The following is a 57,671-nucleotide window of genomic DNA, read 5'->3' as shown; positions in this document are numbered from 1 at the left end:
CGAAATACGCCAGGATCGCCAGGAACACCACCAGCAGCGCGCCGAGAATACTGACCGTCAGCCCCAGCCGCATTGACAGGCTGGCCGGCTTCATTCCCGCGACTCCAGCACGTAGCCGACACCGCGCAGGGTGTGGATCAACTTGTTGTCGAACGGGTCATCGATCTTCGCCCGCAAACGCCTGATCGACACTTCGACCACGTTGGTGTCGCAGTCGAAGTTCATGTCCCACACCAGCGAAATGATCTGGGTACGGGTCAACACTTCGCCGGACTGGCGCATCAACAGATGCAGCAGGGCGAACTCCTTGGTGGTCAGGTCGATGCGATGTTCGCCACGAAACGCACGATGACGGCCAGGGTCGAGTTCCAGGTCGGCGACTTTCAGTACCTGCGGCACCGGGATGTTCTCGCTGCGGCGCATCAAAGTGCGCACCCGTGCCAGCAATTCCGGAAACTCGAACGGCTTGAGCAGATAATCGTCGGCGCCCAGATCGAGGCCACGAATCTTGTCAGCCAGGCGACCGCGCGCGGTGACCATCATCACCCGTGTGGAGTGAGTGCGCCGCAGTTGTTCCAGCACGCCCCAGCCGTCCAGTTCCGGCAGATTCACATCCAGAATGATCAGGTCATAAACCTGTTGTTGCGCCAGATGCAATCCATCGGCGCCATTGGCAGCGTGGTCAACGATATAACCACTTTCCGTCAGTCCCTGATGTAAGTATTCGGCAGCTTTAAGCTCGTCCTCGACGACAAGGATTCGCATGATCAATCACCACTTTCATTGAATGGATATTTAATTAAGGTGGCCGGGAAAGTTGTTGTTTTTGTAAGGGCTTCCGGACGGGTTTGAATAACGACTCACTATTTTCCTACAGCATTTTCTCCGTTTGCAGGCGTGCAAGGTAAAGGCTGTAGTGACTACAGAGTCAACCGAGAACTGGGTGTTGAGGCTTTAAAACCGCAGTCTGCGACAGCCTGTCGCAGCAGGCAGGAACAAAAGTCCATCTGCCTCATGAGAGTTGAATTGAGGCAAGTACTGTTCGGCGGATGACGGCACATCATTTGTTTCTATGTATTGCTAGTTAGGTGTTTGCACTTTGCATGCTAGAGCAAAACAACTTGGCGCAACCGTGGATAACGGATTTGTAATGTTTCAGTCACCTTGTCGATAAGTTCAAAACCCTACCGTGGCGGCATCGAAGATTCTTGATTAAAGGAAGTACTCCATTGCCCGGTTTAAGAGAACTGACGGCGCGGTCACGCCTGAAAAAAACTGCGTGGGTGGTCATGGTCAGCGGCGGTTTGTTGCTGGCCGGCGTGCCTCTTGCGAATGCATCGACCCTGACCCTCGATCAGGCCCTGCAAACCGCATTCGCCGGCAACCCGGATCTGGCAGCGGCGCAATGGGAAGTCGGCATCGCCGAAGGTGACCGCCAGCAGGCGGGTCTGATCCCCAACCCCGAAGTGTCTTGGGAAGCCGAGGACACCCGCCGCGATTCGCGCACCACCACAGTGATGCTCAGCCAGCCGATTGAACTGGGCGGCAAGCGCGGCGCGCGGATCGATGTCGCCAGCCGCGCCCAGGACGCCGCCGGGATCGAACTGGAGCGCAAGCGCAATGCCTTGCGCGCCGATGTGATTCAGGCGTTCACCAGCGCCCAGACTGCGCAGCAACGCTTGCAGTTGTCTCGCCAGTCGCTGCAACTGGCCGAGCACGGTTTGCGCGTGGCGCTGGGGCGGATTGAGGCGGGCAAGTCGTCGCCGGTCGAAGGCACACGGGCGCAAGTGCAACGCTCCGAAGTGCGACTGGAACTGAGCCGCGCCGAACGCGATCAGGCCAACGCCTATCAGCAACTGGCGCAGGTCATGGGCGCACCGTTACCGACTTCGACCACCGTGCAGACGGCCACGCAAAGCATGCCCGCCGTGCCGCCGCCGACCCGCTTGTTGGAGCGCCTGAACGAGACCGCCGAGCTGCGGCTGGCCAAGTTGCAGATCGATCAGCGCGAGGCGTCGTTGGGGCTGGAGAAGGCGCAACGGATTCCCGACCTGACCGTAAGCATCGGCAGTCAGTACAGCGAACTGGAGCGTGAGCGGGTCAACGTGGTCGGGCTGTCGATACCGATTCCGCTGTTCAACCGCAATCAGGGCAACGTGCTGGCAGCAGCGCGCCGTACCGATCAGGCGCGGGATCTGCGCAACGCCACCGAGCTGCGCTTGCGCACCGAAGTCCAGACCACCCTTGAGCAATGGCAGACCGCCAACGGCGAAGTCCAGGCGTTCAACCAGACCATCCTGCCCGCCGCACAAAGTGCAGTGGACAGCGCCATGCGCGGCTTCGAAATGGGCAAGTTCGGTTTCCTCGACGTGCTCGACGCCCAGCGCACCCTGATCAGCGCCCGCACCCAATACATCCAGGCTGTTGCCGAGGCGACGGACGCGCGGGTGCGCATCGAACGCATTTTCGGCGACCTCGGCGCACTCACCGTCAGCCCTTGAATTTCACCTTTCAGATCACTGCGCGATGACATGGCGCAGAGGAGTTTCCATGGATAAAAAACTGATCGTTGTCGCGGTGGCGACGTTGGCGCTGGGCATTGGTATGGGCTCGATGTGGGCGGGGAACGGGTCCATCGATGCCCACGCCGATGAAGCGGCGGAGCATGCGGACCACGCCGAAGAAGGCGCTGCAGCCGACGGCGAACATGCCGAAGGCGAAGAGGGGCATCTGACGTTGAGTGTCGAGCAGATCGCGGCGGCGGGCATTCAACTGGCCGAAGCGCGGGCGCAAAGCATCAGCCTCGGTTTGTCGTTCCCGGGCGAAGTGCGCTTCGACGAAGACCGCACTGCCCACGTCGTACCGCGGGTGCCAGGGGTGGTCGAGTCGGTGTCGGTCAATCTCGGGCAGTGGGTGAAGAAGGGCCAGCTGCTGGCGGTGATCGCCAGTCAGCAGATCTCCGATCAGCGCAGCGAACAGGCTGCGGCGCAACGGCGCTTGGCCTTGGCGCGCACCACCTATGAGCGCGAGAAGCAGTTGTGGCAGGACAAGATTTCCGCCGAGCAGGATGTGTTGCAGGCGCGCCAGGCGCTGGAAGAAGCTGAAATCGCTGTGAACAACGCCCGGCAAAAGATCAGCGTGCTCAGTGGCAGCGTGGTTGCCACCGGCGGCAATCGCTATGAACTGCGCGCGCCGTTCGACGGCATGGTGGTGGAAAAGCACCTGACGCCAGGGGAGGTGGTCGACGAAACCACGGCGGCGTTCACGCTCTCGGACTTGTCGCGAGTGTGGGTGACCTTCGGCGTTTCGCCCAAGGATCTGAACAAGGTGCAAGTGGGCAAAGCAGTCACCGTCAGCGCCCCGGAACTCAATGCGCAAGTCGCCGGCACGGTGGCTTACGTCGGCAGTTTGCTCGGCGAACAGACCCGCACCGCCACCGTTCGCGTCACCTTGGAAAACCCTCAAGGTTCGTGGCGTCCCGGGTTGTTCGTCACCGCACTGGTCGCCACCGACAGCCGTCAGGTCAAAGTGGCGGTGCCGGAAGCTGCGATCCAGACCGTCGAGGACAAACCCACGGTGTTCGTGCGCACCGACGACGGCTTCGAGGCGCGGGCCGTGGAGCTGGGCAGTCGTGCAGCGGGGCAGGTGGAAGTCACGCAGGGGCTGGAGGCCGGTGCGCAAGTCGCTGCGGCCGGCAGCTTCGTTCTCAAATCGGAACTGGGCAAGGCCTCGGCCGAGCACTCTCATTGAAGAAGTCGTTGAAGACTCCCACTAAAGACGCCCATCGATTCGCCCCCTCGACGAGAAGGTTCCCATGTTCGAACGCCTGATCCAGTTTGCCATCGAGCAGCGCATCATCGTGCTGCTCGCCGTTCTGCTCATGGCCGGCCTCGGGATCGCCAGTTATCAAAAACTGCCGATCGACGCCGTGCCCGACATCACCAACGTCCAGGTGCAAATCAACACCGGCGCCGCCGGGTTCTCGCCGCTGGAAACCGAACAGCGCATCACCTTCCCGATTGAAACCGCCATGGCCGGTCTGCCGGCGCTGGAGCAGACCCGTTCGCTGTCGCGTTCGGGGTTGTCGCAGGTCACGGTGATTTTCAAGGACGGCACCGACTTGTTCTTCGCCCGGCAATTGGTCAACGAGCGGTTACAGATCGCCAAGGAGCAATTGCCCGAGGGCACCGAAGCGGTGATGGGGCCGATTTCCACCGGCCTCGGCGAGATCTTCCTTTGGACCGTGGAAGCCAGGGACGGCGCGCTCAAGGACGACGGTAGCGCCTACACGCCGACGGATTTGCGGGTGATTCAGGACTGGATCATCAAGCCGCAACTGCGCAACGTCCCTGGTGTGGCCGAGATCAACACCATCGGCGGCTTTGCCAAGGAATACCAGATCGCCCCCGATCCGAAACGGCTAGCAGCCTACAAGTTGACTCTCACTGACCTGATCACAGCGCTGGAGCGCAACAACGCCAACGTCGGCGCCGGGTACATCGAGCGCAGCGGCGAGCAGTTGCTGATTCGTGCACCGGGGCAAGTGGCGAGCACCGAGGACATCGCCAACATCGTCATGGCCAACGTCGATGGCACGCCGATCCGGGTGAAGAACGTCGCCACCGTGGACATTGGCCGCGAACTGCGCAGCGGCGCGGCCACGGAAAGCGGCCGTGAAGTGGTGCTCGGCACCGTGTTCATGCTGATCGGCGAAAACAGCCGTACCGTGTCCCAGGCCGTCGCCAGCAAACTGGAACAGATCAACCGTTCGCTGCCCAAAGGCGTGATCGCGGTGCCGGTGTACGACCGCACGCACCTGGTGGACAAAGCCATTGCCACGGTGAAAAAGAACCTGATCGAAGGCGCGATTCTGGTGATCGCGATTCTGTTCCTGTTCCTCGGCAACATCCGCGCGGCATTGATTACCGCGATGGTGATTCCGCTGTCGATGCTGTTCACCTTCACCGGCATGTACAGCAACAAGGTCAGCGCCAACCTGATGAGCCTGGGCGCACTCGACTTCGGCATCATCGTCGACGGCGCGGTGGTGATCGTCGAAAACACCCTGCGACGGCTGGCCCATGCGCAGCAGCATCACGGGCGTTTGCTGACCCGCTCCGAGCGTTTCCATGAAGTGTTTGCGGCGGCCAAAGAGGCTCGGCGACCGCTTATTTTCGGCCAGTTGATCATCATGGTCGTGTACCTGCCGATCTTCGCCCTGAGCGGCGTCGAAGGGAAAATGTTCCACCCGATGGCGTTCACCGTGGTCATCGCCTTGATCGGCGCCATGCTGCTGTCGGTGACCTTTGTGCCGGCCGCGATTGCGCTGTTCGTCACTGGCAAGGTCAAGGAAGAAGAGGGCATGGTGATGCGCGGTGCGCGCCGGGTGTATGCGCCGGCGCTGGCGTGGGTGATGAGTCATCGGGCAGTGGCGGTGGGCGGGGCGTTGGGCGTGATTGTGCTCAGCGGCGTGCTGACCAGCCGCATGGGCAGCGAGTTCGTGCCGAGCCTCAGCGAGGGCGATTTTGCCCTGCAAGCCTTGCGCGTGCCGGGCACCAGCCTCACGCAATCGGTGGACATGCAGCAGCGTCTGGAAACCCTGATCCTCGGCAAAGTGCCGGAAGTCGAGCGCGTGTTCGCCCGCACCGGCACCGCAGAAATCGCCTCCGACCCGATGCCGCCGAACATCTCCGACAGCTACGTGATGCTCAAGCCAAAAGAGCAATGGCCGGACCCGGGCAAGTCCCGCGAAACCCTGATGGCGGAACTGCAACAGGCCGCCGCGATGTTGCCGGGCAGCAACTATGAACTGTCGCAGCCGATTCAGTTGCGCTTCAACGAACTGATCTCCGGCGTGCGCAGTGACGTCGCGGTCAAGGTGTTCGGTGATGACATGGACGTGCTCAACGCCACCGCGGCGAAGATTGCCGCCGCCATGCAGAAGGTCAATGGCGCCTCTGAGGTCAAAGTCGAACAAACCACCGGCCTGCCGGTGCTGACCATCAACATCGACCGCGACAAGGCGGCGCGTTACGGGCTCAACGTCGGCGATGTGCAGGACACCATTGCCGTCGCGGTGGGTGGGCGTAAGGCCGGCACATTGTATGAAGGCGACCGGCGTTTCGACATGGTGGTGCGGTTGTCCGATGCCATGCGCAAGGACATCGAAGGTCTGTCGGCGCTGTTGATCCCGGTGCCGGCACCGCTCAATGGCGCGGCTGATCAGATTGGTTTTATTGCCTTGAAGGAAGTCGCCAGCCTTGATCTGGTGCTGGGGCCGAATCAAGTCAGCCGCGAAAACGGCAAGCGCCTGGTGATCGTCAGCGCCAACGTGCGCGGGCGCGATATCGGTTCGTTCGTCGAAGAGGCGGGCGAGGTGATCGAGCGAGATGTGCAGGTGCCTGCGGGTTACTGGACAAGTTGGGGCGGGCAGTTCGAGCAACTGCAATCGGCGGCCAAGCGCCTGCAGATCGTGGTGCCGGTGGCGTTGCTCCTGGTGTTCGGGTTGCTGTTCATGATGTTCAACAACCTCAAGGACGGCTTGCTGGTGTTCACCGGGATTCCGTTTGCGTTGACCGGCGGCGTCATGGCGTTGTGGCTGCGGGACATTCCGCTGTCGATCTCGGCAGGCGTGGGCTTCATCGCGCTGTCGGGGGTAGCGGTGCTCAACGGGCTGGTGATGATCGCGTTCATCCGCAACCTGCGGGAGGAGGGGCATTCGCTGTCTGATGCGATCAACGTTGGCGCGCTGACACGTCTGCGCCCGGTGTTGATGACGGCGCTGGTGGCGTCCCTGGGCTTTATTCCGATGGCGCTGGCGACCGGTACTGGCGCGGAAGTGCAGCGACCGTTGGCGACGGTGGTGATTGGCGGGATCCTGTCCTCGACCATCCTGACGCTGCTGATACTGCCTGCGTTGTATCAAATCGCCCATCGCCGGGACGAAGACCAAATCCCGACCAAATAGGTAATCCCCCTGTGGGAGCTAGCCTGCTAGCGATAGCAATCTGTTCGCCAACATCGATGTTGACTGACCCTCCGCCATCGCTAGCAGGCTAGCTCCCACAGTTGGTTATATGCCTGGCTTCGAAAGAGTGCCAGGCACATAACGGATATGTAATTCCCCCGCCACCGTTACGAAAGGTTCGGATTGTTACCTTGATCCCGTCAGCTACTAAACGAGGAATCAAACATGAAATTCGCACAAATCAGTGCCTTTACAGCAGCGTTGGCGATGTCTTCTCTGGCCTTGGCCGAAGGCGGCGGCGATCGGACCTTCGAAAAAATGATGACCGCCAATGACCGCTCCGTAGAGCTGTTCGTCGCCAAGGAACAAGCTCGCGACCCAGTCGTCGTCAATGAAAAGAAAGACGGCAACACCAAAGACTTGTAAGCGCATCGCACTTGAACAAGCCCGTCATCGAGTCCCGATGCCGGGCTTTTTTATGAGCCAGGATTGGAAGGAAATGGATATGAAAGTGCTTAAGTTAATGACGTTCGCCGGCGTGCTGGCGATGTCCCTGAATGTGTTTGCCGAGGGGGGTGGTGACCGGACGTTCGAGCGGGCGCTGAGTGCCAATACCAAAGCCATGGAGCAGTACGCGGCCAGCCAGGGCAAACCGGCGCCGTTGGTCCAGGACTACGAATACGGAATGAAGCTGGACGTGGTGAAAGTGGTGAGCGTTGTGCGCCCGCCAGTTGCCTGTGCCGTAGTCCCCACCGCCATGACCTACGAAGACTCCAAGGGCCAACTTAACACCATCAAATACACCGTGGCGGGGGATTGCCGCAATCGCGGCGGCTGACACCGCCCTGATGGCCAGGACCGGATTCCCCGTAGGTGCTGCCGAACCTTCGGCAGCACCTACGGGTTTTATTCAGGCGCACATAAAAAAGGCGCCCCGAAGGACGCCAAAGATTCACCTCTTACCAAAGGAGCAAGGAGCTTCTAAAGGTGAATTGGTATCAACCGCTCGATCAGAGAATCGCCAACGGGTACTCGACAATCACCCGCACTTCATCCAGATCCGATTCAAACGCCGTGGCGCGAGTCGTGGCCTGGCGCAAACGCAGCGACAGGTCTTTCATCGAACCACTCTGCACCACGTATTTGACTTCGACATCACGCTCCCAGCGCTTCTGGTCGGTCAGTGGATTGCCGTCAGCATCGCGGCGCATGTACACGGCGTTGGCGTTGGAGTAATCGGCGTCGGTGCCTCGGGCGTAACGAGTCATGAACGATAGCCCCGGCACACCGTAAGTGGTCATGTCGAGGTCGTAGCGCACCATCCACGAACGTTCCTTGGGCGAGTTGAAGTCGCTGTACTGGATGGAGTTGTCGAGGAAGATCGAGTCGGATTGACGCAGGTAATCGAAGTCGTCATTGCCGTTGTTGCGCTGGTGCGAAAGAGCAACGGAGTGCGCGCCGAGTTTCACCCCGACCCGGCCGCTCCAGATGTTGTTGTCGAACTTGCCGAGCAGTTGTTTGCCTTCGTCGACAGCCTTGTAGTAGTTCAGGCCGCCAAACAGCGACAGGTCATCCGATAGCGGATAGGTCCAGGCAGTGCCGGCGTAGTACTGATTCCAGGCATCCTTGAGACGGCTGGAGTACAGGCTGAAACTGAGGTTCTTGTTCAGTACATAGTCGCCGCCGCCATAAGCGATCCACGGCGAATTGACCGGGCCGGCATAAAACGTGGCGAAGTTCTCGCGCATGTCGCTGGACACTGGTTGGCTCATCGCATGCAACCGACCGCCCTGAACCGACAGACCCTCGATGCTGGTGTTGACCGCCGTCACACCGCGAAAGCTCTCCGGCAGCAATCGCGAGTCACCTGCCGCCACCACCGGGTTGGCCGGGAACACGTCACCGACCTTGACCACCGTATCGAAGGCTCGCACTTTGGCGGCACCACCAATCTTGGTGTACTCATTCTGCGCCTCGCCATCACTGTTGACTGGCAGCACATCAAACGAACTACGGCCACCGTTGCGCCCGTCACCGGTGTCGAGCTTCAAGCCGATCATCGCAAACGCATCGACACCGACGCCGACGGTGCCTTGGGTAAACCCGGATTCGAACTTGCTGATCACCGCATGGGCCCAGGCTTCGGAATAACCATTGCCGGTGGGGCTGGACTGGCCGTTGCGGTGATCACGGTTGAAGTAGAAGTTACGGTTGAGCACCGTCAGGCTGCTGCCCTCGATAAACCCTTCGGCTTTATCATCTGCCATCACCATGGACGGCCCGGAGCCGACCACCACCGCTAAAGCGGCCATCGACATTTTTGTATTGTTAACCATCAATCACTCCTTGGGTTCGGCAGAACGGGAACGTGCTTCGGCGTGGGTTTTATTGTTCGGCGGAGAAGGCCCGCCGGCATGGTCGCCGGGTGACATCGTTGCAAGCTGCGGATAACGCCAAGGTGATGCGGGAATTACAATTTCGTTATGTGGGGCGAGCCCCAAGTACAGCGAATCCTTGTAGGAGTGAGCCTGCTCGCGATGGCGGAGTGCCAGGCAATGAAGATGTTGATTGTGCCGACGCCATCGCGAGCAGGCTCGCTCCCACATTGGTTTGGGTGAGTCTGATGAATCACATGTGCGCAGATGTGGCTTCTACTTTTCAAAGGTATCTAGCAGACCGTCTGACAGAGGGGCATCGAGGTCATCAAGGTCATCGGGAAGTGTGAGTTTGCCCTTCATGGCGCCGATCCGTTGTACGCGCGTTTTTTTCAAAGTGACTCTGCTTTGGCGTTCTTCGGCTAACGCCTCGAGGCCGTCCATCAACTCTGAAAAAACATCTCGCTTCATGATTCGCGATCTCCACTTGATAGTTGAGCTTCGAATTTAACGACAAATGGCTCCTGTCGAATGTCAGCCATTGCTCACCGCTTTGCAGGCAAACTCCGAAAAAGGGGGAGGGCGTTGAAGATCAAAAGATCGCAGCCTTCGGCAGTTCCTACAGGGCGCACGCCATCCCAATGTAGGAGCTGCCGAAGGCTACGATCTTTTGATCTTGAAATCCCAGATGCAAAAACGGCACCCGAAGGTGCCGTTTCTGTTTTCTACCGAGTGTCGCTTAAGCGATCAACCCGCCAACCCTGCCTGCTGAACCAGGATCAGCAACGGCTGCGGATACAGCCCGAGGAAGAAGGCCAGTGCAGCGATGGCCAGCAGCATCACGCCGCCTGCACGTTGTTCCCAGTGCAGTTGCGCATCGTGGCGACGCAGGTTCGGTTCGATCAGGTACAGGGTGACCATGACGCGCAGGTAGTAGAAGACGCCGATGGCGCTGCCCAGTACCAGGGAACCGACCAGCCACCATTGGTGCGATTCGACACCGGTGGCGATGATGTAGAACTTGCCGATAAAGCCCGCGGTCAGCGGGATGCCGGCCAGGGACAGCATCATCACGGTCAGTACGGCGGTCAGGTACGGACGGCGCCAGAACAGGCCGCGGTATTCGTACAGGGCATCGGCGTCACGGCCGTTGTACGGCGAGGACATCAGGGTGATTACGCCGAACGCGCCGAGGCTGGTGATCACGTAGGTGACCAGGTACACGCCGATGGCTTCCACGGCCAGGCCTTTGCTCGCCACCAGGGCGATCAGCAGGTAGCCGAAGTGAGCGATGGACGAGTAACCCAGCAGACGCTTGAGGTTGCTTTGGGTCAGTGCCAGCAGGTTACCGAACAGGATCGACGCGATGGCGATGATGGTCAGTACGTTGCTCAGGACACCGCTGCTTGCCGCTGGCGAGATCTGGAACAGACGCACCATCACCGCAAATACCGCGACTTTCGAGGCGGTGGCCAGGAACGCCGCCACCGGTGCCGGAGCCCCTTCGTAAACGTCCGGGGTCCAGAGGTGGAACGGTACCAGCGACAGTTTGAACGCCAGGCCGATCATCATCATGCCCAGGCCCAGTTGGGCCAGCGAGCTCGGCAGGCCGGTGGCCGCCAGCGCCTGGCCGATACCGACGAAGCTCAGGCTGCCGGAGTCGGCGTAGAGCAGGGCCATGCCGAACAACAGGAACGCGGAACCGGCGGCCGACAGCACCATGTACTTGATACCGGCTTCCAGCGAACGTTTGTTGAAGAAGGCGTAAGCCACCAGACCGTAGACCGGCACCGACAGCAGTTCCAGACCGACGAACAAGCCGGCCAGGTGCTGCGCGCTGACCAGAACCAGGCCACCGGCGGCGGCCATCAGGATCAGCAGGTACAGTTCTTCACGGTTGCCCGGGTAACCCGAACCGCCATCGCCGAGGTAGGCGTGGGCGAGGGTCACACAAGCGAGGGTGGCGACCAGGATCAGCGCCATGTACAGACACGCGAAGCTATCGATCTGCAGCAGCGGGGTCACGGCCAGAGGCGCGACCTTCAAGGCTGGCAGGATCGACAGCAACGCCAGGTTCAGGCCCGCCACGGAAATCAGGAAGGTCTGCGAGTGGTTGCGGCGCCAGGCGATCGCCAGCATCACCACGATGATCGTGGCGCTGGTGATCAACAACGGCGCAAGCGCGATAAAGTGTTGAGTCGTGAATTCCATAGCGCTCTTACCGGGCCGAAGCGAGTTGAGTGAAGGCGGTGCCGAGCCACTGCTGCACGCCATGCATCGTCGCGGCAGAGGTGTCGAGGAACGGCTGCGGGTAGACGCCGATGTAAATCAGCAGCGCCGCCAGACCGACCACCATGATCAGTTCGCGACCGTCCATGCCATGCATCACCGCGTCCGATTTCGACGGGCCGAAGTAGGCACGGTGGATCATGATCAGCGAGTAGACCGAACCGAACACCAGGCCCGACGTGGCGATCACGGTCATCCATGGCGCAGCGGCGAATGTGCCGATCAGGATCAGGAACTCACCGACGAAGTTACCGGTACCCGGCAAGCCCAGCGACGCGGCCGCGAAGAACAGGCTGATGGCCGGCAGGTAAGCGATCTTCGACCACAGGCCACCCATTTCACGCATGTCGCGGGTGTGGGTGCGCTCGTACAGCTGACCGCTGAGGATAAAGAGTGCCGCGGCCGACAGACCGTGCGCCAGCATCTGCATCACCGCGCCCTGCAGCGCCAGTTGGCTGCCGGAGTAGATGCCGATCAACACGAAACCCATGTGGGAAACGGAGGAGTAGGCGATCAGACGCTTGATGTCGGTTTGTGCGAACGCCAGGAACGCGCCGTAGAAGATCCCGATCAGACCCAGGGTCATGGCGATCGGCGCAAACTCGGCCGAGGCATTCGGGAACAGCGGCAAGGCGAAACGCAGCAGACCGTAAGCCGCTGTCTTCAACAAGATACCGGCCAGGTCGACCGAACCCGCCGTCGGCGCCTGGGCGTGAGCGTCAGGCAACCAGGAGTGGAACGGTACGACCGGCAGTTTCACCGCGAACGCGATGAAGAAGCCGAGCATCAGGATGTACTCGGTGGTGAGCGACATCTTGGTTTTCAACAGGTCGGCGTAGTTGAAGGTAATCACGCCAGTGTCGTTGAAGTTGACCAGGACCAGACCGAGGATCGCCACCAACATGATCAGGCCGGAAGCCTGAGTGAAGATGAAGAACTTGGTCGCCGCGTAGATCCGGGTTTTCTTGCCGTCCGAAGAACTGTGACCCCAGAGCGCGATGAGGAAGTACATCGGCACCAGCATCATTTCCCAGAAGAAGAAGAACATGAACAGGTCGAGGGCGAGGAACACGCCGACTACACCGCCCAGGATCCACATCAGGTTCAGGTGGAAGAAGCCAACGTGACGCTGGATCTCTTTCCACGAGCAGAGTACCGAGAGGATACCCAGCAGACCGGTCAGCAGGATCATCAACAGCGACAGGCCGTCGAGGGCCAGGTGCACGCTGATGCCGAAGCGCTGGATCCAGATGTGCTTGAACTCAAGCACCCAGGTCGGATCCGCGCCAGGCGCCGGAGCAAATGAATAATCACCGTGGGCCCACAGCCAGAGGCCGAGTGCGAGTTCCAGGGTCATGGTCAACAGCGCAATCCAGCGGGGGAGGGTAGCGCCGAAGCGCTCACCCATCCAGCACAGCAGGCCGCCGATGAAGGGGATCAGGATTAGCCAAGGCAGAATCATGACGGGCTCAATTCCTTTCGCAAGTTCGCAAGGTTCATATTCAGACCGCTACCAGCACAATGGCGCCGATGACCAGCACGGAGCCGGCTGCCATCGAGGCCGCGTACCAACGCAGTTGACCGGTTTCGGTACGGCTCAGGGCGGTGTGGCCGCCCTTGGCCATACGCGGGATCAGACCGATGGTCTGGTCGAGCGGGTCTTTGCGCAGTGCGTGGCTGATCGCAAGGTATGGCTTGACGAACAGTTTGTCGTAGATCCAGTCGAAGCCCCAGGCAGCGAACCACCAGGCCGAAAGGAAGCGGCCGATGCCGCTGTTGGCGATTGCAGTGACGAAACGCCGCTTGCCGAGGAACAGCAGCGCGGACAGCAGGATACCGGCCAGGGCAATGGCGCCCGAAGCGATTTCCAGACTGTGCTTGGCGTCGCCGCCGGCATGGCCGACGCTTTGCGGCAGCACGCCGTGCAGCGGCGGAACGATCATCGCTCCGACGAACGTCGACAGAACGATCAGCACCGACAGTGGCAGCCAGTGGGCGATGCCGTGACCGGCGTGCGCTTCGGTCTTCAATTCACCGTGGAACGCGATGAAGATCAGGCGGAAGGTGTACAGCGACGTCATGAACGCACCGACCAGACCTGCATAGAGCAGACCGTTGTTGCCGCTGGCGAACGCTTCCCAGAGGATTTCGTCCTTGGAGTAGAAGCCCGCAGTCACCAGTGGCAACGCCGCCAGAGCCGCGCCGCCGACGATGAAGCTGGCGTAGGCCAGTGGCAGTTTTTTCCAAAGGCCGCCCATCTTGAAGATGTTCTGCTCGTGGTGGCAGGCAACGATCACCGAACCGGACGCAAGGAACAACAGCGCCTTGAAGAAGGCGTGGGTCATCAGGTGGAAGATCGCGCCATCCCAGGCACCCACGCCCAGCGCCAGGAACATGTAGCCGATCTGGCTCATGGTCGAGTAGGCGAGGATACGTTTGATATCGGTCTGAACCAGGGCTGCGAAGCCCGCCAGAACCAGGGTCACGCCGCCGACGATGCCCACCAGGTGCAGGATGTCCGGCGCCAGGGTGAACAGGCCGTGAGTACGGGCGATCAGGTAGACACCGGCGGTCACCATGGTCGCGGCGTGGATCAGTGCCGAAACCGGGGTAGGACCGGCCATCGCATCCGCCAGCCAGGTTTGCAGCGGCAGTTGCGCGGATTTACCGACAGCGCCGCCCAGCAGCATCAGGGTGGCCATGACCATCCAGAAGTCGCCGCTCTGGAATTTCTGCGGTGCCAGCACCAGCAGTTCCTGGATGTTCAGCGTGCCCAACTGTGCGAACAGGATGAACAGGCCGATGGCCATGAACACGTCGCCGATACGGGTGACGATAAAGGCCTTGAGTGCCGCGTTACCGTTGTTGCGGTTGCTGTAGTAGAAACCGATCAACAGGTACGAGCACAGGCCCACGCCTTCCCAACCGAAGTACAGGAACAACAGGTTATCGCCCAGCACCAGAAACAGCATGCTGGCGATAAACAGGTTGGTGTAGGCGAAGAAGCGCGAGTAGCCGGCTTCACCGCGCATGTACCAGGACGCGAACAGGTGGATCAGGAAGCCGACGCCAACCACCACGCCGAGCATGGTCACGGACAGACCATCCAGGTACAGCGCGAAGTTCGGCGTAAAGCCTTCCACCGCCATCCACTGCCACAACACCTGGGTGTAGTGACCGCCTTCAGGCGGCGCAACGTTGAACTGCCAGATCACATAAGCAGTCACGATGGCCGACAAGCCAATGGAGCCGACGCCGATCAGCGCCGAAAGGTTTTCCGAAAAGCGGCCGCGTGAGAACGACAGCAGCAGGAAACCGATGAGAGGGAATACGAAAGTCAGATAGAGAAGATTCATCCGCGCATCTCGCTGGCAGCGTCGATATCGAGAGTGTGGAAGCGGCGATACAGCTGCAACAGAATCGCCAGGCCAATACTGGCCTCGGCGGCTGCCAGGCTGATCACCAGGATGAACATGATCTGTCCATCCGGCTGCGCCCAGCGGCTACCGGCGACGATGAAGGCCAGTGCGGAGGCATTCATCATGACCTCAAGGCTCATCAGCACGAAGAGAATGTTGCGGCGGACCATCAGGCCGACCAGACCGAGGCAGAACAGGATGCCGGCGACCGCCAGACCATGCTCCATAGGGATAGCAGGCATCGTCATTGCTCCTTGGCTTCGTTGCGGCCCAAGTGGAAGGCCGTGACGGCTGCGGCGAGCAGCAGCATCGAGGCGAGTTCGACCACCAGCAGGTAAGGACCGAACAGGCTGATGCCCACGGCCTTGGCGTCTACGGTGGTGTGGCCGATGGCCTGACCGCTGTCATGGCTGAACAGCACGTACAGCAGTTCAGCCAGGAGCAGGGCGCCGAGAATCACCGGGCCGAGCCAGATGCCGGGCTTGAGCCAGACGCGCTCTTGCTGAACCGAGGCCGGGCCGAGGTTCAGCATCATCACCACGAACACGAACAGCACCATGATGGCGCCAGCGTAGGCGATCACTTCCAGCACACCGGCGAACGGTGCGCCGAGGGCGAAGAACGTCATCGCCACGGCGATCAGCGAAATGATCAGGTAGAGCAGGGCGTGCACGGGGTTGGTGTTGGTGATCACGCGAAGCGTGGACACCACCGCGATACCCGATGCGAAATAGAAAGCGAATTCCATCTTTCTTCCTTAAGGCAGCAAGCTCTTCACGTTGATCGGCTGGGCTTCGTTCTGCGCGGAGCCTTTCGGCTTCCCGGCAATCGCCATACCTGCAACACGATAGAAGTTGTAATCAGGGTTTTTGCCGGGGCCGGAGATCAGCAGATCTTCTTTCTCGTACACCAGGTCCTGACGTTTGAACTCGGCCATCTCGAAATCCGGTGTCAGCTGGATCGCGGTGGTCGGGCAGGCTTCCTCGCAGAGGCCGCAGAAAATGCAGCGCGAGAAGTTGATGCGGAAGAAGTCCGGGTACCAGCGACCGTCTTCGGTTTCAGCTTTCTGCAGCGAAATGCAACCGACCGGGCACGCCACGGCGCACAGGTTGCAGGCTACACAACGCTCTTCGCCGTCGGGGTCGCGGGTCAGGACGATACGTCCACGGTAGCGCGGCGGCAGGTACACGGCTTCTTCCGGGTACTGCAGCGTGTCGCGCTTGCGGAAGGCGTGGCCGAAGATCATCACCAGGCTGCGAAGCTGGGTGAAGAAGCCAAGCACGATGTCAATTATGTACTTCATGATTCTCTATCCTCACTGAGCCGCGACGGCGGGCGTGTTGAGCAACACGATCGCAGCGGTCACCAGCATGTTGACGAGGGTCAGCGGCAGGCAGAACTTCCAGCTGAAATCCATCACTTGGTCATACCGTGGGCGCGGAATCGAGGCGCGCAGCAGGATGAAGATCATGATGAAGAACGCGGTTTTCAGCGCGAACCAGATGAACGGGATCTGCGGCAGAATGCCGAACGGACCGTGCCAGCCACCGAAGAACAAGGTCACCAGCAGCGCCGAAATCAACACGATGCCGATGTACTCGCCGACGAAGAACATGCCCCATTTCATGCCGGCGTATTCAATGTGGTAACCGTCGGCCAGTTCCTGCTCCGCTTCCGGCTGGTCGAACGGGTGACGGTGAGTCACGGCGACGCCAGCGATGAAGAAGGTCAGGAAGCCGAAGATCTGCGGAATGATGAACCACAGGTTCTGCGCTTGATATTCGACGATGTCGCGCATGTTGAACGAACCGACCTGGATCACGATGCCCATCAACGACAGGCCCATGAACACTTCGTACGACACGGTCTGTGCCGAGGCCCGCAAGCTGCCCAGCAGGGCGAACTTGTTGTTACTCGACCAACCGGCGAACAACACCGCGTAAACCGACAGACCGGCCATGGCGAAGAAGAACAGGATGCCGATGTTGATATCCGCCACGCCCCAGGTCGGGGTGATCGGGATGATCGCGAAGGCAATCAGCAAGGCGCTCATGGCCACGACCGGTGCCAGGGTGAAGATCATCTTGTCGGCGAACGGCGGGGTCCAGTCTTCCTTGAAGAACATCTTGATCATGTCGGCCGCGATCTGGAACGCGCCGAACGGGCCGACGCGGTTCGGACCGTAACGGTCCTGCCAGAGGGCGAGCAAACGACGCTCGACCCAGCTGAGCAGCGCGCCGCACACCACCACGGCGAGCAGAATCACGATGGCCTGGATGACCGCGATGATCACGTCGATCACTTCAGGAGTGAACCAAGTCATAGCGCTGCCTCCTGCAGACCATCAACGGTTTTGCCAAAGATCGCAGGCGGAATGCCGGCGATGCCCGCAGGCAAAGCGACCAGACCAGCACCCAGCTCTTCGTTGATGCGCAGCGGCAGACGCAGGGTCTGGCCAGCCACGTTCAAACTCAGCAGGGCACCGTCATTGACACCCAGGCGGTCGGCTTCGGATTTGGCCAGTGACACGTAGGCGGCCGGGATGCGTTCCTGAACCGGTGCGGCTTTGGAAGAGTTTTCTTCGCTGCCGAACAGGTGGAAGAACGGCACAACCTGCCAGGTGCCCTGGGCCGGGTTGAAGGCGCGCGGAACACTGGCGAACCAGTTCAGCGAGTCACCGGTGCTTTCGATCAGGCGGGTGCCCGGGTCGCCAGCGCGGATGTGACCACCGACTTCGTCCTGGAACTTGTTCCAGGCTTGCGGCGAGTTCCAGCCCGGAGACCAGGCGAATGGCACTTGCTGACGCGGTTCGACCGAGCCCGAGTAACCTTCCATGGAGAACGAGAACGCGGTGTCGTTGTCCTGGGACGTACGCGGTTCGTGCACGCTGATGTCAGCGCGCATGGCGGTGCGACCAGAGTAACGCAGCGGCTCGCGAGCCAGTTTCAGGCCTTTGATACGGAACGCGGCGGACGGCGCGGCATCGACGATGCGCGCCAGTTGCGGCGTGCTGGCCGCCACGGCAGCGGTGACGTGGTCCAGTTGGGTCCAGTCGATCGGCTGGTTCAGCAGGGTGGCGCGCAGGGCATGCAGCCAGCGCCAGCCTTCGTGAACCAGGATGCTCGCATCAAGGTAAGTCGGGTCGAAGACCTGGAAGAAGCGCTGGGCACGACCTTCCTGGCTGACCAGCGTACCGTCGCCTTCAGCGAAGCTGGCGGCTGGCAGAACCAGGTGCGCGCGATCGCTGGTGGCGGTTTTCTGATGGTCCGCGACGATCACTACTTTCGCGGCGGTCAGTGCGGCATCGACCTTCGCTTTGTCGGTGCGGGTGTACAGATCGTTTTCCAGCACGACGATGGCGTCGGCCTTGCCATCGATCACCGCTTGCAACGCGTCGTCGACCGAATTGCCGCCGAGCATGGCCAGGCCGAGGCTGTTGGCCTCTGGCACGATCAGGCTGATGGAACCGTTCTTCTCGCGCAGCTTCAGGGCCTTGGCGATGTTCGCCGCGGCTTCGATCAGCGCCTTGGAACCCAACGAGGTACCGGCAATGATCAACGGACGCTTGGCGGCGAGCAGGGCGTCGGCAATGCGCTTGGCCAGGTCCAGCGCTTCAGTGTCCAGGCCTTCAACGGCCGGCGCGCTGGCGTCGAGGGCGTGAGCCACGGCGAAACCGATGCGGGCCAGGTCGTCTGGCGCGGCGTGTACGCATTCTTCAGCGATGTCGTCGAGCTTGGTTTCAGCCAGGCTGGCGATGAACAGCGGGTTCAGCTCGTGCTGACCAATGTTCTTCACGGCGGCGTCGAGCCAAGGCTGAACGCGCATGGCGTCGGCCATGTCTTCGGCCTTGCCCTTGACCGATTGACGCAGGGACAGGGCCATGCGTGCAGCGGTCTGGGTCAGGTCTTCACCAAGGACGAAGATCGCGTCGTGGTCTTCGATGTCGCGCATGTTCGGGATCGGCAGCGGGCTGTCTTTCAACACCTGCATGACCAGGCGAATGCGTTCCAGCTCGGCGGCTTCGATACCGGAGTAGAAGTGCTCGGCGCCGACCAGTTCGCGCAACGCGTAGTTGCTTTCGAGGCTGGCACGTGGCGAACCGATACCGACGATGTTGCGACCGCGCAGCAGGTCGGCGGCTTTATCCAGTGCTTCGTCGAGGGTCAGCTTGGCGCCGTTGGCCAGTTTTGGCTGGCGCGGGCGGTCCTCGCGGTTGACGTAGCCATAGCCGAAACGGCCACGGTCGCACAGGAAGTACTGGTTGACCGAACCGTTGAAGCGGTTTTCGATCCGACGCAGTTCACCGTAGCGTTCACCCGGTGAGATGTTGCAACCGCTGGAGCAGCCATGGCAGATGCTCGGCGAGAACTGCATGTCCCACTTGCGGTTGTAGCGCTCGGAGTGCGTCTTGTCGGTGAACACACCGGTCGGGCAGACCTCGGTGAGGTTGCCGGAGAACTCGCTTTCCAGGGTGCCGTCTTCAACGCGACCGAAGTACACGTTGTCGTGGGCGCCGAACACACCGAGGTCGGTGCCGCCAGCGTAATCCTTATAGAAGCGCACGCAGCGGTAGCAAGCGATGCAGCGGTTCATTTCGTGGGAAATGAACGGGCCCAGTTGCTGGTTCTGGTGGGTGCGCTTGGTGAAGCGATAACGGCGCTCGTTGTGGCCGGTCATCACGGTCATGTCTTGCAGGTGGCAGTGACCACCTTCCTCACAGACCGGGCAGTCGTGAGGGTGGTTGGTCATCAGCCATTCAACGACGCTGGCGCGAAACACTTTCGCTTCTTCGTCGTCGATGGAGATCCAGCTGCCGTCGGTGGCGGGCGTCATGCACGACATGACGATCCGACCACGCTTGTCGTTCTCGTCGGTGTACTGCTTGACCGCGCACTGGCGGCAAGCGCCAACGCTGCCGAGGGCTGGGTGCCAGCAGAAATAAGGGATATCGAGGCCTAGCGACAGACATGCCTGTAACAGGTTGTCTGCCCCATCGACTTCGAGCTCTTTGCCGTCTACGTGGATAGTGGCCATGGTTCAAAGTTCTTCGTTGGCCCGGTGTCAGCGGGCGTGGCTAATGGAATCTTGTTATTCGCGTGAATCAACACAGCCGTTCAAGGCGTCATCACACGAGAAGGCGAAGGGCACGGACCCTTCGCCTTTTTAAGCGTTTACGCGCCGACTACGATCGGCCTAGCCAGAGGCGGGACGACGGCGCTGGTAGGCGCAATGCCGGCTTCGAACTCATGGCGGAAGTATTTGATTGCGCTGCCCAACGGCTCCACGGCGCCCGGTGCGTGAGCACAGAAGGTCTTGCCAGGGCCGAGGAAACCGACCAGACCCAGTAGGGTCTCGATATCGCCGGCTTGCCCTTCACCGTTCTCGATTGCGCGCAGAAGCTTGACGCTCCACGGCAAACCGTCACGGCATGGGGTGCAGAAGCCGCAGGATTCGCGGGAGAAGAACTCTTCCATGTTGCGCAGCAAGGAAACCATGTTGACGCTGTCGTCCACCGCCATGGCCAGGCCGGTACCCATACGGGTGCCCACTTTGGCGATGCCGCCGGCGTACATTTGTGCGTCCAGGTGTTCCGGCAACAGGAAACCGGTACCGGCGCCGCCTGGCTGCCAGCACTTGAGCTTGAAGCCGTCACGCATGCCGCCGGCGTAGTCTTCGAACAGCTCGCGACCGGTGACGCCGAATGGCAACTCCCACAGGCCCGGGTTCTTGACCTTGCCGGAGAAGCCCATGAGCTTGGTGCCCATATCCTCACTGCCGACCCGGGCCAACGATTTGTACCAGTCCACGCCGTCGGCAATGATCGCCGGCACGTTGCACAGGGTTTCAACGTTGTTCACGCAGGTCGGCTTGCCCCACACGCCAACGGCGGCAGGGAAGGGCGGCTTGGAGCGCGGGTTGGCGCGGCGGCCTTCGAGGGAGTTGATCAGTGCGGTTTCTTCACCGCAGATATAACGCCCGGCGCCGGTGTGGACGAACAGCTCGAAATCGAAGCCGCTGCCCAGGATGTTTTTACCCAGCAGACCGGCTGCCTTGGCTTCTTCCACGGCACGGTTGAGGTGCTTGGCGGCGGTGGTGTATTCGCCACGCAGGAAGATGTAGCCACGGTAGGTTTTCAGCGCGCGAGCACTGATCAGCATGCCTTCGATCAGCAGATGGGGCAGTTGCTCCATCAGCATGCGGTCTTTCCAGGTGTTCGGCTCCATTTCATCCGCGTTGCACAGCAGGTAGCGGATGTTGATGGATTCGTCTTTGGGCATCAGGCCCCACTTGACGCCCGTGGGGAAGCCTGCACCGCCGCGACCTTTCAGGCCGGCGTCTTTCACGGTCTGGACGATGTCGTCCTGAGCCATGTCGGCGAAGGCTTTGCGCGCCGCGGCGTAACCGTTCTTGGCCTGGTACTCGTCGAGCCAGACAGCTTCGCCGTCGTCACGCAGACGCCAGGTGAGCGGGTGAGTCTCGGCCGACCGCTTGATGCGGTTGGCAGGACCGAAGGAAGTCAGGGTCATACGTAGCCCTCGAGCAATTTGGCAACGCCGGCAGGCTGCACATCACCGAACGTGTCGTCGTCGATCATCAACGCCGGCGCCTTGTCACAGTTGCCGAGGCAGCAGACCGGCAGCAGGGTGAAACGACCGTCGGCGGTGGTCTGACCCAGGCCGATGCCCAGATTGCTCTGGATTTCGCTGACAACCGATTCGTGGCCGCCGATGTAGCAGACCATGCTGTCGCAGACGCGAATGATGTGGCGGCCGACCGGCTGACGGAAGATCTGGCTATAGAACGTCGCCACCCCTTCAACGTCGCTGGCCGGAATGCCGAGGATCTCGCCGATGGCGTAGAGCGCGCCGTCAGGCACCCAGCCACGTTCCTTCTGGACGATCTTCAGGGCTTCGATCGACGCCGCGCGCGGGTCTTCGTAGTGATGCAGCTCGTGCTCGATGGCCGAGCGCTCGGTTTCGCTCAGGGCGAAACGGTCTGTCTGGATAAGCGTGCTATTCATGCTTAGCGGTCCACGTCGGCCATAACGAAATCGATACTACCCAGGTACGCGATCAAGTCCGCGACCATGCTGCCTTTGATCACCGAAGGGATCTGCTGCAAGTGCGGGAAGCTTGGGGTACGAATCCGGGTGCGGTAGCTCATGGTGCCGCCATCGCTCGTCAGGTAATAACTGTTGATGCCCTTGGTCGCTTCAATCATCTGGAAGGATTCGTTGGCCGGCATGACCGGGCCCCACGAAACTTGCAGGAAGTGCGTGATCAGGGTCTCGATGTGCTGCAGCGTGCGCTCTTTCGGCGGCGGCGTAGTCAGCGGGTGATCCGCCTTGTACGGGCCTTCCGGCATGTTGCGCATGCACTGCTCGATGATCTTGATGCTCTGGCGCATTTCTTCGACGCGCACGATGCAACGGTCGTAGGCATCGCCATTGGCTGCCAGCGGTACTTCGAATTCGAAGTTCTCGTAACCGGAGTACGGGCGAGCCTTGCGCAGGTCGAAGTCGCAACCGGTCGAACGCAAGCCTGCACCGGTGACGCCCCATTCAAAGGCTTCTTTGGTGTTGTAGGCAGCGACGCCGATGGTCCGGCCTTTGAGGATGCTGTTGTCCAGTGCGGCTTTCTGGTATTCGTCCAGACGCTTTGGCATCCACTCGACGAAGTCTTTCACCAGTTTTTCCCAGCCGCGCGGCAGGTCGTGGGCGACACCACCAATGCGGTACCAGGCCGGGTGCAGACGGAAACCGGTAATGGCCTCGATCACCGTGTACGCCTTCTGGCGGTCGGTGAAGGTGAAGAACACCGGCGTCATGGCGCCGACGTCCTGGATGTAGGTCCCGAGGAACAGCAGGTGGCTGGTGATCCGGAAGAACTCGGCCATCATGATGCGGATGACGTCGACCTTCTCGGGCACCTTGATGCCGGCCAGCTTCTCGACCGAGAGCACGTACGGCAGGTTGTTCATCACGCCGCCGAGGTAGTCGATACGGTCGGTGTACGGGATGAAACTGTGCCAGGACTGACGCTCGGCCATCTTCTCGGCACCACGGTGGTGGTAGCCAACGTCCGGCACGCAGTCGACGATCTCTTCACCGTCCAGCTGCAGGATGATGCGGAACGCACCGTGCGCGGAAGGGTGGTTCGGGCCGAGGTTGAGGAACATGTAGTCCTCGTTCGCCCCGGAGCGCTTCATGCCCCAGTCTTCAGGCTTGAAGCGCGCGGCTTCTTCCTCAAGCTGTTGCTTGGCCAGGGTCAGGGTGAACGGGTCGAACTCGGTGGCGCGGGCCGGGAAGTCCTTGCGCAGCGGGTGACCTTCCCAGGTCGGCGGCATCATGATGCGGGTCAGGTGCGGGTGACCGGCAAAGTTGATGCCGTACATGTCCCACACTTCACGCTCGTACCAGTTGGCGTTCGGCCAGATGCCGGTCACGGTCGGTACGCTGAGGTCGCTCTCGGACAAGGCGACCTTGATCATGACGTCACTATTACGTTCGATCGACATCAAGTGATAGAACACAGTGAAGTCGGCGCCGCTTGGCAGCCCTTGACGCTTGGTGCGCAGACGCTCGTCCACGCCGTGCAGGTCATAGAGCATGACGTACGGCTTGGGCAGGTTGCGCAGGAAGGTCAGGACTTCGACGAGTTTGGCGCGGGCAACCCAAAGCACCGGCATGCCGGTGCGGGTAGGCTGGGCGGTGAACGCCTCGGGGCCAAAACGGTTGTTCAGTTCGACGACCACATCCTGGTCGTCTGCCTTATAAGGCGGGATGTACAGAGCACTGCCTGTAGTCATGGTTATTTATCGCTTTCGGTCAACGTAAAGAATGAAGCCAGTGTCTCGTTCTATAAAAGAAGCAGGTCTGGATCAGACTTCGTCGGGGCTGCGCAGGTTGGTGACTGCGATTCGCTGTTCGCGGCGCTTTTCCTTTTCGGAAGGCATCTCGGCGCGGTACACGCCTTGATCACCAACGACCCAGGAAAGCGGACGACGCTCCTGTCCAATCGACTCCTGCAACAGCATCAAGCCTTGCAGAAAAGCTTCAGGACGGGGCGGGCAGCCAGGCACGTAGACGTCCACGGGCAGGAACTTGTCCACCCCTTGAACGACGGAGTAGATGTCGTACATGCCACCGGAGTTGGCGCACGAACCCATGGAGATCACCCATTTAGGTTCGAGCATTTGCTCATAGAGACGCTGAATGATCGGCGCCATCTTGATGAAGCAGGTACCAGCGATAACCATGAAATCCGCCTGGCGCGGCGATGCCCGGATAACCTCGGCGCCAAAGCGCGCGATGTCGTGGGGCGCCGTGAAGGCGGTGGTCATTTCCACGTAGCAGCACGAAAGACCGAAGTTATACGGCCACAGGGAGTTCTTGCGCCCCCAGTTGATCGTGCCGTTAAGCACGTCTTCGAGCTTGCCCATGAAGATGTTTTTGTGAACTTGATCTTCTAACGGATCGGAAACGGTTTCCCGTTCGCCAATCGGATACTGCTCGTTAGGAGCATCGGGGTCGATCCTGGTGAGATTGTATTGCATTGCCAAAGCCTCATTGTTTCAGCTTCGCTTGCCGCTTACGACGAGCTTCCGGAGCCCAGTCAAGGGCGCCCACTCGGAATAGGTAGACAAGGCCTGCCAACAGAATTGCTATGAAAACGAGAGCTTCGACGAATCCGGTCCAGCCGCTTTCGCGGACGGACACAGACCAGGCAAAGAGAAAAAGGGCTTCGATATCGAAGATCACGAAGAGCATCGCGACCAGATAGAATTTGGCTGAGAGCCGCAAGCGGGCGCCACCTGTAGGTAGCATGCCGGACTCGAACGGTTCGTTTTTGCTGCGGCCCCAGGCTTTTGACCCGAGGAGGCTGGAGACGCCGAGCATGAAGGCGCATAGGCCGACGACGCCCAGAAGGAAAATGGCAAAGCCCCAGTTGTGGGCCATGAGTCCTGTCGCTTCGGGCATGCTGGTAATCCTTAACAGAGAGCAAAGGTCTCTGAGCTTGAAAAGAAACAAAGCAGTGACGATATGTCGCAGCAATCAATCCCGCTGATTTTATGGCACAACACGGTGCAAGTAAAATTCCTATAGCGAAATTATTTACAGGAATAAGGACATAGCGCACCTCCAAAGCCCCGCAGCCCATGCGATGCGGGCATTAGCAGGGTTTTCATCAATTATGTTTTGTAGGGAATGTAACGAACATAGTTGTCGCTAAATGATAATCAATATTGTTTGAGTCGGTTTTTAAACTGTTTAGTGAGTGAGTGGCCGGGAAGTTGTCTTATATGCGCGTTACTGCGAGCAGCGGACGGGGCCTTTTTACCTTGGTTTCCGAGCGAGAAACTGCTCTGGAACAATGTTTTTCCCTGAATCACCATCGCCCGTTGTGGGAGCCGGCTTGCCCGCGATGGCGGTGTGTCAGCCAACCATGCGCTTGATGATCCACCGTAATCGCGGGCAAGCCCGCTCCCACAGGGTTCGGCGGTGATTGTAAATCTCAGGCAAAAACGCCCCGAACCAGGTCGGGGCGTCAGATGTGCGGCGTTGCGGTTGGCTTTCGGTCCGCAACGGCCAGTTGTTTAGGCCAAGCAGATCAGAGGCGACAGGTACGACCTTGCTATGCCTCGTGCCAATAGGAAAAAAACATAAAGTCTGCTGCGACTTTAAGGTTCTCTAAATACAGCTGTGCCCCCCATCAATTACCAGATCAGCACCGGTCATCCATGATGACTCATCGGATGCCAGGAGGATGGCAGCGCCCGTCATATCCGAGGGAATTCCGGCGCGCTGCATTGGAATCTCTTTTTTTCTGTTCTGCCATAGCTCTGGAGCTTCCCGCCACTGGTTGGCGTTGCCGTTGGTGGCGGTCAGTCCAGGTGAAAGGGTGTTGACCCTGATGCCATAGGGAGCCAGTTCCAAGGCACAGCTTCGTGTAAGCATCGACAGTGCTGCCTTGCTGGCTTGATACGCTGACATTCGGCTGACTGCCTTGAAGGCGCTGACCGATGAAATGTTAATGATGCTGCCGCCCTGTTTGCGTGCTATGCAATCTTTTGCAAAGCGTTGAGTTGTAAAGAAGGGGAAGCGGAGGTTGACTGCAAGGGTGCGTTCGTACTCATCGCCGCTCAGCTCCAGAAATGGAGTGCGGGTTATGAATGCGGGATTATTGACAAGTATATCTATCGGTCCGATGTCTGCGTGCGCTTTCTCGAAGAGCGCATTTACGCTACAGCTTTCGGCATCCATAAGCATGAAACTGGCCCGCTGTTCAAGACGCTCGGCTATTTCAATAACTGCACGCGCGCCGGCTTCATCAGTGCGTGCGGTAATGAAAACGTCGGCCCCCTGCGCAATGAAAGCTTCGGCTATTGCTCTTCCAATGCCTGCCGATGCGCCTGTTATTAGAGCTCGCTTACCTTTTAATCTTTCTTCCATGAAGGAACCTCCGTTTGGTGGTTGGGTGCAAATAGTTCAAGTGGGCGTAACGTTTGAATATAGAGAGGGATCTGCATTTTGCTGGCGTGAGATATAACAAAACTATCTTGGTTTGTTAAATGATTATTCAGAGCGGCATTGGGTGTGATTTCTCATCAGGATTGCACTTGCGTAAATATCTATCTGTTGAAGCTCTGTTAATATTTCGGTTTGGTTTTGGCGAAAATTCCTACGGAACTTTCATTCGTAAATTACAGACTTTTCTGAGTTGTCGGAAAGAAATGAATGTGTAAGGCTAATGGGGCTGGCATGAAGTGGCTGGTGTATTGAATTTTACTGTTGTACTGGCTCTTCATGTGTCATCGGTCATAGAGAGGTCGTGTATGTCAGAGCAAAAAAATAAATATATCAACACTGCCAGATCCGTCGAAATGGGTAATCCCTCCTGGGGGCTTGCACAAGAGTCGGGGCTTACCGATTTGAGTATCGAGCATACTCGACAGGGGCGCATGCAAGACCAGAACGGTCATGAATTCATGAATATGTGCTCTTGTTCATATTTGGGGCTTGAGGTCGATGAACGTCTGGCGCGACGTGCTGCAGATTATGTGCTGAGTTGCGGTACCGTGAATTTGCCCACTTCGCGTATCCGAATAAGGTTGAAAGAGCTCGATGAGCTTGAAGACGCCTTATCTGCCCATTTCAATTGTCGAGCATTCACAGCGACTTCCTGCAGCGCGGGCATCGTCGCGTCTCTTCCCCTGCTGGCAGCCGGCATGTTTACTGATGGCCAGCGCCCCTTTTTGATCTTTGATAAACATGCCCATTTTGCACTGAACCAGGTCAAGGCCATCTGCGGTGATGAAACGCAGGTTGTCACTTGCAATCACAATGATGTCGATTTCATCGAGGATATGTGCAAGCGTCATCCTTCGGTCGCGTATGTTGCTGACGGTGCTTACAGTATGGGGGGAAGTGCGCCTATTGAGCGGCTGTTGGCTTTGCAGGACAAGTTTTGGCTGTTTCTCTACTTCGATGACTCTCATTCATTGAGTGCCTATGGCGAGCGGGGTGAGGGTTATATTCGTACTTTCCTGCCCGAGCTCAATCCGCGGACCCTTTTGGTTTATTCATTGGCCAAGGCATTTGGCGCCAATGGAGGCGGTATATTCATGTCGGAGAAGGCCAACTATCAGAAGATTTTCCGTCGTTTTGGCGGGCCAATGTCCTATTCGCAATATGTGAATCCCGCCGCTATAGGCGCTGCCATGGCTTCCCTGGATATTCACAAGACCAGTGAGCTTGGCGTTTTGCAGCAGAAGCTTAGTGCCAATATTCGCCTGTTCGACAGCTTGTTTGCGACGGAGCACGCGGGGTCGGGTCTACCGATTCGGGTTATCCCATTAGACAGTCCGGATATGGCGATTTCTGTTTCGGAGGGTGTCTTCAAACGCGGGTATTACACCTCGGCAGTATTCTTTCCCATCGTGGCCAGGAACAAATCCGGTTTGCGCGTGATGATGCGTGCAGACATGTCCCAAGAAGATGTCCGGGGCTTCTGCTCCGCTGTCCAGGCAGCGGTCAAAGAGGCTCGTCTGAACCTGAAACCTGTTCAGCGTTGAGAGGTTGCGATGTCCAATCCCACACCAAGAAGTTTGCTGTATTGCTCCGCCTTGCACCCTGAGCAATACGCCAAGAGTGCTCTGACGGATGTCATGGTGATTGATCTGGAGGACGGTGTTCCGCTCTCTGGGAAAGCTGAAGCCCGGTTGTGTGTCGAACAGTTCTATCGTTCCCGTGTTACGCAGCGTACAGCACTGCGTATCAATCCTCTGCGGGACAATCAAGGGTTGCTCGATCTGCTGCTGGTGCAATCACTTGACCAGCGGCCCGAGTTCGTTGTCCTGGCAATGACCGAAGCGGCGGCGGAGATAGAGGTGGTGCGCGCCAATTTAAGTCGTGATGGAGAAAGTCCGAAAATACTGGTCACCGTCGAAACACCGGCCTGTCTGCGGGATATTTACGCCATTGCATCCAGTGCCGATGGACTGATCTTTGGTTCCGCCGACTATGCGGCCAGCCTGGGGGTGCAGATCGGTGGCTGGAGCAACATCCTGCATGCCCGTGGGAGCATCGTCGCGGCCGCAAGCGCCGCGGGTATTCCCGCGTTCGACACCGCTTACTTCAATCTCGACGACGAGGCGGGGCTGCTGAAGGAATGCCAGGACACCCGGGAGTTGGGATTCAGTGGCAAGACCTCCATTCACCCAAGGCAGATTCCCATCATCAATGATGTGTTCACTCCTTCCATCGTTGAGTACGAACATGCTTTGGCAGTTGTGCAGGCTGCGGAGAACAGTGGTGAAAAAATCACCCGGTTGAAAAACCTCATGGTGGGACCGCCGTTTGTGAAGCAAGCCAGGAAACTTATCCAGCGCGCCCAGGAACTGGGCCTTTGAGGAGAAGGTTATGGAACCGATGATTTCGGCCCATGTACGGATCGGTGCAAATCGCTACCGGGAGTCTTATGGCTTGCACTACGAAGAGTTTGTGGTGGGGGATGTGTTCGAGCACCGCCCCGGCCGAACTGTGACTGAGCTGGACAACATCTGGCAGTCACTGGTGAACATGAACAACCATCCTGCACATATCGACGTTGCTTATGCCCAGCGCACCGAATTCGGGAAATTGCTGGTCAACAGTTCGGTGACCTTGTCGATTATCAGCGGCATGACGGTAGCGACAATGAGTGCCCGGGCGATCGCAAACCTGGGCTGGGACGAAATTCGTCTGCCAAATCCGGTTTATGTCGGCGACACCTTGTACGCCGAGAGCGAGGTTGTCTCCAAGCGTGAATCCCGATCGCGTCCGGGGCAAGGCATTGTCACCATCAGGGTGATAGGTCGTAAGCAGGATGACACCCCCGTGATCACTTACCTGCGCACCTTTTTGGTTCCCAAGCAAGGGCATTCCCAAGACTACCCGGTCGGCTAGGCGTCTCGGGATGGCGATGTCGATGGATGGAGGCACTCAAGCATGAGTGCTGCCGGCTCGAGGATGGCCGGTATCTTCGAAAAGCTTTGATGGAAAAGGAAAAGCCATGCTGCTTCTTAATCGCGAAGATATCGGGCGTTGTGTCGAGTTACTAACGCTTGTTCGCGCACTCGAAAAAGCCCACCGGGGGTTTGCACTCTCGCCTCCTGTGGTTCCGCAACGTTCGATCATCACACACGAGCGACAGAAAGCATTCTCTTTGTTCATGCCGGCCTTTTTGCCCGGAAGCCAGACGCTGGGCATCAAAGTGTCGTCGTTTCATCCCGGCAACGCTGTGCATGGGTTATCGGGGGTCAATGGCGCGGTTTTGCTGATCGATATCGACAGCGGGAGGTTGCTAGCCATGATTGACAGTGCAGCCCTGACGGCGATTCGTACCAGTGCCATGAGTGCCCTGGCGACGGACAAGCTCTGCCCGCGGGAGCGACTCAATCTGGCGGTGATCGGTGCTGGGGCTCAGGCCGCAGCGCATACCAAGGCGATGGCCGCTATCAGAGATCTGGGGCAGGTCAGGATATTTTCCCGTTGCCTGGCCAAAAGTGTCGCTTTGGCCGAGCGCCTGTCCATTGAGCTTTCGCTGCCGGTCGAGGCCGTCAACCGCATGGAGGAGGCGCTGGCTGATGCGGACATAGTCTGCACGACGACCTCCCATGACAGTCCACTGCCTTTGATTGGAGTGCATCAGCTCAAATCCGCCGCCCATATCAATGCCATTGGTGGCAGTACGCTTCAGGCGTGCGAGATCGATCCCCGGTTACTGGGCAACGCTCAAGTTCATGTCGATCATTTGGACGCCGCATGTCGTGAGTCGGGCGAAATTGCTCAGGCGTTGGCGTTGTCGGTGATTGGTGTAAAGGACATCCGGGAAATCGGTGCTTTAGCCGTCGAGCAGCCTTCGCCAGTAACGCATAAACAAGGTCTGAGTTATTTCCGCAGCGTCGGCCACGCCAGTCAGGACATGGTGGTCGCTGCCTGCCTATATGACGTGGCCATGGCACGGAACATCGGCAAACACTGCGTCTACCTCAGCGGCTGAGGGCTGCCAGGCGCGAAGTTTGAATCGGCAATGCTACTGCTAGGGAAGGAGGAGAAGCTCATGAATATTCTGATGATCGATTCGCGGAGAGTGAATTATGTCGACCCTGGGGAGTATGCCTCGGGTTCGGCGCATCAGCCCTATAGCCTGGAGGTCACATCCCGGCCCTCGGATGAACAATTGGCCCGCGCCGACGGGATCATCGCCTTTCATTCGGTTGTCATCGACGCGCCATTGGTGGCCAGGATGCATCGATGCCGCGCGTTGGTGAAGGCGACCATTGGCCTTGATGATGTGGATGTCGAGGCTTTGAGCGCGAAAGGCATTCTTTGCTCCAACATCGGCTCTGTGGGGGCGGAGGAAGTCGCGGAGCACGCCATGGCGTTGATTCTCTTTGCCCAGCGCAAGCTTCTCGACTACGCCAGGCACACCCGGCAGGGCGGCTGGAGCTGGCGAGCTCATACTGGCGAGGTCAAAGCCTGCGCAGATACGGTCCTGGGGTTGATCGGTTATGGCGCAACAGGGCGAGCATTGGCGCGCAGAGCGGCGGCCCTGGGTTACCGGATTTGTTTTTACGATCCTTGGGTCGAGCGCTGTGTCGAAGGTATTGCGCAGGGCGGCACGCTGGAGTCGTTGCTCGATTCGGCCGATGTCATATCGCTGCATTTGCCTCTTAATCCGGACAATGCGCATTTGATGAACGATGCGCGATTTTCGCGGATGAAGCACGGTGCGACCCTGGTCAATACTGCGCGAGGTGGCATCGTCGATACCAATGCTCTGCTTCTGGCCCTGCAGTCCGGGGTAGTGTCAATGGCACTGCTGGATGTCGTGCAGGAGGAACCGGCACCTCCCCAGGCCCTGATCGAACATGAGCGTGTGTTATTGACGCCGCATGCCGCGTTTTACAGCGAACGCTCTCTGGCCGATTTGAAGGCCAATGCCCTGGAAACGATTCTGGGTCTGCTACAGGGGACAAAGATCAAAACCGTGGTCAATCCCGATTGCGTATCGGGGGGAGGCAAAGGGATATGCCTGAATTAAAACTGGCGGGACTTGAAACTTCCCGATCCGGGTTGCCAGCCTGGTTCGACGTGGCGATCGGCAGCAGTATTCTTCAATACGGTCAGCGCTTGGCGGCGCGACAGCTGTTGGTCAATACGCTGGGCAATATCGCTGTACGAAGCCACTGCGCATACTGGCAGCGCGAAGTGATCTACACCAAACACCGCGGCGTCTCCCTGGAAGAGTGCGGTCTTGAACATCTGGCTGTGCTGGATATGCAGTCCGATGAGCTTTTGCACGGTCGTTTCAGACCCAGCCTGGGGCACCAGATGCACCGGGAAATCATGCGCTGTCGCGCTGATGTCAATGCCACGGTGCATCTTCATCCTAATGAAGTCATTTCCTTCTTCGCTGTCATGCAATGGCGTGAAATGGAGTACGTGTCGAACGACACGGCACTGGTGATGGGCAAGCCACCGTGCATTCTTGGCGAGGGTGTGAATGTCGAACTGGATGTCAGTGCCATTGGCCGCTGCGCCAGCGACACCAACTGCATTGTCATGCCCAGTCATGGCATTACCTGTTTTGGCCGCGACCTGTCCGAGGCGTTTCATCGTGCCGTGGCATTCACTGCGGAAATCAGTCGATTGATTACGAGCCAGTGTTTATCGGCGGCCACAGGGGAGTCGGTGGTGTATGCCAGCGACGAAGAGGTCAGGCAGATGTATGAGCTCGGCGAACAGGTGATCTACGGAGGGATGCACAAATGAAGTTTCACGGACACATCTTGCGTTCCGGATTATGGAAGTCTCCGGAACGCGATCTCTCGTCGGTGTTGCTGGATCTGAATGAAAACCAGTTTCTACATGAGTTTCTGGCGCGGTTCATGGCCACCGAATTGAAGCCTCGGGATCTGTTCACCTACCCCAATTATCAGCCACTCCTTAGCGAGCTGGCAAAGTACTGCAAGGTGTCGACCGACAGCTTGCTGTTGACCAATGGGGCGGATCAGGCAATCGATCTGGTGATACGGTCGGTGTTTTCGCCCGGGGATCGGGTGGTAGTTCCTTCTCCGGTTTTTTCCTTCTATTACCAGATGCTCGACGTCAATGGCGTGGCGCCGGTGATCGTGGGCTTCGAGAAACAAGCCCAAAGATTCGTGCTGCCGACCGAGGCTGTGCTCGAGGCTTTGCAAACCTGTCAGGGACTGATCCTGTGTAACCCCAACAATCCTCTGGGCGTACGTATTGATCCTGAGCAATTGAAAGCTCTTGTCGAGACTTGTGTAAGACAAGACAAGCCGATGATCGTTGACGAATGCTACTTTGAGTACCTGCAACACTCGTGTCTGGAAACATTCAACACGGCCAGGCAGTTGTTCGTCATCCGTTCCTTCTCAAAGTACTTTGGCCTTGCCGGGTTGCGTCTGGGGTATGTGATCACGCGACCGGAATCAATCCGTGAACTGATGAAGGTGCGCGGACCCTGGGATGTAAACCATGTGGCGGTGAAAGCTGCGCTGTTCTGCTTGCAGAACCGGGAAGCATTGCAGCGGGCTCACGATAAACTCGCGCAGATCAAGCGTGAAATAATCGAAGTCTGTCGGGCCAACGCGATCGTCGTATACGAAAGCGATACGAATTTTTTGCTGTTGCAGGATCAGTCCGACGGTCGTCTGGCCAACGCTTTCGCTCAGGCCAAAATTCGCGTCAGCGACTGTTCGCAGTACCCCCACAGCTTCGGCCTGCTCCACAATATGTTGCGTGTGGCCATTCCTGCTTCGTCGGATCTCAAAACATTCCTGATGGCAATATTGCTTGGCAGCGGCAGTACGGCTGCCAGCGTTGCTCACTTGCGCAGCGTCGAGGTGATTCTCAAGTGAAGGGATTGCTGAAAAGGATCGGTATGGCAGAAGGGATGCGCAATATCGTTTTGCTTCGGTTGCTGTTCGTCATGGCGAATGCCTTGGGGCCTTTTGCTGCTTTGTTTTTCCAGCGCCACTACCAGCTCGACAGTTCGGCGGTGGCCTTGGTAATCACGCTGATGTCGGCGTTCTATCTGTTGGGCAATCTGTTGAGCGGGGTGCTGATCGGTCGTTGTTCCTTCCGGGCGCTATTGATCTGTACCTCGTCTTGTTCATCGGTGTTTTTGTTGTTTGCTGCACTGTTCAGCTCATCGATCGCATCCATTGTGATGGTGCTGCTGTTCATGCTGTCTGCGGGCCTGATCACGCCGGTATTTAGTGTCCTCACGTCCTTGGCGGCGGATGAAAGCAATCGCGTCGCCACCTTTGGCTATTTACACCTGGCCAGCAATCTGGGGGGCGCGCTGCTGTTCGTGATTGGTGGGTATTTGCTCGGCCTGGACAGTCACTACCTGATGATTTTTGCGATGGTCGTGAGTGTGTTGTGCCTTTTGGCGAGTATCTTTCTGGCTCTGCCGGAACACCAGAGCGCTGTACCTGAAGCCAGAAGGGCTTCCATCGGCGCACTGGTTGATGTGCCAAGGATCGTGATCGTTGCGGGCGCAATGTTCTTTGCGTTGTCGGTGCTGGATGCGCAGCGTGAATATCAGCTGCCTCTATGGCTTGACGTGGTAACGGCGGGGAAGGCCGCCAGCGTGTTCGGTGCTGTAGGTATCGTCAATGCGTTGATGGTGATCGTGTTGACGCAACCACTGATAGCGTTGACGTCGCGTTTCGGGGCGCTCACCAATCTGTCCCTGGCTGCGGTTTTTTACGGTATCGGATTTGGCGCCTATGCCTTTTTCGAGCAGACAGTTCTGATCCTGTCGTTTGTTTTCTTCTGGACGCTGGGTGAGATTCTCGGCATTACCTACATCACCGCGCTGATTTCGCAGAAAACCACATTGCAAACCCAGGCCAGTCTTTTTTCCCTTATTCCGATCGTGCTGGCGGGGGCGAGGATGGTATCCGTAGGGCTGGGCGCCTCGTTGATCAGCGGGGTCGGTTTCCAGCTGAGTTGGAGTCTTTATGGGCTGTTGGGCCTCCTGTTCGGAGGCGGCTGTCTTTTGGTTGCTGCCAGGACGGCTGTAGCGCCCCGTGTTTCATCGCCGGACAGGAACTGAAGCAAATCGACCGGTAACTTTTAAGGAGTGTGAGCCGAGCGAGTCGTTGTTCAGCTCCTGCAATTGAGGAACCTCTATGCGACCACAGTATGATCCAGTCTGGGTTGAAAGTACGGCTCAGGCCAAATGGCTTCAAGGTGATGTATTCAAGGCGGTCGAAGATCAAAGTCGGCCGAAGTTTTATGCCTGCTCGATGCTTCCCTATCCACCGGGAAAGTTGCATATGGGGCACGTTCGCAACTATACGATCAACGACATGTTGGCCCGTCATTTACGCATGAAAGGGTTCAATGTCCTGATGCCGATGGGCTGGGATGCTTTCGGTTTGCCGGCAGAGAATGCGGCCATGCAGTCGGGTGTTTCTCCCGCCGAGTGGACACGGCTGAACATTGCGGACATGAAGGCGCAAATGCAGCCGCTGGGGCTGGCCTTCGATTGGTCGCGCGAGATCGACACCAGCGACCCACAGTATTACAAATGGAGTCAGTGGTTCTTCCTCAAGTTGCTGGAAAAGGGCGTGGCCTACAAGAAAACCCAGATAGTCAACTGGGATCCTGTCGACCAAACGGTGCTGGCCAATGAGCAGGTGATCGAAGGTCGAGGCTGGCGCTCGGGGGCGCTGGTCGAGAAGCGGGAAATTCCCGGGTACTACCTGCGTATCACGCAATATGCCGAAGAGTTGCTATCGGCCATCGACACGCTGGATGGCTGGCCCGACAGGGTGCGCACCATGCAGCGCAACTGGATCGGCAAGGCCAGCGGTGTTCGTCTGGCATTTGCCCACCAGATCCGGGATGCGACGGAGCAACTTATCGATGCAGGCAAGCTGTGGGTGTTCACAACCCGGGTGGATACGCTGATGGGGGTGACCTTCTGTGCCATTTCCCCCGAGCATGCACTGGCCAGGCGGGCTCTGGAGCTTGATCCGAGCCTGGAGTTGCAGGTGCGGGCGTGTCGTCAAGCGGCGGATGCCGGTCCCGCCTCCAGCGTTCAGGTCAAGATCGGCGTTCCCAGCGGTTTGCACGTCGAGCACCCGTTGACCGGTGAGCCTGTCGCACTGTGGATTACCAACTATGTGCTCAGCGAATACGGTGAAGGGGCCCTGATGGCCGTGCCTGCCCACGATGAGCGTGACTTCAACTTTGCCCATCAATACGGTTTGCCTGTTCGCCAGGTCATTGCCTCCGATGATCAGGCGTACGAGCCCGAGGTCTGGTCAGACGATTACACCCGTCGGGACGGCCATCTGATCAACTCCGGCACCTTCGATGGGCTGACAGTCGAACAGGCCACTCAGGCCATCGTCGCGGCGTTGGTTGAATGTGGCATGGGCGAGGAAACCACCACGTGGCGCCTGCGCGATTGGGGGATTTCACGGCAGCGGTACTGGGGAACCCCAATTCCCATCATCCATTGTGAACAATGTGGCGACATCCCGGTACCTTACGCAGATCTGCCCGTGGTGATACCCACCGATTGTGTTCCCGACGGCAGCGCAAACCCGTTACTGGAACATGAAGGATTTCGCCATGTGGCTTGCCCTCGCTGCGCGGCGCCGGCGCTGCGAGAAACGGACACCATGGATACCTTCGTCGACTCAAGCTGGTACTTCATGCGCTACTGCGATCCCGACAGTGCTACCGCGATGGTGGGGCCAGGCAGCCAATACTGGATGCCCGTCGATCAATACATCGGCGGTATCGAGCATGCTGTGCTGCATTTGCTGTACGCCAGGTTCTGGACCCGGGCTATGCGGGATGAAGGGCTGGTGGCGTTCAGCGAACCGTTCAAGAACCTGTTCACCCAAGGCATGCTGTTGCGGGAAAGTTATTACCGCAACGCGGATGATGGCAGTCGGCGATGGTTTTATCCCGCGCAGGTGACGGTCGAGTACGATGAAAAAGGTCGCCCGGTAAAGGCTACGGCGCTTGAGGACGGTTTGCCCGTCACCATTGGCGGCGTGGAGAAAATGTCCAAGTCGAAGAACAACGTCGTCGAGCCGAAGGACATCATCAACACGTTCGGCGCCGACACTGCCCGTTTGTTTACTATTTTCGCGGGACCTCCCGACCAGGACACGATCTGGAGCGACAGTGGGGTGGAGGGTGCTTATCGCTTCCTGCGCCGGCTATGGACTTTTGCCTGTGACAGCCGGGCCCCGGATGGTCGGGATGCTCGGGTTGAGGACGTTGCCGAATCCAGACGCGTGCGCTTTGAGATGCATCGCTTGCTGCAGCAGATCAACAACGATTACGAACGGCTGCAATACAACACTGTGGTTTCGGGTGCGATGAAGATGTTCAAGGTGCTGGAGGGCGGCAGGTCGGCCGGCCCGCACGTGGCCCGCGAGGGGATGGCGATCCTGTTGCAGGTCCTGTATCCCGTTACGCCGCACATCGCCCAGACACTCTGGGCGGAACTGGGTTTCGCAGGTGACATCTACGACAGTTCGTGGCCGGTACCCGACAATGAAGCCTTGAAACAGAACGAAGTAAAAATGATGGTGCAAGTCAACGGCAAGTTGCGTGGGGACATCATGATCCAGGTTGATGCCGATCACGATGCGATACGGAGCCAGGCATTGGCTGATCCGGTGTTGCGCAGTTATCTGGAAGGCGCGGGCAGGATGATTGTGGTGCCCAATCGACTGGTTAACTTCGTTATCTGATTCCCGGTCGCTCACTCCGCTTAGAGATGGAGCAACGTTTTTGCCCAGACTGCCGCCGACCCTTGTAGGAGCTGACGAGTGAAACGAGGCTGCGATCTTTTGACTTTGTTTTTTAGAAGCAAGATCAAAAGATCGCAGCCTCGTTTCACTCGTCAGCTCCTACCGGGGTTTTGCAGTGTTGGTTAAAGCGCGGGCAAAAAAAAACGCCCCGAACCAGTCGGGGCGTCAGATGTGCGACGTTGCGGTTAGCTTTCTACTCGGTCCGCAACGGCCGTTTGCTCAGATCAGTGGAACTGTTCTTCTTCAGTCGAACCGGTCAGTGCGGTGACCGAAGACGAGCCACCTTGAATCACGGTGGTCATGTCGTCGAAGTAGCCGGTGCCCACTTCCTGCTGGTGAGCCACGAAGGTGTAACCCTTGGCAGCGTCAGCGAACTCTTGCTCTTGCAGCTTCACGTAGGCAGTCATGTCGTTGCGGGCGTAGTCGTGCGCCAGGTTGAACATGCTGTGCCACATGTTGTGAATGCCGGCCAGGGTGATGAACTGGTGCTTGTAACCCATGGCGGACAGTTCGCGCTGGAACTTGGCGATGGTCGCGTCGTCCAGGTTTTTCTTCCAGTTGAAGGAAGGCGAGCAGTTGTACGACAGCAGTTGGTCCGGGTATTCCTTTTTGATCGCTTCAGCGAAGCGACGAGCCTCGTCCAGGTCCGGCTTGGCGGTTTCGCACCAGATCAGGTCGGCGTACGGCGCGTAAGCCAGGCCGCGAGCGATGGCCTGGTCGAGACCGGCGCGCACTTTGTAGAAGCCTTCCTGGGTACGTTCGCCAGTCACGAATGGCTGGTCGTACGGGTCGCAGTCGGACGTCAGCAGGTCTGCCGCGTTAGCGTCGGTACGGGCCAGGATGATGGTCGGAGTACCGGCAACGTCAGCCGCCAGACGAGCAGCGGTCAGCTTCTGTACAGCTTCCTGGGTAGGAACCAGTACCTTGCCGCCCATGTGGCCGCATTTTTTCACGGAAGCCAGTTGGTCTTCGAAGTGAACGCCGGCGGCGCCTGCTTCGATCATGCTTTTCATCAGCTCGTAAGCGTTCAGTACGCCGCCGAAACCGGCTTCGGCGTCAGCCACGATCGGAGCGAAGTAGTCGATGTAACCTTCGTCGCCCGGGCCTTTGCCGGCTTTCCACTGGATCTGGTCAGCACGACGGAACGAGTTGTTGATGCGCTTGACCACGGTTGGAACCGAATCCACCGGGTACAGCGACTGGTCCGGGTACATCGATTCTGCGGAGTTGTTGTCCGCAGCGACTTGCCAGCCCGACAGGTAGATGGCCTGGATACCGGCTTTGACTTGTTGTACAGCCTGGCCGCCGGTCAGGGCGCCCATGCAGTTGACGAAATCTTTCTCAGGACGGAAGGATGGCTTGGCGCCCTGGGTCACCAGGTTCCACAGCTTCTCGGCGCCCAATTTTGCAAAGGTGTGCTCAGGTTGAACCGAGCCACGCAGGCGGACGACGTCAGCAGCGGAGTAAGCGCGTGTCACGCCTTTCCAGCGTGGGTTTTCAGCCCAATCTTTTTCGAGGGCTGCAATTTGCTGTTCGCGTGTCAGTGCCATGGAGATAAACCTCGTCGCATAGGTCTGGGTGGAAAATTCCTGCTCCTGCCAGTTACGCAATGGAGGTGCGTAAAAGGCTGCTCGCTGACCAGAAGCTTAGGTGGTCAAGTCGGATTCGGCGGGGTTGGCGACGGGATGAACGATGGGCTCGAGGGGAAGTGAGCAGGTAAAGGCGAACTGGTGGGCGCATTCGGGCGTCGTGGGCCTTGGTACGAACATCAGAGTGGTGCCGGGTTACCTAATTACGCTTCCGTCCCTCGGGACAACTTCGTTCCAGTCGGCAACCTCGTCAAACACACCTTATGGGCGGTACAGACACGAAGCGGCTCGCGGGGTAGATGCGAACGGCGCCTCGAAGGCCCTTGCCAGGGCCCCTGATTAGCGGGAGCGAGGCCATCATGCCTTCGCTTTTTAGTATCGTCAAACGTTTTGTAGTGCTTTTTTTTAGGCACTACATCTTTGGTCTAATAAGACTAATCAGTCAGTTTTCGGTGGTTTAGTCCAAAGTATCGACTTTCACCCGCAGGGTCATGTCATCCCGGCCCTGAGTCGAGTAGCTGCGGGTCACGCCCTGTTTATCGGCCTGAGTCTGACGGTTCACGCCCGCCAGGGTGATCCATTCGCCGAGTCGCCCCGTGACGGTTGTGTCGGTACTTTGCACGTTCACTACATCGGGACGTTCCTGGCTCATGCGGTCACGGTTGGTGCTGATCGCCAGGTGAACGATGTCGCCGGTAACGCTGGCGGTGACGTAGAAACCCTGGGTGACGTTGCGGTATTCGGTCTGGCTGCGCAGATCACCGTAGGAATCGGTCTGGCTGCTGGTGAGCGGGACGCTTTGACCGACCTGGATCAGCGCCGGTGCACCTTCGCTGGCCTGGATCTGCTGGATGCCACCGTCGCGACTTTCGGTGCTGCGATTAATGATTCGGGTCTGGCTCGGTTTGGCGCCGTTCACTGAATAACCCTGATCGCCCTGGACGTTGTTTTCGTTGGTGTCGACGGTGATCAGCAGGCGTTTGGGTTGGGTATCGAGTTGGGCGATCAGGGCTTTAAGTTCGTCGATCTTGCGCTGATCGGCATTGACGATCAGTTGATTGCCATAGGCGCTGACCTGACCGTCCTTGCCGATGAAATCCTGGGCCATCGGCAGCATGTCAGCGCTGGTGTGGTAGTTCAGTGGCACGATCTCGGTGGCGGCCATGACCGAAAAACTGCAGGTCAGCAGCAGCGTGGTGAGCAGGGTGCGTAGGGACATGTCCGTTATCTCCGGCATCTGGAAGTGTTGATATTGCCAGTTTGTCGGCTTGGGATGGGGCAAGTTGAATCGTAGACAGCAAAACGCCCCGGTATCGATCGATAGCGGGGCGTTTTGGGGTGTTTTTTCGGGCCTCTTCGCGGGCAAGCCTCGCTCCTACAGGGAATATGCTGAATCTGTAGGAGCGAGGCTTGCCCGCGAAGGCTGCAACTCGGTATCAGGCCGAGCCGCGCACCATGTCCACATGAGGAATCCCGGCTTCCAGGAATTCCTCACTGACAATGCTGAAGCCCAGGCGCTCATAGAACGCCGTGGCCTGCACCTGGGCGCTGAGTTTCTGCTGCTTCAGCCCGCGCTGCTCGGCATCGAGAATCACCGCTTGCATCAGCGCATCACCAACTTTCAAGCCGCGCCAGTCCTTGAGCACCGACACCCGGCCGACGTGCCCGTCGGGCAGCAGGCGAGCGGTACCCACTGGAAAGTCGCCTTCGAGTGCGAGGAAATGCACGGCGCCCTGGTCATCGGCATCCCATTCCAGTTCAGGCGGAACGGATTGCTCGGCGACGAACACCGCTTCACGAATGCGCCGGATCTCGGCGTTGTCCTTTTGCCAGTCTGCGACACGTACGTGAATCTTATTCATCGGCGAACCCCAGACTGCCTTGCTTGATCAGTTCGCACAGCAGGCCGCGGCCGTCTTCGTCGCTCAGCCAGTCGCCGAGGTTATCGGTGTGCAGGGCGTCGGCGGCGCAGATCAGCTTCAGCAGTTCGCGCAGCTTGCCTGGCAGGTAACGGCTCTGGCCGCTGGCGAACAGCAGCAAGTCGTCATCCACTTCCGACCAGGCCAGGCGCGCGCTTGGGTTGCGGATCAGCACGGCGCCTTGCTCGAGGGCGCTGAGCACATCGTCTTCTGCGACGTCTTCCGGACCCACCACCAGCTCCGGGTAGCGCGGCTCGGTCATGAACTGGCCGAACCAGGTCAGCAGCAGGCGCTCATCGCTCATGTGTTCGGCCAACAGACTTTTCAGGCGATCGAGGGCGTCATGTTGGATCTGGTGAGGATCGACCGCAGGCAGGGCGTCAGCGTCGGTGTAACGCTCTTCGTCCGGCAGGAACTGGCTGAGGAAATCGGTGAAGTGAGTCAGTACTTCAGCGGCGCTCGGTGCGCGGAAACCAACGGAATAAGTCATGCAATCCTCAACGGCCACGCCGCAATGGGCCAGGCGTGGTGGCAGGTACAGCATGTCGCCCGGTTCCAGAACCCACTCATCGGTGGCTTCGAAGTCGGCGAGGATGCGCAGGTCGGCGTGTTGCAGGATCGGGCTTTCGGAGTCGCACATCTGGCCGATTTTCCAGTTGCGCTTGCCGTGGCCTTGCAGCAGGAACACGTCGTAGTTGTCGAAGTGCGGACCCACACTGCCACCTGGGGCGGCAAAGCTGATCATCACGTCGTCGATGCGCCAGCTCGGCAGGAAGCGGAAGTGCTCCAGCAACTCACTGACTTCCGGGACGAATTGGTCGACGGCTTGAACCAGCAGGGTCCACTCGCGTTCCGGCAATTTGCTGAATTCATCTTCGGCGAACGGGCCGCGGCGCAATTCCCAAGGGTGTACGCCGTGCTCGATCACCAGGCGCGATTCGACTTCTTCTTCCAGCGCCAGGCCAGCCAATTCGTCGGCGTCGATCGGGCTTTCGAAGTCAGGAATCGCCTGGCGGATCAGCAACGGTTTTTTCTGCCAGTAGTCGCGCAGGAATTCCCGTGCAGTGATGCCGCCCAGTAGTTGAAGAGGAATATCAGGATTCATGTGTAACCTATTGAAAAAAAGTACTTTTCACACGGGAATAAAAACGCCCGGCGCTGCCGGGCGTCTCAAAAGGGTAAAACGGTCGATCAGATGCGCTTGGCTTGCTCTACAGCATTGCCGATGTAGTTCGCCGGGGTGAGCAGTTTCAGCTCGGCCTTGGCGGCGGCTGGCATGTCCAGGCCGTCGATGAAAGTTTGCAGTGCTTCAGGGCTGATGCCCTTGCCACGGGTCAACTCTTTGAGCTTTTCGTACGGGTTTTCGATGTTGTAGCGACGCATCACGGTCTGGATCGGCTCGGCCAATACTTCCCAGCACGCGTCGAGGTCAGCAGCGATTTTCTGGGCGTTGAGCTCCAGTTTGCTGATGCCTTTGAGGCTGGCTTCGTACGCGATCACGCTGTGGGCGAAGCCGACACCGAGGTTGCGCAGCACGGTGGAGTCGGTCAGGTCACGCTGCCAGCGGGAGATCGGCAGCTTGCTCGCCAGGTGCTGGAACAGTGCGTTGGCGATGCCCAGGTTGCCTTCGGAGTTTTCGAAGTCGATCGGGTTGACCTTGTGCGGCATGGTCGACGAACCGATTTCGCCAGCGATGGTGCGCTGCTTGAAATAACCCAGGGAGATGTAGCCCCAGATGTCGCGGTCGAAGTCGATCAGGATGGTGTTGAAGCGCGCGATCGCGTCGAACAGCTCGGCAATGTAGTCGTGCGGTTCGATCTGCGTGGTGTAAGGGTTGAAGCCCAGGCCCAGCTCGTCTTCGATGAAGGCGCGGGCGTTTTCTTCCCAGTCGATCTCAGGGTAGGCCGACAGGTGCGCGTTGTAGTTGCCGACAGCGCCGTTGATCTTGCCCAGCAGCGGAACGGCGGCGACTTGAGCGATTTGACGCTCCAGACGGTAAACCACGTTCGCCAGTTCTTTGCCCAGGGTGGTCGGCGACGCAGGTTGGCCGTGGGTGCGCGACAGCATCGGCACGTCAGCGAAACGGATCGCCAGTTCGCGGATGGCTTCGGCGGTCTGGCGCATCAGCGGCAGCATCACGTCATCACGGCCTTCGCGCAGCATCAGGGCGTGGGACAGGTTGTTGATGTCCTCGCTGGTGCAGGCAAAGTGGATGAACTCGCTGACCTTGGCCAGTTCCGGCAGCTTGGCCGCTTGCTCTTTGAGCAGGTATTCGATGGCTTTGACGTCGTGGTTGGTGGTGCGCTCAATCTCTTTGACACGCTCGGCGTGCTCCAGAGCGAAGTTGTCCGCCAGGGTGTTCAGCACCGCGTTGGCTTCGGCGGAGAACGCCGGCACTTCGCTGATGCCTGGGTGAGCGGCCAGGCGCTGGAGCCAGCGCACTTCAACCAGAACGCGAGCACGGATCAAGCCGTATTCGCTGAAAATTGGGCGCAGGGCCTGGGTTTTGCCGGCGTAGCGGCCGTCAACAGGGGAAACCGCAGTGAGCGAAGAAAGCTGCATGGGGTGTTCTCGGACAGTCGGGCAACGAAATGGGGCGCGTATCATACATGAAAAAATCCGCCGGTCCGTTGCCAACTGACCGGCGTATTACGCGTTACAGATCTAAAGCAGTGTTGCGGGCGCGGTTCAGCTGCTGCGCATCAGCGGGTAAAGCTCTTTGAGCAACTTGCGACGGCTGATCACCAACTGCCAGCGATGACCGCCCAACTGCCGCCATAGACGTGCCGAACGAATCCCGGCCAGCAACAGGGCGCGGATTTTCGAGGCGTTGCTCGGTTGCTGCAGGTTGCGCATGTCGCCGTGGACCTGAATCCGTTGGCGCAAGGTGCTCAGGGTGTCCTGGTACAGCGCGCCGCAGGCGGCGATGACGTTTTCGTGTACCGGGCCGAAGTGCTCGACCTGGGACTGAATCTGCGGCAACCGTTTGCCGATCACGTCCAGCATGTCGTTACGCTTGGCCAACTGACGCTCCAGACCGAGCATCGCCAAGGCATAACGCAGCGGTTCGCGCTGCAGGGTACTCGGGTCGCGCTCCAGGGCGCCGATCAAGGCGCGGTAGCCTTCGCGCAGATTGATGTCGTCGCCGCCGTACACTTCCAGCGTGTCCTTGGGGTCGCGAATCAACAGGCTGCCGAGCATGCAGGTCAGACCGGCTTCGGTGGTCTGGCCGGTCTTGGCGATCTTGTCTACCAGCACGGCGGCGAGAAACACGCCGCCCAGCGCCGTCAGTTGCTCCTGGGTCGGGCTCATTGCTGCTCGCCTTGAGGGGTGCCTTTGCTGGTCCACGGTTCGGCGATTTCGATTACGCCGCCGCCGAGGCAGATTTCACCGTCGTAGAACACCACGGACTGGCCCGGGGTGACCGCGCGTTGCGGGTCATCGAAGGTCGCGCGGTAGCCGCTGGCGGTTTTTTCCAGCGTGCAAGGCTGGTCGCTCTGGCGATAGCGGACTTTGGCGGTCAGCCTGCGCGGCTCGGTCAAATCGATCGGGTTGACCCAATAGATGTCCGACGCGAGCAGGGCGCGGGAGAACAGGTACGGATGGTCATTGCCCTGGCCGACGATCAGCTCGTTGTTGACCAGATCCTTGATCAGCACGTACCACGGCTCGTCGCTGGCATCTTTCAAACCGCCGATGCCCAGGCCCTGACGCTGGCCGATGGTGTGGTACATCAAGCCGTGGTGACGGCCGATGACTTCACCTTCGGTGGTCTTGATTTCGCCTGGCTGTGCTGGCAGGTATTGCTTGAGGAAATCGCTGAAGCGACGTTCGCCGATAAAGCAGATCCCGGTGGAATCCTTTTTCTTCGCGGTGGCGAGGTCGTGTTTCTCGGCGATTGCGCGCACTTCGGGCTTTTCCAGCTCGCCGACCGGGAACAGGGTCTTGGCGATCTGTTCGCCGCCGACGGCGTGCAGGAAGTAGCTCTGGTCCTTGTTCGGGTCCAGGCCCTTGAGCAGTTCAGTGCGGCCGTCAATGTCGCGGCGGCGCACGTAGTGGCCGGTGGCGATCAGGTCGGCGCCGAGCATCATGGCGTAGTCGAGGAACGCCTTGAACTTGATTTCGCGGTTGCACAGGATATCCGGGTTCGGCGTGCGACCGGCCTTGTATTCGGCCAGGAAGTGCTCGAACACGTTGTCCCAGTACTCGGCGGCGAAGTTGGCGGTGTGCAGCTTGATGCCAATCTTGTCGCACACGGCCTGAGCATCCGCCAGGTCGTCCATGGCGGTGCAGTATTCCGTTCCATCGTCTTCTTCCCAGTTCTTCATGAACAGGCCTTCCACCTCATAACCCTGCTCGATCAGCAGGAGAGCGGAAACGGAAGAGTCCACGCCGCCGGACATGCCGACAATGACGCGCTTCTTTTGTGTGTCAGAAGGGGCTGGATCACGCATAGGGATTCAATGAGTGTCTTGAAAAAGGACGCGATTCTAACAGGCCGAAGCCCGCAAGGCTAAAGAGAAGGGCGGATCAGTTCGAGACCGAAGTGTTTACCGTCCAGATAATCGTCGATACAGCGGATGATCAGCTCACTGCGCCAGTTTGCGCGCTGTGCCAGCAGTTCGTCACGCGTCAGCCATTTTGCGCCGACAATGCCGTCGTCCAACTGATAGTCGGGGTGGTGCTTGAGCGGTTTTGCGGTGAAGCAGACCCGTTGATAGGTCACGCCGTTGCTTGGGGCGGTGTAGAGGTAAATGCCCACTACGCCGGTCGGCTGGACGTCCCAGCCGGTTTCCTCGAGGGTTTCACGGATGGCGGCGTCGATCAGGGTTTCGTCCGGGTCGAGGTGGCCGGCGGGTTGGTTGAGCACCGTTCGTCCGCCCTTGGATTCTTCGACCATCAGGAAACGGCCGTTATCTTCGACGATGGTGGCGACGGTGATATGGGGTTTCCACTCCATGGTGATTCCTCCGATTTCAATAGTTGAAACACTATGACTGTGGGAGCTGGCCTGCCAGCGATTGCGGTGAGTCAGTCACCATCAATGTTGGATGATAAATCGCTATCGCTGGCAGGCCAGCTCCCACAGGGTTTGCGTTGTCTTCAAAAACACAAACCCCGACACATGGCCGGGGTTTGTGATGTTCCCTTACAACCTTAAACCAGCGCAGCGATCGCGGTGTTGAAGGTGTTGCTCGGGCGCATGGCCTTGCTGATCAGCTCGGCATTGGCGTGGTAGTAACCGCCGATGTCCACTGGCTTGCCCTGAACGGCGTTGAGCTCGGCAACGATGGTTGCTTCGTTCTCGGCCAGGGTTTTGGCCAGTTGGCCGAACTGCGCTTGCAGTGCCGTGTCTTCGGACTGGGCGGCCAGGGCTTGAGCCCAGTACAGCGCCAGGTAGAAGTGGCTGCCGCGGTTGTCGATGTTGCCGACTTTGCGCGATGGCGACTTGTTGTTGTCCAGGAACTGACCGGTGGCCTGGTCCAGGGTCTTGGCCAGCACCAGCGCTTTAGGGTTGTTGTAAGTCACACCCAAATGCTCAAGGGAAGCGGCCAGGGCCAGGAACTCGCCCAGGGAATCCCAGCGCAGGAAGTTTTCTTCCAGCAACTGCTGAACGTGCTTCGGTGCCGAACCGCCAGCGCCGGTTTCAAACAGACCGCCGCCGTTCATCAGCGGAACGATCGACAGCATCTTGGCGCTGGTGCCCAGTTCCATGATCGGGAACAGGTCAGTCAGGTAGTCGCGCAGTACGTTGCCGGTCACCGAGATGGTGTCCTTGCCTTCGCGAGTGCGGCCCAAAGTGAACGCCATCGCGTCGACTGGCGACATGATGCGGATGTCCAGGCCCGACGTGTCGTGATCCTTCAGGTAAGCCTGAACTTTCTCGATCACCACGCCGTCGTGGGCGCGCATCGGGTCCAGCCAGAAGATTGCTGGCGTGGCGCTTGCGCGAGCACGGTTGACGGCCAGTTTGACCCAGTCCTGGATCGGCGCGTCTTTGGTCTGGCACATGCGGAAGATGTCGCCGGCTTCAACCGACTGTTCCAGCAGGGTACGGCCAGCGCTGTCGGACACCCGAACCACGCCGTTGGCCTTGATCTGGAAGGTCTTGTCGTGCGAGCCGTACTCTTCGGCTTTTTTCGCCATCAGGCCAACGTTTGGCACGCTGCCCATGGTGGTCGGATCGAAAGCGCCGTGCAGCTTGCAGTCTTCGATCACCGCCTGGTAGATGGTGGCGTAGCAGCGATCCGGGATCACCGCCTTGGTGTCGTGCAGCTGACCGTCAGTGCCCCACATCTTGCCGGAGTCACGGATCATCGCTGGCATCGAGGCGTCGACAATCACGTCGCTCGGCACGTGCAGGTTGGTGATGCCTTTGTCGGAGTTGACCATGGCCAACGACGGACGAACGGCGTAGACCGCCTGGATGTCCGCTTCGATCGCAGCTTGCTGCTCGGCCGGCAGGGCCTTGATGCGAGCGTACAGGTCGCCGATGCCGTTGTTCAGGTTGAAGCCGATCTGTGCCAGCACGTCTGCGTGCTTGGCCAGTGCGTCTTTATAGAACTCGGCAACGATCTGGCCGAACATGATCGGGTCGGAGACCTTCATCATGGTGGCTTTGAGGTGAACCGACAGCAGCACGCCTTTTTGCTTGGCGTCTTCGATCTCGGCAGCGATGAAGCTGCGCAGAGCGTTTTTGCTCATGACCGCGCAATCGAGGATCTCACCGGCTTGCACGGTGGTTTTTTCTTTCAGGACCGTGGTGGTGCCGTCTTGAGCGATCAGTTCGATTTTGACGGCGTCAGCGGCGTCGATCAGGGCAGCTTTTTCGCTGCCGTAGAAATCGCCGGTGCTCATGTGCGCAACGTGGGACTTGGAGTCTTTGGCCCAGGCGCCCATTTTGTGCGGGTGCTTGCGAGCGTAGTTCTTGACCGACAGCGGAGCACGACGATCGGAGTTGCCTTCGCGCAGAACCGGGTTCACGGCGCTGCCCTTGATCTTGTCGTAACGCGACTTGGCGAGCTTGTCGGCGTCGCTGGTCACGGTTTCCGGGTAGTCCGGCAGTGCGAAGCCCTGGGCTTGCAGTTCTTTGATCGCGGCTTGCAGTTGCGGAACCGAGGCGCTGATGTTCGGCAGCTTGATGATGTTCGCTTCAGGCGTGACGGCCAGGTCGCCCAGTTCGGCGAGGTGGTCGGCTACGGCTTTATCGCCCAATTGCTCGGGGAAGCTGGCCAGGATGCGCCCTGCAAGAGAGATATCGCGGGTTTCCACGGCGATATCAGCGGAGGCGGTGAAAGCCTCTACGATAGGCAACAGTGAATAGGTGGCGAGGGCGGGAGCTTCGTCGGTGAAGGTATAGATGATCTTCGAGCGGGTGGGCATATTCGGATTAACTCTCTCTTCTTTGCTAAAGCGTGCGCAGAAAAACTCGAGGGGCGCCGGGTAAGCGCGTTCGTTCAAAGTCATCCATGAGCCGAATGTCGAGATTTGTGCGCGGTGATGTTGGGTGCATCAGTCGAGCGTCAAGCGGGTGGACTGCGGTAACGGTCCTGCTTTTTCGGGCCCGGCATCCCGGCTACTTGTTCAGTGGCAGGAGCGGTCGGCCGTCGTGACTCTGTGGTCAGCGGGCGGCATTATACATAGGTAGCTGGCAATCTGCCGATGGTTCATGCGCAACGATTTTCGTCCATTGGTCTAAAGGTCGCAGGGGCGAGGGGGGCGTAGAGTCTTGCACCGTGCTTGAGTTTGGCGCTTTTCCCTTTGCTTTCAGGCTTGTACGCCGCGAACTGTGCAGCTTTGCGGCAGATGGACAGAACAGAGGGTTTGCGTGCCGATTTAACTGGGGTACGCTCGAACGAAGCCAGATGTTCAATCCAAACAATGGAGTTCAGCATGGGATACAAGAAGATTCAGGTTCCAGCAGTCGGCGACAAAATCACCGTCAACGCGGACCATTCTCTCAATGTTCCTAACAACCCGATCATCCCCTTCATCGAAGGCGATGGTATTGGCGTTGATATCAGCCCGGTCATGATCAAGGTTGTCGATGCTGCTGTGAAGAAGGCTTACGGCGGCGATCGCAAAATTTCCTGGATGGAAGTCTACGCCGGGGAGAAAGCGACTCAGGTTTACGATCAGGACACCTGGCTACCTCAGGAAACCCTGGACGCGGTCAAGGATTACGTAGTTTCCATCAAGGGCCCGTTGACCACGCCGGTCGGCGGCGGCATCCGTTCCCTGAACGTGGCCCTGCGTCAGCAGCTTGACCTTTACGTTTGCCTGCGCCCGGTGCGCTGGTTCGAAGGCGTGCCTAGCCCGGTCAAGAAGCCAGGCGATGTCGACATGACCATCTTCCGTGAAAACTCGGAAGATATTTATGCCGGTATCGAATGGAAAGCCGGTTCGCCGGAAGCGACCAAGGTCATCAAGTTCCTGAAAGACGAAATGGGCGTGACCAAGATCCGTTTCGACGAAAATTGCGGCATCGGTATCAAGCCGGTCTCCCTGCAAGGCACCAAGCGTCTGGCGCGCAAGGCCCTGCAGTATGTGGTCGACAACGACCGCGACTCGCTGACCATCGTGCACAAAGGCAACATCATGAAGTTCACCGAAGGTGCCTTCAAGGAATGGGCCTACGAAGTAGCCGCTGAAGAATTCGGCGCGACCCTGCTCGACGGCGGGCCGTGGATGCAGTTCAAAAACCCGAAAACCGGCAAGAATGTCATCGTCAAGGACGCCATCGCCGACGCCATGCTCCAGCAGATCCTGCTGCGCCCGGCCGAATACGATGTCATCGCGACCCTGAACCTGAACGGCGACTACCTCTCCGACGCCCTGGCGGCGGAAGTGGGCGGTATCGGTATCGCACCGGGTGCCAACCTGTCCGACACCATCGCCATGTTCGAAGCGACCCACGGTACTGCGCCGAAATATGCCGGCAAGGACCAGGTCAACCCGGGCTCGCTGATCCTGTCCGCTGAAATGATGCTGCGTCACATGGGCTGGACCGAAGCCGCCGATCTGATCATCAAGGGCACCAACGGCGCGATTTCCGCCAAGACCGTGACCTATGACTTCCACCGTCTGATGGAAGGCGCGAAACTGCTGTCTTCTTCGGCGTTTGGTGATGCCCTGATCTCGCACATGTAAGCGGGTCCAGGCAATAAAAAACCGCCCGACTCAAGTGATTGAGTCGGGCGGTTTTTTTATGACTGGAGGGTGGGCGCGAATTTAAGCTGTGATGGTTTGTTGCCCGTTGGGTGCGACGACGGCCTGAACGTCTTCAGGCGAACCGATATTGACGGCGTGCAAGCCTTTTGGGCCTTGAATAATGTCAAACACGACCGCTTGACCGGCTTTCAGGGTTCTATAACCGTCCATCTGGATGGCTGAATAGTGGGCGAACAGGTCTTCGCTTTCACCATCCTTGTTGATGAATCCGTAGCCCTTGGCGTTGTTGAACCATTTTACCTTGCCCTTGACCGTGCCTTTGACCTTCTCTGTGTCCTTGACGCCTGACATACCCATATCCCTCTGCAACAGACTCCATCACTGGAGTATCATCCAGTACATCCGCAGTCGAATCTTGAAAATAGGATTGACTCCGCGGACCTTTTTTACCCACTGTGGGCTCTATTGGTTGTAACACCGTTTTGCCGATAGTCAAGGTGACCAGGCAGTCGGAGTTGAAATCGGTGATAGCCGTCCCCACTACTGTATTCGCACAACTAACGAACCTTTCTTTCCATGCATGCAATCAGCCAGATTCGACTAACATTCAATCAGGATCGCCCGGCTCTCCAAAAAGATCACCCGGGGGCACACGAGGACGATTCCGCAGGCATTGCTGTTCAGGAGGCTAAGCCTGCTTTACAGGCGCCGCCGATGTACAAGGTGGTTTTGTTTAATGATGACTACACACCGATGGATTTCGTCGTCGAAGTGCTCGAGGTGTTTTTTAACCTGAATCGCGAGCTGGCGACCAAGGTCATGCTGGCCGTCCACACAGAAGGACGGGCAGTATGTGGAGTGTTTACCCGCGACATCGCCGAGACCAAGGCCATGCAGGTCAACCAGTACGCCAGGGAAAGCCAGCATCCGCTACTCTGTGAAATCGAGAAGGACGGTTAATCGCCGGACACTTGGGTATGAGGTGAAGCTATGTTAAACCGCGAGCTCGAAGTCACCCTCAATCTTGCCTTCAAGGAGGCCCGTTCGAAGCGTCATGAATTCATGACCGTCGAGCACCTCCTGCTGGCCCTATTGGACAATGAGGCTGCCGCCACCGTTTTGCGTGCCTGCGGCGCAAACCTCGACAAACTCAAGCATGATTTGCAGGAGTTCATCGACTCCACCACGCCACTGATCCCCGTTCATGACGAGGATCGTGAAACCCAGCCAACCCTGGGCTTCCAGCGTGTACTGCAACGTGCTGTCTTTCACGTACAGAGCTCGGGCAAACGCGAAGTAACCGGCGCCAACGTGCTGGTTGCCATCTTCAGTGAGCAAGAGAGTCAGGCAGTGTTCCTGCTGAAACAGCAGAGCGTTGCGCGCATCGATGTCGTCAACTACATCGCCCACGGCATTTCCAAAGTGCCGGGGCATGGCGATCACTCTGAAGGTGAGCAAGATATGCAGGACGACGAGGGCGGTGAGTCTTCATCTTCAGGCAATCCTCTGGATGCTTATGCCAGCAACCTCAACGAACTCGCGCGCCAGGGTCGAATCGATCCATTGGTCGGCCGTGAGCTGGAAGTCGAACGTGTCGCGCAGATCCTCGCGCGCCGTCGCAAAAACAATCCGCTGCTGGTGGGCGAGGCAGGCGTGGGTAAAACCGCGATTGCCGAAGGCCTGGCCAAGCGCATTGTCGACAACCAGGTGCCGGACCTGTTGGCCAACAGCGTGGTGTATTCCCTTGATCTGGGCGCCTTGCTGGCCGGGACCAAATACCGCGGCGATTTCGAGAAACGCTTCAAGGCGTTGCTCAATGAGCTGAAAAAACGTCCGCAGGCGATTCTGTTCATCGACGAAATCCACACCATCATCGGTGCGGGTGCCGCGTCCGGTGGCGTCATGGATGCCTCGAACCTGCTCAAGCCGCTGCTGTCGTCCGGTGATATCCGCTGCATCGGTTCGACTACCTTCCAGGAATTCCGCGGGATCTTCGAGAAGGACCGAGCCTTGGCCCGGCGCTTCCAGAAGGTCGACGTGTCGGAACCTTCGGTGGAAGACACCATCGGCATCCTGCGCGGCCTGAAAGGGCGTTTCGAAGCGCACCACAACATCGAGTACAGCGATGAAGCCCTGCGCGCAGCGGCTGAGCTGGCCTCGCGTTACATCAATGACCGGCACATGCCGGACAAGGCGATCGACGTCATCGACGAAGCGGGTGCCTACCAGCGCCTGCAACCGATCGAGAAACGCGTGAAACGCATCGAAGTGCCTCAAGTCGAGGACATCGTCGCGAAAATCGCGCGTATTCCGCCTAAGCACGTCACCAGTTCCGACAAAGAATTGCTGCGTAACCTTGAGCGTGACCTGAAGCTGACCGTATTTGGCCAGGATGCGGCGATCGACTCGCTGTCGACCGCGATCAAACTGTCCCGTGCCGGCCTCAAGTCGCCTGACAAGCCTGTCGGTTCGTTCCTGTTCGCAGGGCCGACCGGTGTCGGTAAAACCGAAGCGGCGCGTCAGTTGGCCAAGGCGTTGGGCATCGAGCTGGTTCGTTTCGACATGTCCGAGTACATGGAGCGCCACACCGTATCGCGTCTGATCGGTGCGCCTCCTGGCTATGTCGGGTTCGACCAGGGCGGTCTCTTGACCGAAGCCATTACCAAACAGCCTCACTGCGTGCTGTTGCTCGATGAGATCGAGAAGGCGCATCCGGAAGTCTTCAACCTGCTGTTGCAGGTCATGGACCACGGTACGCTGACCGATAACAACGGGCGCAAGGCGGATTTCCGTAACGTGATCGTCATCATGACGACCAACGCCGGTGCCGAAACGGCAGCTCGCGCTTCGATCGGTTTCACCCATCAGGACCACTCGTCCGATGCGATGGAAGTGATCAAGAAGAGCTTCACGCCGGAATTCCGTAACCGTCTGGACACCATTATCCAGTTTGGTCGCCTCAGTCATGAGGTCATCAAAAGCGTGGTGGACAAGTTCCTTACCGAGCTTCAGGCGCAGCTGGAAGACAAGCGTGTGCAGCTTGAGGTAACGGATGCGGCGCGCAGCTGGTTGGCGGCGGGTGGCTATGACTCGGCGATGGGTGCTCGACCAATGGCGCGTTTGATTCAGGACAAGATCAAGCGTCCGCTGGCGGAAGAGATTCTCTTTGGCGAACTGGCCGACCATGGTGGCGTGGTGCATATCGATCTGAAGGATGGCGAGTTGACCTTCGATTTCGAAACCACGGCGGAAATGGCCTGAGGTTAATCGCAATAAAACATAAAGGCGCCGGTTGGCGCCTTTTTGTTGTCTTGGCGTTTTAGCCCGGCGGCCATCCTCAGGTCACCCGTACATTCAACACATTGCTCGCCACGCCATGAATATCCCAGGCATATCTGATGAGTCATGGTTTTGGCCCCGGCATGCGAAATCGGAAGGGGTCGACGCCGTGGGTTTGCTGATTTTTCGCTTTGCGGGCTTCGTCAGGCGGGCGGACCATTTGCACGGTGATGCTGCCGTCATCGCCCGTGTAAACCGCCGCGCTGACGCCGCCGTCCTGGTAGCTGGCAATCGTCGCGAGGTTGATTTCCACCAGGGCGCTACTGACGCCGGTATTGCCCAGGCGTCGACCGATGTCGTAGCTCGCGTCGACATTGCCTAATACGATGCCGGTTCCATCGGTGTTGAGGCCATGCAGCGCATTGGTCAGTGCGATTTCGCCATGGGCGTTGTCAGTGCTGTCGTAGAACACACGCAGCGGTTTTTCGCCCTTGGGCAACGTTTCCAGTGCCTGCAGCCAGCCAGCTTGCAAGGCTTTGGTTTGCAGCGCGGGTTTGAGCGGATTGCCGTTTTCGTCGTGCATCACGACTTTGACCGGGCGGTGCAAGTAACCCAGGACTGGCGCTCTATCGAATTCCTTGACTTGATGGTGGGCCCAGCGGGCCGGCAACCATGGCGACGGTTCGAAATGGCCGGGGCCTCGGTTGCTCAGGGTTTGCCAGAGGGTGGGGAGTTGGGATTGCCAGTAGGTGGAGGACATGGTGCCGGGGCCGTAAGGTTTCCTGATCCCCTCAGCACGTTTGGCGTCTTCATAGACTTTTCTGAACAGCGGTGAATGCTTCCAGTAAAACGCCCACAACTTGCCCATGTCGGAGTTTTTGTTCTGGTTGTTTTCCGATTCATGGGTGGCAAAAGGGCGGATATAACGGTTTACCCGATCCGAACGAGTGAGCAGCAGGCCGGTCACGCTTGTGTACACGGTTGGTACGACCTGAGCGTATTGCAATCCTGGCGTGCCGGCCACGCGATAGCCGTTTCGAGTGACATCGCCGTCTTCACTCACAATCAATGCCTGTGGCACTTCGGGATTGTCGTCAAAGAACTTGAACACGCGCTCAATCATGCTCTGGGCATGGGTAGTATTGTCCGCGTCCTGCCACAGGAACAGGGTGACGCCCAAGGTAGCGGCATTGCGTCCGCCCAGAATATTCGCAGCGGCGCCCGTGTCTTCAGGCTGTTTCGGCGGTCCGATCGCAAACACAGGGATCGGCCAGTAAGCTACCGAGTCGCTTGCCGAATACTGGAATGCAGCTCGGGTAGCAATACGGCTGGAGTTCTCTCGGGATGTAACTGATGCGTTGTAATCATTTGGGTCTTTCGAAAAAATCGAAGCGAAATTGTCTGCTTTCGTTTCGATTTTTTGCCAAACCGATGATTGATGCCACCCTTGTACCGCGAGTCCCACTCCTCGTATTTCCAACGCGTAGTTACGCTCATGCGTGGCAGTTTGCATGACAGCATCAGCGACGACTTTCGTTCTGTAGGCCGTGAGTTGCTCCTTTTCATAAACTACCTGCTTGGCAAACCAATACCCTCCGTAGGCCAGTACGAGCGCACCAAAAATAATACTCGCGATTCCCCAACGCTTGACCGCGCCCATATCCCTAATCTCCCTTTTTCGCCCTGTCGACTCGCGTTAAATGAAAATGCGAGGTATCAGGTCGCCTGCACATTCAACGCATTGCTCGCTATTCCGTGGCAACCACAAGCCAGGCGATGTCCTTGCAGGACTACAGGAATGCCGTTCATGCGCCTGCGCGGATGCCCCTCGACGAAAGCGAACTCGCCCAGGTGAAACGGGCACGCTGCCTTGTCGCCTAGCACTGCAGGGGTTTTTCCGTTGAGGCGATGAGCGCCCGCGAGTTGGCAGGATACGACCGTGCCGCCACTGCTGATGGCGTCGCCCAGACAAACGGGATGGCTCATGGTTTTGGCCCCGGCATACGAAATCTGAAGGGGTCGGTGCCGTGGGTCTGCTGGTTTTTTGCTTTGCGGGCTTCGTCAGGCGGGCGGACCATTTGCACGGTGACGCTGCCGTCCTTGCCGGCGTACACCACCGCGCTGACGCCGCCCTCCTGGTAGCTGGCAATCGTCGCGAGGTTGATTTCGACCAGGGTGCTACTGACGCCGGTATTGCCCAAACGCCGACCGATGTCGTAGCCCTCGTCGACATTGCCCAGCGCAATGCCGGTGCCATCCGTGTTGAGGCCATGCAGCGCGAGGGTCAGAGCGATTTCGCCCTGAGTGTTGTCAGTGCTGTCATAGAACACACGCAACGGTTTTTCGCCCTTGGGCAACGTTTCCAGTGCCTGCAGCCAGCCCGCTTGCAAGGCTTTGGCCTGCAGCGCGGGTTTGAGCAGCTTGCCGTTTTCGTCGTGCATCACGACTTTGACCGGGCGGTGCAGGTAGCCCAGGACTGGCGCTCTATCGAATTCCTTGACTTGATGGTTGGCCCAGCGGACCGGCAACCATGGCGACGGTTCGAAGTGACCGGGGCCTCGGTTGCTCAGGGTTTGCCAGAGGGCGGGGAGTTGGGATTGCCAGTAGGTGGAGGACATGGTGCCGGGGCCGTAAGGTTTCCTGATCCCCTCAGCACGTTTGGCGTCTTCATAGACTTTTCTGAACAGCGGTGAATGCTTCCAGTAAAACGCCCACAACTTGCCCATGTCGGTTTTTTTGTTCTGGTTGTTTTCCGATTCATGGGTGGCAAAGGGGCGGATGTAACGATCTACCCGGTCCGAACGCGTGACCAGCAGACCGGTCATGCTTTCGTAAACCATTGGTACAGCATGGACGTTTTGCAGCCCGGGCGTGCCGGCCACCCGATAGCCGTTTCGAGTGACATCGCCGTCCTCGCTCACGATCAATACCTGCGGCACCTCGGGATTGTCGTCAAAGAACTTGAACAAACGCTCGATCATACTTTGGGCATGGGTGGTATTGTCCGCGTCTTGCCACAGGAACAGTGTGACACCCAAGGTGGCGGCATTGCGTCCGTCCAGAATATTTGCAGCTGCTCCCGTGTCTTCGGGCTGCTTGGGAGGTGATATCGCAAACACCGGTATTGGCCAGTAGGCCACGGAGTCGCTGGCCGAATGCGTAAAGGCGACGCGGGTATTGATTCTTGCCGTGATTCTTCGAGAGCTCACGGAGGTATCGTAGTCCTTGGGGTCTTGCGAATAGATCGAAGAAAAATTGTTATTTTTCTTTTTTATTTCTCGCCAAATAGAGGATTGGTGCCAATCATCAACGGCGAGCCCCGTTCCCCGTATCTCCAGCGCATATGTGCGCTCAAGCGTGGCGATTTGCTCGACTCTTTCAGCCATGACTTCTGATTTGTAGGTCGCCAGTTCTGCCTTTTCGTAGGCTACGGCCTTGCCAAGCCAGTGCCCGCTGTAGGTCAGTACCAGCGCACCAAAAATGCTCGCGATTCCCCAGCGCATAACGGTGTCAAACTCCTTTGGTTTTATATCTTCTGTCGGGGTTATGTAGATGGCGGACAACAAGAATCCGAGCCAAATGGCTATCAATACTCCAGCCCCCCAGAGATAGCCCTTCAGCTTCGGTCGCTGTGATTTTTCGTTTCGACGATCCCTCATTGAATCGCTCCTTTTTCCAAAGGGCTTACGATCAGCGTCGGCGGTGTCAACGACACCACATCAATGGAAGGGAATTCGCCTTCTTGGTAATACAGATAGCTGGCCTCCACCAATGTTTGGGTTTCTTCACTAAGTCGCGACTAACCCTCCATCTTCATGACTTCATCGAAGTACCGCTTTTTATCCATTTTCCAATCCGCAATCGCCACCAGCACCTCCCGCATCACCGGATCATCGAGGCACTTCGCCTGCCCAATCGCGATATCCATCGCCGTCACCCAGCGATGGTTTTCCGGGCTGCGCAACACCGCCGAGTGATAGCTGTTTTCAGTCCACTCCTTCGGATCAACCACCATGCGGGCACGGACTTCATTGGGGGTTTCTTCTCGTTCGATTCGGTAATGATCCTTGCGATCGAGCATCGGATTGCCGGACACCGGCGTCTGGCGCAGGGCGTGGGTCTGGTCGTCGGGCTCTTTGCCGTGATTCCAGTGGGCGCGAGCCTCTTCCAGCTTGACTCGCTCTGCGCTGTTGCCCACATAAATCCACTTGAAGGACGCACGTGGGTTACCCAGGGCGGTGTTTTGCGACACCGCATCCGGACGGTCTTTTCCGGCCTTGTGGGGTGAACCTGTCACGGCT

48 protein-coding genes and 1 pseudogene (2 of these 49 running past the window's edge) are annotated in these 57,671 nt (G+C 58.6%); 17 read left to right on the top strand and 32 right to left on the bottom strand.

Annotated features, from left to right (window positions below; genetic code table 11):
- Both ACA057_RS21085 and ACA057_RS21080 read right to left on the bottom strand, forming a co-directional pair.
- On the bottom strand, positions 1-94 hold the 5' portion of the coding sequence (locus tag ACA057_RS21085) for a heavy metal sensor histidine kinase (RefSeq protein WP_497342006.1). The gene continues 1,316 nt to the left of window position 1, outside the view; the window shows 94 of its 1,410 coding nt (coding positions 1-94); it begins with the start codon at positions 92-94; its stop codon lies beyond the left edge, outside the window.
- Positions 91-765, bottom strand: a complete 675-nt coding sequence (locus ACA057_RS21080) for a heavy metal response regulator transcription factor (protein WP_497342004.1) — start codon at positions 763-765, stop codon at positions 91-93. The genes ACA057_RS21085 and ACA057_RS21080 overlap by 4 nt, the downstream gene beginning before the upstream one ends.
- 464 nt (positions 766-1,229) lie before the next feature.
- On the opposite strand from ACA057_RS21080, the gene ACA057_RS21075 reads away from it, so the two are divergent.
- From ACA057_RS21075 to ACA057_RS21055, 5 genes are all read left to right on the top strand, one after another.
- Positions 1,230-2,501 (top strand): TolC family protein, encoded by a 1,272-nt coding sequence (locus tag ACA057_RS21075; RefSeq protein WP_497342002.1) that lies wholly within the window; start codon positions 1,230-1,232, stop codon positions 2,499-2,501.
- A gap of 49 nt (positions 2,502-2,550) precedes the next feature.
- Complete coding sequence (locus ACA057_RS21070; protein WP_497342000.1) at positions 2,551-3,750, top strand: efflux RND transporter periplasmic adaptor subunit; 1,200 nt, start codon at positions 2,551-2,553, stop codon at positions 3,748-3,750.
- 64 nt (positions 3,751-3,814) lie between these two features.
- Positions 3,815-6,967, top strand: coding sequence for a CusA/CzcA family heavy metal efflux RND transporter (locus tag ACA057_RS21065; RefSeq protein WP_497341998.1), 3,153 nt, complete (start codon positions 3,815-3,817; stop codon positions 6,965-6,967).
- Positions 6,968-7,192: 225 nt separating this feature from the next.
- The gene (locus ACA057_RS21060; protein ID WP_497272384.1) at positions 7,193-7,393 is read left to right on the top strand and encodes a co-regulatory protein PtrA N-terminal domain-containing protein; all 201 of its coding nucleotides are present in this window, start codon (positions 7,193-7,195) and stop codon (positions 7,391-7,393) included.
- A 79-nt stretch (positions 7,394-7,472) separates the two neighbouring features.
- Positions 7,473-7,805, top strand: a complete 333-nt coding sequence (locus tag ACA057_RS21055) for a DUF2790 domain-containing protein (protein ID WP_497341996.1) — start codon at positions 7,473-7,475, stop codon at positions 7,803-7,805.
- 172 nt (positions 7,806-7,977) lie between these two features.
- Here the strand turns inward: ACA057_RS21055 and ACA057_RS21050 are convergent, their stop codons facing one another.
- From ACA057_RS21050 to ACA057_RS20975, 16 genes are all read right to left on the bottom strand, one after another.
- Positions 7,978-9,303 carry an OprD family porin gene (locus ACA057_RS21050; protein ID WP_497341994.1) on the bottom strand — a complete coding sequence of 442 codons (1,326 nt, stop codon included), beginning with the start codon at positions 9,301-9,303 and terminating at the stop codon, positions 7,978-7,980.
- Positions 9,304-9,618: 315 nt separating this feature from the next.
- Positions 9,619-9,813 carry a hypothetical protein gene (locus ACA057_RS21045; protein ID WP_497341992.1) on the bottom strand — a complete coding sequence of 65 codons (195 nt, stop codon included), beginning with the start codon at positions 9,811-9,813 and terminating at the stop codon, positions 9,619-9,621.
- A gap of 276 nt (positions 9,814-10,089) precedes the next feature.
- Positions 10,090-11,553 carry an NADH-quinone oxidoreductase subunit NuoN gene (gene nuoN, locus ACA057_RS21040; RefSeq protein ID WP_497341990.1) on the bottom strand — a complete coding sequence of 488 codons (1,464 nt, stop codon included), beginning with the start codon at positions 11,551-11,553 and terminating at the stop codon, positions 10,090-10,092.
- A 7-nt stretch (positions 11,554-11,560) separates the two neighbouring features.
- Positions 11,561-13,093: an NADH-quinone oxidoreductase subunit M gene (nuoM, locus tag ACA057_RS21035; RefSeq protein ID WP_497341988.1), complete on the bottom strand. Its 1,533-nt coding sequence runs from the start codon at positions 13,091-13,093 to the stop codon at positions 11,561-11,563.
- Between the two features lie 40 nt (positions 13,094-13,133).
- Positions 13,134-14,987, bottom strand: a complete 1,854-nt coding sequence (gene nuoL / locus ACA057_RS21030) for an NADH-quinone oxidoreductase subunit L (RefSeq protein ID WP_497341986.1) — start codon at positions 14,985-14,987, stop codon at positions 13,134-13,136.
- Positions 14,984-15,292 carry an NADH-quinone oxidoreductase subunit NuoK gene (gene nuoK / locus ACA057_RS21025; protein ID WP_007946416.1) on the bottom strand — a complete coding sequence of 103 codons (309 nt, stop codon included), beginning with the start codon at positions 15,290-15,292 and terminating at the stop codon, positions 14,984-14,986. Before nuoK ends, nuoL begins: the two co-directional genes overlap by 4 nt.
- Positions 15,293-15,294: 2 nt before the next feature.
- A complete protein-coding gene (gene nuoJ / locus ACA057_RS21020) occupies positions 15,295-15,798 on the bottom strand; it encodes an NADH-quinone oxidoreductase subunit J (RefSeq protein ID WP_497341984.1) in 504 nt (167 codons plus the stop codon).
- A 9-nt stretch (positions 15,799-15,807) separates the two neighbouring features.
- Complete coding sequence (gene nuoI / locus ACA057_RS21015; protein WP_497349970.1) at positions 15,808-16,356, bottom strand: NADH-quinone oxidoreductase subunit NuoI; 549 nt, start codon at positions 16,354-16,356, stop codon at positions 15,808-15,810.
- Between the two features lie 9 nt (positions 16,357-16,365).
- Complete coding sequence (gene nuoH, locus ACA057_RS21010; protein WP_401359371.1) at positions 16,366-17,373, bottom strand: NADH-quinone oxidoreductase subunit NuoH; 1,008 nt, start codon at positions 17,371-17,373, stop codon at positions 16,366-16,368.
- Positions 17,370-20,084 carry an NADH-quinone oxidoreductase subunit NuoG gene (gene nuoG / locus ACA057_RS21005; RefSeq protein ID WP_497341981.1) on the bottom strand — a complete coding sequence of 905 codons (2,715 nt, stop codon included), beginning with the start codon at positions 20,082-20,084 and terminating at the stop codon, positions 17,370-17,372. Before nuoG ends, nuoH begins: the two co-directional genes overlap by 4 nt.
- 137 nt (positions 20,085-20,221) lie before the next feature.
- Complete coding sequence (nuoF, locus tag ACA057_RS21000; RefSeq protein WP_497341979.1) at positions 20,222-21,577, bottom strand: NADH-quinone oxidoreductase subunit NuoF; 1,356 nt, start codon at positions 21,575-21,577, stop codon at positions 20,222-20,224.
- Complete coding sequence (gene nuoE, locus ACA057_RS20995) at positions 21,574-22,071, bottom strand: NADH-quinone oxidoreductase subunit NuoE (RefSeq protein ID WP_008146039.1); 498 nt, start codon at positions 22,069-22,071, stop codon at positions 21,574-21,576. The genes nuoF and nuoE overlap by 4 nt, the downstream gene beginning before the upstream one ends.
- Positions 22,072-22,073: 2 nt before the next feature.
- Positions 22,074-23,858 carry an NADH-quinone oxidoreductase subunit C/D gene (gene nuoC / locus ACA057_RS20990; RefSeq protein WP_497341977.1) on the bottom strand — a complete coding sequence of 595 codons (1,785 nt, stop codon included), beginning with the start codon at positions 23,856-23,858 and terminating at the stop codon, positions 22,074-22,076.
- Between the two features lie 72 nt (positions 23,859-23,930).
- A complete protein-coding gene (locus ACA057_RS20985) occupies positions 23,931-24,605 on the bottom strand; it encodes a NuoB/complex I 20 kDa subunit family protein (RefSeq protein ID WP_007946424.1) in 675 nt (224 codons plus the stop codon).
- 10 nt (positions 24,606-24,615) lie between these two features.
- Entirely contained in the window at positions 24,616-25,029 is a 414-nt protein-coding gene (locus ACA057_RS20980; protein WP_003223812.1) for an NADH-quinone oxidoreductase subunit A, read from the bottom strand.
- Positions 25,030-25,740: 711 nt separating this feature from the next.
- Positions 25,741-26,502: an SDR family NAD(P)-dependent oxidoreductase gene (locus tag ACA057_RS20975; RefSeq protein ID WP_497341975.1), complete on the bottom strand. Its 762-nt coding sequence runs from the start codon at positions 26,500-26,502 to the stop codon at positions 25,741-25,743.
- A gap of 383 nt (positions 26,503-26,885) precedes the next feature.
- Here ACA057_RS20975 and ACA057_RS20970 point away from each other — a divergent pair, with 383 nt between their 5' ends.
- The 9 genes from ACA057_RS20970 to leuS all read left to right on the top strand — a co-directional run bounded on the left by ACA057_RS20970 (position 26,886) and on the right by leuS (position 37,352).
- Complete coding sequence (locus ACA057_RS20970) at positions 26,886-28,124, top strand: aminotransferase class I/II-fold pyridoxal phosphate-dependent enzyme (protein ID WP_497341973.1); 1,239 nt, start codon at positions 26,886-26,888, stop codon at positions 28,122-28,124.
- Between the two features lie 9 nt (positions 28,125-28,133).
- Positions 28,134-28,961, top strand: a complete 828-nt coding sequence (locus tag ACA057_RS20965) for an HpcH/HpaI aldolase/citrate lyase family protein (RefSeq protein WP_497341971.1) — start codon at positions 28,134-28,136, stop codon at positions 28,959-28,961.
- Between the two features lie 10 nt (positions 28,962-28,971).
- Positions 28,972-29,496: a MaoC family dehydratase gene (locus ACA057_RS20960; RefSeq protein ID WP_015094380.1), complete on the top strand. Its 525-nt coding sequence runs from the start codon at positions 28,972-28,974 to the stop codon at positions 29,494-29,496.
- A gap of 106 nt (positions 29,497-29,602) precedes the next feature.
- Positions 29,603-30,592 carry an ornithine cyclodeaminase family protein gene (locus ACA057_RS20955; RefSeq protein ID WP_497341969.1) on the top strand — a complete coding sequence of 330 codons (990 nt, stop codon included), beginning with the start codon at positions 29,603-29,605 and terminating at the stop codon, positions 30,590-30,592.
- A gap of 60 nt (positions 30,593-30,652) precedes the next feature.
- On the top strand, positions 30,653-31,636 hold the full coding sequence (locus ACA057_RS20950) for an NAD(P)-dependent oxidoreductase (RefSeq protein WP_497341967.1): 984 nt from the start codon (positions 30,653-30,655) through the stop codon (positions 31,634-31,636).
- Positions 31,624-32,367 (top strand): class II aldolase/adducin family protein, encoded by a 744-nt coding sequence (locus tag ACA057_RS20945; protein WP_497341965.1) that lies wholly within the window; start codon positions 31,624-31,626, stop codon positions 32,365-32,367. Before ACA057_RS20950 ends, ACA057_RS20945 begins: the two co-directional genes overlap by 13 nt.
- Positions 32,364-33,479 (top strand): pyridoxal phosphate-dependent aminotransferase, encoded by a 1,116-nt coding sequence (locus tag ACA057_RS20940; RefSeq protein ID WP_497341963.1) that lies wholly within the window; start codon positions 32,364-32,366, stop codon positions 33,477-33,479. The genes ACA057_RS20945 and ACA057_RS20940 overlap by 4 nt, the downstream gene beginning before the upstream one ends.
- Positions 33,476-34,684, top strand: coding sequence for an MFS transporter (locus tag ACA057_RS20935; protein WP_497341961.1), 1,209 nt, complete (start codon positions 33,476-33,478; stop codon positions 34,682-34,684). The genes ACA057_RS20940 and ACA057_RS20935 overlap by 4 nt, the downstream gene beginning before the upstream one ends.
- 76 nt (positions 34,685-34,760) lie before the next feature.
- On the top strand, positions 34,761-37,352 hold the full coding sequence (gene leuS / locus ACA057_RS20930; protein WP_497341959.1) for a leucine--tRNA ligase: 2,592 nt from the start codon (positions 34,761-34,763) through the stop codon (positions 37,350-37,352).
- A gap of 284 nt (positions 37,353-37,636) precedes the next feature.
- Here the strand turns inward: leuS and aceA are convergent, their stop codons facing one another.
- The 9 genes from aceA to ACA057_RS20885 form a co-directional block, all read right to left on the bottom strand.
- Positions 37,637-38,962, bottom strand: coding sequence for an isocitrate lyase (gene aceA / locus ACA057_RS20925; RefSeq protein ID WP_008032724.1), 1,326 nt, complete (start codon positions 38,960-38,962; stop codon positions 37,637-37,639).
- A gap of 496 nt (positions 38,963-39,458) precedes the next feature.
- The gene (locus tag ACA057_RS20920; RefSeq protein WP_059406603.1) at positions 39,459-40,220 is read right to left on the bottom strand and encodes a secretin N-terminal domain-containing protein; all 762 of its coding nucleotides are present in this window, start codon (positions 40,218-40,220) and stop codon (positions 39,459-39,461) included.
- Between the two features lie 217 nt (positions 40,221-40,437).
- Complete coding sequence (locus ACA057_RS20915; protein ID WP_497341957.1) at positions 40,438-40,863, bottom strand: GNAT family N-acetyltransferase; 426 nt, start codon at positions 40,861-40,863, stop codon at positions 40,438-40,440.
- Positions 40,856-42,025, bottom strand: a complete 1,170-nt coding sequence (locus ACA057_RS20910) for a ribosomal protein uL16 3-hydroxylase (protein WP_497341955.1) — start codon at positions 42,023-42,025, stop codon at positions 40,856-40,858. Before ACA057_RS20910 ends, ACA057_RS20915 begins: the two co-directional genes overlap by 8 nt.
- 86 nt (positions 42,026-42,111) lie before the next feature.
- Positions 42,112-43,482, bottom strand: a complete 1,371-nt coding sequence (gene purB / locus ACA057_RS20905) for an adenylosuccinate lyase (protein WP_090185637.1) — start codon at positions 43,480-43,482, stop codon at positions 42,112-42,114.
- Between the two features lie 126 nt (positions 43,483-43,608).
- Positions 43,609-44,232 carry a high frequency lysogenization protein HflD gene (gene hflD / locus ACA057_RS20900; RefSeq protein WP_059406607.1) on the bottom strand — a complete coding sequence of 208 codons (624 nt, stop codon included), beginning with the start codon at positions 44,230-44,232 and terminating at the stop codon, positions 43,609-43,611.
- Complete coding sequence (gene mnmA / locus ACA057_RS20895; RefSeq protein ID WP_497341952.1) at positions 44,229-45,374, bottom strand: tRNA 2-thiouridine(34) synthase MnmA; 1,146 nt, start codon at positions 45,372-45,374, stop codon at positions 44,229-44,231. Before mnmA ends, hflD begins: the two co-directional genes overlap by 4 nt.
- Positions 45,375-45,433: 59 nt before the next feature.
- Entirely contained in the window at positions 45,434-45,880 is a 447-nt protein-coding gene (locus ACA057_RS20890) for an NUDIX hydrolase (protein WP_497341950.1), read from the bottom strand.
- A gap of 197 nt (positions 45,881-46,077) precedes the next feature.
- Complete coding sequence (locus tag ACA057_RS20885) at positions 46,078-48,303, bottom strand: NADP-dependent isocitrate dehydrogenase (protein ID WP_497341948.1); 2,226 nt, start codon at positions 48,301-48,303, stop codon at positions 46,078-46,080.
- A 510-nt stretch (positions 48,304-48,813) separates the two neighbouring features.
- Between ACA057_RS20885 and icd the strand changes: the two genes are divergently transcribed.
- Positions 48,814-50,070, top strand: coding sequence for an NADP-dependent isocitrate dehydrogenase (gene icd, locus ACA057_RS20880; protein WP_046047455.1), 1,257 nt, complete (start codon positions 48,814-48,816; stop codon positions 50,068-50,070).
- Between the two features lie 81 nt (positions 50,071-50,151).
- Here icd and cspD read toward each other — a convergent pair whose 3' ends face one another.
- Positions 50,152-50,442, bottom strand: coding sequence for a cold shock domain-containing protein CspD (gene cspD, locus ACA057_RS20875; RefSeq protein WP_497341946.1), 291 nt, complete (start codon positions 50,440-50,442; stop codon positions 50,152-50,154).
- Between the two features lie 225 nt (positions 50,443-50,667).
- On the opposite strand from cspD, the gene clpS reads away from it, so the two are divergent.
- On the top strand, positions 50,668-51,051 hold the full coding sequence (gene clpS, locus ACA057_RS20870) for an ATP-dependent Clp protease adapter ClpS (RefSeq protein ID WP_140680026.1): 384 nt from the start codon (positions 50,668-50,670) through the stop codon (positions 51,049-51,051).
- A 30-nt stretch (positions 51,052-51,081) separates the two neighbouring features.
- A complete protein-coding gene (gene clpA / locus ACA057_RS20865) occupies positions 51,082-53,352 on the top strand; it encodes an ATP-dependent Clp protease ATP-binding subunit ClpA (RefSeq protein ID WP_008146900.1) in 2,271 nt (756 codons plus the stop codon).
- 142 nt (positions 53,353-53,494) lie between these two features.
- Here the strand turns inward: clpA and ACA057_RS20860 are convergent, their stop codons facing one another.
- From ACA057_RS20860 to ACA057_RS20845, 4 genes and pseudogenes are all read right to left on the bottom strand, one after another.
- On the bottom strand, positions 53,495-55,030 hold the full coding sequence (locus ACA057_RS20860) for a type VI lipase adapter Tla3 domain-containing protein (RefSeq protein ID WP_497341944.1): 1,536 nt from the start codon (positions 55,028-55,030) through the stop codon (positions 53,495-53,497).
- Between the two features lie 56 nt (positions 55,031-55,086).
- A complete protein-coding gene (locus tag ACA057_RS20855) occupies positions 55,087-55,356 on the bottom strand; it encodes a PAAR domain-containing protein (protein WP_497341942.1) in 270 nt (89 codons plus the stop codon).
- Positions 55,353-57,029, bottom strand: a complete 1,677-nt coding sequence (locus ACA057_RS20850; RefSeq protein ID WP_497341940.1) for a type VI lipase adapter Tla3 domain-containing protein — start codon at positions 57,027-57,029, stop codon at positions 55,353-55,355. Before ACA057_RS20850 ends, ACA057_RS20855 begins: the two co-directional genes overlap by 4 nt.
- Positions 57,026-57,671 (bottom strand): annotated as a pseudogene (locus ACA057_RS20845) (T6SS effector phospholipase Tle3 domain-containing protein); it runs 1,388 nt beyond the window's last position. The gene ACA057_RS20850 and the pseudogene ACA057_RS20845 overlap by 4 nt, the downstream one beginning before the upstream one ends.

This window comes from Pseudomonas sp. LBUM1661, assembly GCF_059695925.1.
The sequence above is the reverse complement of the archived record's forward strand: the minus strand, read 5'-3'. Positions and strand labels throughout refer to the sequence as shown.

Bases quoted from the DNA above. Each gene is read 5' to 3' on its own strand.
- nuoF (WP_497341979.1), bottom strand. From the start codon at position 21,577: ATGACCCTGACTTCCTTCGGTCCTGCCAACCGCATCAAGCGGTCGGCC.
- ACA057_RS20920 (WP_059406603.1), bottom strand. From the start codon at position 40,220: ATGTCCCTACGCACCCTGCTCACCACGCTGCTGCTGACCTGCAGTTTT.
- ACA057_RS21050 (WP_497341994.1), bottom strand. From the start codon at position 9,303: ATGGTTAACAATACAAAAATGTCGATGGCCGCTTTAGCGGTGGTGGTC.
- nuoE (WP_008146039.1), bottom strand. From the start codon at position 22,071: ATGAATAGCACGCTTATCCAGACAGACCGTTTCGCCCTGAGCGAAACC.
- aceA (WP_008032724.1), bottom strand. From the start codon at position 38,962: ATGGCACTGACACGCGAACAGCAAATTGCAGCCCTCGAAAAAGATTGG.
- ACA057_RS20965 (WP_497341971.1), top strand. From the start codon at position 28,134: ATGTCCAATCCCACACCAAGAAGTTTGCTGTATTGCTCCGCCTTGCAC.
- nuoM (WP_497341988.1), bottom strand. From the start codon at position 13,093: ATGATTCTGCCTTGGCTAATCCTGATCCCCTTCATCGGCGGCCTGCTG.
- ACA057_RS20980 (WP_003223812.1), bottom strand. From the start codon at position 25,029: ATGCCCGAAGCGACAGGACTCATGGCCCACAACTGGGGCTTTGCCATT.
- ACA057_RS21055 (WP_497341996.1), top strand. From the start codon at position 7,473: ATGAAAGTGCTTAAGTTAATGACGTTCGCCGGCGTGCTGGCGATGTCC.
- cspD (WP_497341946.1), bottom strand. From the start codon at position 50,442: ATGTCAGGCGTCAAGGACACAGAGAAGGTCAAAGGCACGGTCAAGGGC.
- ACA057_RS20950 (WP_497341967.1), top strand. From the start codon at position 30,653: ATGAATATTCTGATGATCGATTCGCGGAGAGTGAATTATGTCGACCCT.
- clpA (WP_008146900.1), top strand. From the start codon at position 51,082: ATGTTAAACCGCGAGCTCGAAGTCACCCTCAATCTTGCCTTCAAGGAG.
- nuoN (WP_497341990.1), bottom strand. From the start codon at position 11,553: ATGGAATTCACGACTCAACACTTTATCGCGCTTGCGCCGTTGTTGATC.
- purB (WP_090185637.1), bottom strand. From the start codon at position 43,482: ATGCAGCTTTCTTCGCTCACTGCGGTTTCCCCTGTTGACGGCCGCTAC.
- ACA057_RS20970 (WP_497341973.1), top strand. From the start codon at position 26,886: ATGTCAGAGCAAAAAAATAAATATATCAACACTGCCAGATCCGTCGAA.
- nuoC (WP_497341977.1), bottom strand. From the start codon at position 23,858: ATGACTACAGGCAGTGCTCTGTACATCCCGCCTTATAAGGCAGACGAC.
- icd (WP_046047455.1), top strand. From the start codon at position 48,814: ATGGGATACAAGAAGATTCAGGTTCCAGCAGTCGGCGACAAAATCACC.
- nuoK (WP_007946416.1), bottom strand. From the start codon at position 15,292: ATGCCTGCTATCCCTATGGAGCATGGTCTGGCGGTCGCCGGCATCCTG.
- nuoL (WP_497341986.1), bottom strand. From the start codon at position 14,987: ATGAATCTTCTCTATCTGACTTTCGTATTCCCTCTCATCGGTTTCCTG.
- leuS (WP_497341959.1), top strand. From the start codon at position 34,761: ATGCGACCACAGTATGATCCAGTCTGGGTTGAAAGTACGGCTCAGGCC.
- ACA057_RS20855 (WP_497341942.1), bottom strand. From the start codon at position 55,356: ATGAGCCATCCCGTTTGTCTGGGCGACGCCATCAGCAGTGGCGGCACG.
- ACA057_RS21070 (WP_497342000.1), top strand. From the start codon at position 2,551: ATGGATAAAAAACTGATCGTTGTCGCGGTGGCGACGTTGGCGCTGGGC.
- ACA057_RS20945 (WP_497341965.1), top strand. From the start codon at position 31,624: ATGCCTGAATTAAAACTGGCGGGACTTGAAACTTCCCGATCCGGGTTG.
- ACA057_RS20910 (WP_497341955.1), bottom strand. From the start codon at position 42,025: ATGAATCCTGATATTCCTCTTCAACTACTGGGCGGCATCACTGCACGG.
- ACA057_RS21065 (WP_497341998.1), top strand. From the start codon at position 3,815: ATGTTCGAACGCCTGATCCAGTTTGCCATCGAGCAGCGCATCATCGTG.
- nuoH (WP_401359371.1), bottom strand. From the start codon at position 17,373: ATGACTTGGTTCACTCCTGAAGTGATCGACGTGATCATCGCGGTCATC.
- mnmA (WP_497341952.1), bottom strand. From the start codon at position 45,374: ATGCGTGATCCAGCCCCTTCTGACACACAAAAGAAGCGCGTCATTGTC.
- nuoG (WP_497341981.1), bottom strand. From the start codon at position 20,084: ATGGCCACTATCCACGTAGACGGCAAAGAGCTCGAAGTCGATGGGGCA.
- ACA057_RS20890 (WP_497341950.1), bottom strand. From the start codon at position 45,880: ATGGAGTGGAAACCCCATATCACCGTCGCCACCATCGTCGAAGATAAC.
- ACA057_RS20960 (WP_015094380.1), top strand. From the start codon at position 28,972: ATGGAACCGATGATTTCGGCCCATGTACGGATCGGTGCAAATCGCTAC.
- hflD (WP_059406607.1), bottom strand. From the start codon at position 44,232: ATGAGCCCGACCCAGGAGCAACTGACGGCGCTGGGCGGCGTGTTTCTC.
- ACA057_RS21045 (WP_497341992.1), bottom strand. From the start codon at position 9,813: ATGAAGCGAGATGTTTTTTCAGAGTTGATGGACGGCCTCGAGGCGTTA.
- clpS (WP_140680026.1), top strand. From the start codon at position 50,668: ATGCATGCAATCAGCCAGATTCGACTAACATTCAATCAGGATCGCCCG.
- ACA057_RS20915 (WP_497341957.1), bottom strand. From the start codon at position 40,863: ATGAATAAGATTCACGTACGTGTCGCAGACTGGCAAAAGGACAACGCC.
- ACA057_RS20885 (WP_497341948.1), bottom strand. From the start codon at position 48,303: ATGCCCACCCGCTCGAAGATCATCTATACCTTCACCGACGAAGCTCCC.
- ACA057_RS21080 (WP_497342004.1), bottom strand. From the start codon at position 765: ATGCGAATCCTTGTCGTCGAGGACGAGCTTAAAGCTGCCGAATACTTA.
- nuoJ (WP_497341984.1), bottom strand. From the start codon at position 15,798: ATGGAATTCGCTTTCTATTTCGCATCGGGTATCGCGGTGGTGTCCACG.
- ACA057_RS21060 (WP_497272384.1), top strand. From the start codon at position 7,193: ATGAAATTCGCACAAATCAGTGCCTTTACAGCAGCGTTGGCGATGTCT.
- ACA057_RS20955 (WP_497341969.1), top strand. From the start codon at position 29,603: ATGCTGCTTCTTAATCGCGAAGATATCGGGCGTTGTGTCGAGTTACTA.
- ACA057_RS20860 (WP_497341944.1), bottom strand. From the start codon at position 55,030: ATGGGCGCGGTCAAGCGTTGGGGAATCGCGAGTATTATTTTTGGTGCG.
- ACA057_RS20985 (WP_007946424.1), bottom strand. From the start codon at position 24,605: ATGCAATACAATCTCACCAGGATCGACCCCGATGCTCCTAACGAGCAG.
- ACA057_RS20850 (WP_497341940.1), bottom strand. From the start codon at position 57,029: ATGAGGGATCGTCGAAACGAAAAATCACAGCGACCGAAGCTGAAGGGC.
- ACA057_RS20975 (WP_497341975.1), bottom strand. From the start codon at position 26,502: ATGGAAGAAAGATTAAAAGGTAAGCGAGCTCTAATAACAGGCGCATCG.
- ACA057_RS20940 (WP_497341963.1), top strand. From the start codon at position 32,364: ATGAAGTTTCACGGACACATCTTGCGTTCCGGATTATGGAAGTCTCCG.